The organism is Kitasatospora sp. NPDC057738, assembly GCF_042798815.1.
Taxonomy (GTDB): Bacteria; Actinomycetota; Actinomycetes; order Streptomycetales; family Streptomycetaceae; genus Kitasatospora; species Kitasatospora lactacystinica.
In genome coordinates, this window is record NZ_JBHVJT010000045.1 from 1 (window position 1) to 46673 (window position 46673).

Below are 46673 nucleotides of genomic sequence, written 5' to 3' on the forward strand. Positions count from 1 at the left end.
TCCCGGCACCGGGCCGAGTCGGCGGCCGACCTCGCGGCCCTCGCCGCGGCGGACCGGCTGCTGCTGGACCGGGACGGCGGCTGCGCCCGGGCCGCCGCTATCGCCGCCGCGCAGGGCGCCGGACTGGTGTCCTGTGCGGTCGACCGGTCGGGGGACGCCGTCGAGGTGGTGGCCGAGGTGGACGTCCGCGGGCTCCCGGCCCGGCTGCCCGTCGGCCCGGCGCGGGCGAGGGCCCGGGCCGGGCCGGTACGGGCCCCGGTCACCGGCCCCGAGGACGTGCCGGACGCCGGGCCGGTGGGGGATCCGAGCGGAGCCCCGAGTGCGGCGGCGGTCTCATGAACGGGCCGGCGCTCCACCTTCCGGTCCCGGGGCCGCCTCCGGCGCGTCGGGCGCCTCCGGACCGGCGCTCGTGTCCGAAGCGTCCGAAGCATCCGAAGCGTCCGGAGTCTCCGGGCCGTCGGGCGCCTCCCGTCCGTCCTGCGTCTCCGCGGCTCCGGCGGCCCCGGCCAGCAGGACGTCCAGGAGCCGGACGGCGGCGGCCTTGTCCAGCGGGTCGTTCCCGTTGCCGCACTTGGGCGACTGGACGCAGGACGGGCAGCCGCGCTCGCACTCGCAGGAGGCGATCGCCGTCCGGGTGGCCGTCAGCCACTGGACCGCCCGCCGGAAGCCCCGTTCGGCGAAGCCGGCCCCGCCCGGGTGGCCGTCGTAGACGAACACGGTCGGCAGGCCGGTGTCCGGGTGCAGCGGGACGGAGACGCCGCCGATGTCCCACCGGTCGCAGGTGGCGAACAGCGGCAGCAGTCCGATCGAGGCGTGCTCGGCGGCGTGGGCGGCGCCGGGCAACTGGTCGGGCGGGATGTCCGCGTCGAGCAGCTGGTCCTCGGTGACGGTCCACCAGACCGCGCGGGTGCGCAGCGTGCGGGGCGGCAGGTCGAGCTTGGTCTCGCCCATGATCTCCCCGGTGGAGATCCGCTTGCGGAGGTAGCCGACCACCTGGTTGACCACCTCCACCGAGCCGAAGCTGAGCCGGCCCTCGCCCCATTCCACGGTGGTGTCGGTGTCCAGGACGGAGACGGAGGTGATGTCGCGGGCGGCCGTGGTGTACGGCGGGTCGGCCGGTTCGACCAGGGCCACGGAGTTCTCCAGGTCGAACTCCCGTACCAGGTAGGTGCGGCCCTGGTGGAGGTGGACGGCCCCGGTGTGGACGCTGGTGTGGGCGGCCGCGGCGTCCACCGTGCCGAGCAGGCGGCCGGTGTCGGCCTCGACGATCTGAACCGGACTGCCTCCGCTGCCGCGCAGGTCCACCGCGTCGGCCGCGCGCTCGCGACGGGTCCAGTACCAGGAGCCGTCACTGCGCCGGCGCAGCAGGCCGCGCCGTTCCAGGACCGGGAGCAGCGGCGCGGTGGACGGCCCGAACAGTTCCAGGTCGGCATCGGTGAGCGGGAGTTCGGCTGCCGCCGCGCACAGGTGCGGGGCGAGCACGTGCGGGTTGTCGGGGTCGAGCACGGTGGCCTCGACGGGCGCCGCGAACAGCGCCTCCGGGTGGTGCACCAGGTAGGTGTCCAGCGGGTCGTCCCGGGCGATCAGCACGGCCAGCGCGCCCTGGGCCTCCCGGCCCGCCCGGCCCGCCTGCTGCCAGAGCGAGGCCCGGGTGCCGGGGTAGCCGGCCATCAGGACGGCGTCGAGGCCGGAGATGTCGACGCCCAGTTCGAGAGCGGAGGTGGAGGCGAGGCCGAGCAGTCGGCCGGTGTGCAGATCGCGTTCCAGGGCGCGGCGTTCGTCGGCGAGGTAGCCGCCGCGGTAGGCGGCCACCCGTCCGGCGAGCGGGCGGTCGAGCTGGTCCTGGGCCTGGAGCGCCACGAGCTCGGCGGCACGCCGGGAGCGGACGAAGACGACGGTGCGGATCTCCCGCTCGACCAGGTCGGTCAGCAGGTGCGCGGCCTCGGCGGTCGCGGTGCGGCGCACGGGCGCGCCGTGCTCGCCGACGTTCTCGGTGAGCGGCGGCTCCCAGAGGCCGAAGACCATCGGCCCGCGCGGCGAGGCGTCCTCGGTTACGGCGACGGCGGGCAGGCCGGTCAGTCGCCGGGCGGTCGCGGCCGGGTCGGCGGTGGTGGCGGAGGCCAGCAGGAAGGTGGGTGACGAGCCGTAACGGGCGCAGATGCGGCGCAGCCGCCGCAGCACCTGGGCGACGTGCGAGCCGAACACGCCCCGGTAGCTGTGGCATTCGTCGACGACCACGTAACGCAACGCCTTGAGGAAGGAGGACCAGCGGGCGTGGCCGGGCAGGATGCCCCGGTGGAGCATGTCCGGGTTGGTGAGCACGTAGGAGGCGTACTGGCGGACCCACTCGCGCTCCTCGGTCGGGGTGTCGCCGTCGTACAGGGCGGCGCGGACCCTCGGCGGGGCGAGTTCGGCCGCCCGGCGGCGCTGGTCGGCGGCGAGCGCCTTGGTCGGAGCCAGGTAGAGCGCGGTGGCGCCGCGGCCGTTGCGGGCCTCGGTGCCGTCGAGGAGGTCGCTGAGCACCGGTGCCAGATAGCCCAGCGACTTGCCCGAGGCGGTGCCTGTGGCGATCACCACAGTCTGGCCGCTTTTGGCCAGATTCATCGCTTCTGCCTGGTGCGCCCACGGCTGTTCCACCCCGAGGGCGCGTGCCGCGGCCACGACCTCCGGACGGATCGAGTCCGGCCACGGTGAATAACGTGCAGGTCGGGCGGGAAGGTGCTCCGTATGGGTGAGCCGGTCGGACCGCCCCCGGCCGGTGGCCAGGGTCGTGAGCAGTGCCTCGGGCGGGCTGTGTCGGGGCGGCATGGGGACCCAGTGTGTCACCGGCGTGACGGAGAATCGTCGTAAGCCATCGTGCGGGCATGGCCGCAGGTGGTTGAATGTGGCCGTGACGGCCGTATGGCCGTGGGTCGCAGCGCTGAGGCTTGCCACGCGTTGGCTGGGCGCGCCCGGGCTCGCGACCATGCGGTGGCGGCCGTCCGGCCGAGGATCGCACATGACGTAGCAAGGCAAGGTGCTGGAGGTTCCGTGGACCTGTCCCTGTCGACCCGTTCAGTCGGCGATCGTACGGTCGTCGAGGTTGGCGGCGAGATCGATGTGTACACCGCCCCGAAGCTGCGGGAGCAGCTGGTCGAGCTCGTCAACGACGGCAAGTACCACCTCGTCGTCGACATGGAGGGCGTCGACTTCCTCGACTCGACCGGCCTCGGTGTGCTGGTCGGCGGTCTGAAGCGGGTGCGCGCCCACGAGGGCTCGCTGCGCCTCGTCTGCAACCAGGAGCGCATCCTGAAGATCTTCCGCATCACCGGCCTGACCAAGGTCTTCCCGATCCACACCTCGGTGGACGACGCGGTCAACGCGACCGACTGACGCGGCCGGGCCGGCCCGGGTGGCCGGCCCGCTCGTTTCCTCGCGTCCGGGAGCCCGGGCCCGTGCGGCCCGGTGCGTCCCCGGACGCCCCTGGGCCGGTTCCGCCGGCCCGCAGGGGCCGGACCTCCGGCCCCGGTCGGAGCACCCCGAGGGGGAGAGATGGCAACCGTCGAACTTCGATTCAGCGCGCTTCCCGAGCATGTGCGGACGGCCCGACTGGTCGCCGCGGCCGTCGCCAGACGGGCCGGGGTCGACGAGTCGGTGCTCGACGAGGTCCGGCTCGCGGTCGGCGAGGCGTGCTCCCGCGCGGTCGGGCTGCACCAGCGCGGCGGCATCGGCGGCACGGTCCGGGTCGCGCTGACCGATCAGGAGAAGCGTTTCCTCATCGAGGTCGAGGACGAGGCCGGCCCCGCCGCCGTCCCGGCCTCCGGCGCCGCCGAGGGCGGCGACCCGGACGAGGACACCCTGGGCCTCGCCGTGATCACCGGCCTGGTCGAGGACCTGGAGGTCACCAACGGCACGGACGGTGGCCTGATCCGGATGAGCTGGCCGGTCTCGGTCCCCTCCGTCGCGGTCTGAGGCGCCGCGGGCGTCGGCGGCGCCGCTTTCGCGCTTCCGCACGCCCGCGAGGGCTGGAGCCAGGCTCCCGGGCAGGCGTCGACGCGTGGTGATCCCGGCGGTCGGCTGTTCCCGGACGACCGGGTCCGCTCGTCGACCGGGCCTCGTCGCGATGGACGACGTCCGGGTGGGTTCGCATCCCGTCACCCGGACGACCGGGCAGGCCGTCGGGACATCGGCAGCCGCCTCGACCTCCGAAGCGTTCCGGGCCGAGCTGCCGGTCAGCCGGCGGAGGGCACCCGGGGCGAGGAGGTCCGCGTCGGCATGCCCGTAGGCCGGCTGTGCGAGGACGCGCCCTCCCCTGCCGGTGCAGCAGCAGCGGCCGACCTCGCCCGTCGTTCCGCTCGACGGCGATCCCGCACGACATCGAGCATCGGCACGGGCAGCAGGCAGCAGGCAGCAGGCAGCGGGCAGCGGGCAGCGGGGGAGTGAAACCGGAAATCGGGGAACGGACACCGGCCGTGTAGGTTCGACGACCGATGACGACCGAAACCGAAAGGCTCCTCCCGGTGAACAAGCGACTGCTGGCCGTACCCGCCCTCGGCGTGCTGCTCGCGTTCGGTGCCGTCGGCTGTGGCGGCGACGACAACAACAGCAAGCAGCTGGAGTCCTGGGCGTCGACCGTCTGCGGCGCCGCCAAGGACCCGATCTCCCAGGCGCAGGCCGCGCTCGCCGACACCGGCCAGGTGAAGACCGGCGAAGTCCCCGCCGACCTCCAGAAGCGGCTCTCCACGGACATCGGGCGGCTGGCCAAGACCAACCAGGACATAGCCGCCGCCATCGACGGTGCCGGGGCGCCCAAGGTGCAGGACGGCGCGACCCTCCAGAAGGACACCGTCGACGAGCTGAAGAAGGCGGCCGACGGCTACGTAGAGGTCCAGAAGAAGCTGGACGCGCTGCCCAACACCGACCAGGCCAAGTTCGCCGACGGGCTGCGCAGCGTGGCCGACCAGGTGCAGCAGCTGGCCTCGCTCTCCACCCAGGCGCAGAGCAAGCTCCAGCGCGGCGATCTCGGCGCGGCGATGGCCAAGCAGGAGGGCTGCAAGCCGTCCCCGACCACCGCCCCGACCGGCGGTGCCACCGGTGGTGCGGGTGCCGGCGTGAGCGGCACCCCGGCCCCGGGCGGTGCGGGCACGACCCCCGCCCCCGGCGCCACCGACACCCCGGGCGCTCCGGCCACCACCCCGGCGCCCGGCGCGACCGACAGTGCGAGCCCGGCCGCTGCCGGCGCGACCACCGCTCCGTCCGCCCCGGCCGGCACCCCGGCGAACCCCGCCCCCAGCGCGAGCTGAGCCCCGGCGGACCGCACGATCCGACGCGCCCGCCCCCGACACCGGCCCGACACCGGCCCGACACCGGCCCGTCCCCGGCCCGTCCCCGGCCTGGGACCCGGCTGGTGATGGGCGGCGCGCGTCGGCCATGACGAAGTCACCCGAGCCGCCTCCGCGAGCCGCCTCCGCGAGCCGCCGCCGCCGGCCGCCGCCGCCGAACGACTCGGCGCCCCCGGCAGGGCGGCGCGCGGCGGCTCCCGGGGGCGTGCGTGGTGGTGCGGGCTTCCGTCCGATGGCCGTGGGGCGCAGCGGCGGCCGCGGGGTGGGCGCCGGGGGACAATGGCGGGGTGATCAGTAGCCCCGTTCTCGACCCGACCCGCCTCGCCAAGTTCCGCGAGGCGCTGCTCGCCGCCTCGTTCACCGCCGACGGGTGCCTGGACCTGCTCGGGCCCACCGGCTATTCGGCGTTGGCCCGCAGCGAGGCGGTCCCGGCACTGCGGGCGACCCGCGGTGGCAGCCCGCTGGAGACGCTGGTGCGGCTGTTCCTGCTCCAGCAGCCGGTCCCGTACCGGGCGGCCGCCGCCGCGCTGCCGGTGGAGGACTGCCTGGCGGACGGCTGGCTGCGCCCCGACGGCGATCTGGTGCGCGCCACCGTCGACGTCCGGCCGTACGCCAACGAGGTGGCCGGGATGCCCAGTTCGGATGCCTGGGTGGTTTCCGACCTGGGCTGCGCGGTGGGCGGCGCGGGCGGCATCGGCTCCGGCGAGACCGCGCACGGGGTGGCCCGCAAGGACCTGGTGCTGGGCGTCGGCGGTGCCTCCACCACGCTGGCCAACATCACCGTGCGCCGTCCCGTCCGGGCCGCGCTGGACCTCGGTTCGGGCTCCGGTGTCCAGGCGCTGCACGCGGCCCGCCACGCCGGGACCGTCACTGCCACGGACCTCAATCCGCGCGCGCTGCGCTTCACCGAGCTGACCCTGGCGCTGTCCGGTTTCGACAACACCGAGGTGTCCGCCGGAAGCCTCTTCGAGCCGGTCGGGGAGCGGAAGTTCGACCTGATCGTGTCCAACCCGCCGTTCGTCATCTCGCCGGGCGGCCGGTTCACCTACCGCGACGGCGGCATGGCCGGGGACGACCTGTGCCGCAGCCTGGTCCGCTCGGCCGCCGACCACCTTGAGCCCGGCGGCTACTGCCAGCTGCTCGCCAACTGGCAGCACGTCAAGGGCGAGGACTGGCAGGAGCGGCTGGCCGGCTGGGTCGCGGGCACCGGCCTGGACGCCTGGGTCGTCCAGCGCGAGGTCCAGGACGTGGCCCAGTACGCCGAGTTGTGGCTGCGCGACGGCGGTGACCACCGCGGCCCCGGTGGCGACTACCAGGCCCGGTACGGCGAGTGGCTGGACGCCTTCGAGTCGGGCCGGGTCGAGGGCATCGGGATGGGCTGGATCACCCTGCGGGCGAGCGGCGCCGAGCGTCCGACCGTCCGGGTGGAGGAGTGGCCGCACCCGGTGGAGCAGCCGCTGGGCCCGCACATCGAGGCCTGGTTCGACCGGCAGGACTTCCTCCGCTCGCACGACGACGCGGGCCTGCTCGCGGCCCGCTACGTGCTGGCCGACGAGGTGGTCCAGGAGCAGGTCGGCGCGCCGGGCGCGGAGGACCCGGAGCACGTGATCCTGCGTCACAACCGGGGCATGCGGCGCGCCACCAAGGTGGACACCGTGGGTGCCGGGTTCGTAGGGGTCTGCGACGGGACGCTGTCGGCGGGCGAGATCGTGGACGCCATCGCGCAGCTGCTCGGCGAGGACCGGGTGGTCCTGCGGGACCGGGTGCCGGAGTCGCTGCGCCTGCTGACCGAGCAGGGGTTCATCGACCCGGTCCGCTGAAGCCCGTCCCGACGCGTCCTGACCCGTCCCGACGCGTCCTGACCCGTCCCGGCCCCCCGTGGCCGGATTCACCGTGCCCGGATTCACCGTGCCCGGTTGCGCCGTGCCCGGATTCACCGTGCCCGGACCCCGGCTCTCCGTGACCGCATCCGCCGAGACCTGACCGGTTCACTCGCCCGTACCCCCTGGTTCGTCCGGCCGCCGCCGGGCGGCAGTCTCCCGTTGGCTCTCCACTGTGAAGCTCTGTCCACAGGCTGTGGACAGAGCTGGGGAGCCGGGGGCCAGGGGTGGACACGACGACGGCGATGGTGGGCGGGTCGGTGCTCGCCCTCTTCGGTGGCGTGCTGCTGCTCTGGTGCGCCGCCGAAGTGGGGTTGCGCCTGCGGGTGCGCCGCCGGGGGGCGTCGGCGGTGGCCACCGTGATGGCCGAGGACGACGTGCACGGCCAGCTGGACAGTGCTCCGCTGCTCTCCTTCTCGGTGCCGCCCTCGGTCGGCGGCGCGGGCGCGTGCGGGATCGCCGGGCTGGTGATCGCCCGTCCGCGGGGGCACACCCCGCTGCGCCGCCCGGACCGCTTCGCGCCCGGAGCCTCGGTGCGGATCTGTTACGACCCGCGGCGCCCGAGCAGGGTGGTGCTGGCCGCGGGGGAGGTCGGTCGGGCTGCCGTCGTGGACCTGCTGTGGAGCGTCCTGGGCGTGGGCTGCCTGGCGGCGGGCGCCGGGCTCCTGGCCGTGGCCGGCAGCTGAGCCCCGCCCCAGCCCCGCTCCGCCCTCGCCCCGTCCCCACCCCGCCGCCCGTGAGAACCCGTCGATTTTCCGTTGACAGATCTTGAAATCCGTCATTCCATCCTCCGGAACCTGCCGAAGGCCCCCCTCCGCGGGGCGCGAACCTCCGTCATCGGGTTACCGTTCGAGTGGCGTCGGTGAGCCCGGCAAGTGAAAAAGCGGGATCCGTCCGTTTGACAAGGGTGGCCGGGGTACGGTCACACTCCGCTGGTGGGGGTGTCGTGCCGCGGCAGCCCCGGGGCGGTGGAGGGGTCGGGCGGAGTGCAGCCCGTGCTGCCGGCGCCGACCAGCCACATAAGGACCGGGAGAGAAGAGCGAAGGTGTCCCCGAGCAGCGAGACCGCGCACGGACAGCGACTCGTCATTGTCGAGTCGCCGGCCAAGGCGAAGACGATCAAGGGCTACCTGGGCCCCGGCTACATCGTCGAGGCGAGCGTCGGGCACATCCGCGACCTCCCCAGCACCGCGGCCGAGGTGCCGGACAAGTACACCGGCGAGGTGCGGCGCCTCGGGGTGGACGTCGACCACGACTTCGCGCCCATCTACGTGGTCAACGCGGACAAGAAGTCCCAGGTCAGCAAGTTGAAGTCGCTGCTCGCGGAGTCCGACGAGCTCTTCCTCGCCACCGATGAGGACCGCGAGGGCGAGGCCATCGCGTGGCACCTCCAGCAGGTGCTCAAGCCCAAGGTGCCGGTGCACCGCATGGTGTTCCACGAGATCACCAAGTCGGCGATCCAGGAGGCCGTGGCCAACCCGCGCGAGCTCAACCAGCGCCTGGTCGACGCCCAGGAGACCCGCCGCATCCTCGACCGGCTGTACGGCTTCGAGGTTTCGCCGGTGCTGTGGAAGAAGGTCATGCCGAAGCTGTCGGCGGGCCGGGTGCAGTCCGTCGCCACCCGACTGGTGGTCGAGCGCGAGCGCGAGCGGATGGCCTTCCGCGCCGCTTCGTACTGGGACCTGGTCGGCACCTTCGGCACCGGCCGCACCCCGGCCGACGCCGCCAACCCGGAGACCTTCGGTGCCCGGCTGGCCTCCGTCGACGGCAAGCGGATCGCCAGCGGCCGCGACTTCGGCCAGGACGGCCGGCTGAAGGCCGCCAGCGCGAACACCCTGCACCTGGACGAGCAGGCGGCCCGTCAGCTGGCCGCCGCCCTGGAGCAGACGGCGTTCGGCGTCCGCAGCGTCGAGTCCAAGCCGTACCGCCGCTCGCCGTACGCGCCGTTCCGCACCACGACGCTCCAGCAGGAGGCCAGCCGCAAGCTGGGCTTCGGCGCCAAGCGGACCATGCAGGTGGCCCAGAAGCTGTACGAGAACGGCTTCATCACCTATATGCGTACCGACTCCACCACGCTGTCGGACACCGCGATCACCGCGGCCCGGGCCCAGGTCACCCAGCTGTACGGCGCGGACTACCTGCCGGACGCCCCGCGCACCTACGCCAGCAAGGTGAAGAACGCGCAGGAGGCGCACGAGGCGGTCCGCCCGTCCGGCGACCGTTTCCGCACCCCCGCCGAGACCGGCCTGACCGGTGACGACTTCAGGCTGTACGAGCTGATCTGGATGCGCACCGTCGCCTCCCAGATGAAGGACGCGGTCGGCCAGTCCGTCACCGTCCGGGTCGGCGGCACCTCCGCCGACGGCCGGGACGTCGAGTTCTCGGCCACCGGCAAGATCATCACCTTCCACGGTTTCCTCAAGGCCTACGTCGAGGGCGCCGACGACCCGAACGCGGAGCTCGACGACCGCGAGCGCCGGCTGCCGCAGGTCGCCCAGGGCGACCCGCTGGCCGCCGAGCGGATCACCCCGGAGGGCCACGCCACCAAGCCGCCGGCCCGCTACACCGAGGCCTCGCTGGTCAAGGAGCTGGAGGACCGGGAGATCGGCCGCCCCTCCACCTACGCGTCGATCATCGACACGATCATCCAGCGCCGGTACGTCTTCAAGAAGGGGACGGCGCTCGTCCCGTCCTTCCTCTCCTTCGCCGTGGTCAACCTGCTGGAGAAGCACTTCGGCCGGCTGGTCGACTACGACTTCACCGCCAAGATGGAGGACGACCTCGACCGGATCGCCGCCGGTGAGGCGCAGTCCGTGCCGTGGCTGAAGCGCTTCTACTTCGGTGAGGGCGAGGGCCACGCCGCGGGCGGCGCCGCCGAGGCCGGCAACGGCGACGGCGACCACCTGGGCGGCCTGAAGGAACTGGTCACCGACCTCGGCGCGATCGACGCCCGGGAGATCAGCTCGTTCAGGGTCAGCGACGACATCACCCTGCGGGTCGGCCGCTACGGCCCGTACGTCGAGCGCGCCTCCACCGTCGAGGGCGAGCCGGGCCAGCGTGCCGACATCCCGGACGAGCTGCCGCCGGACGAGCTCACCGTCGAGCTGGCCGAGGAGCTGCTGGCCAAGCCCAGCGGCGACTTCGAGCTCGGCCCGGACCCGGTCGGCGGCAACATGCTGGTCGCCAAGGACGGCCGCTACGGCCCGTACGTGACCGAGATCCTGCCCGAGGGCACGCCGAAGACCGGCAAGAACGCGGTCAAGCCGCGCACCGCCTCGCTGTTCAAGACGATGTCGCTGGACACCGTCACGCTGGAGGACGCGCTGCGGCTGCTCTCGCTGCCCCGGGTGGTCGGCACCGACGCCGAGGGCGCGGAGATCACCGCGCAGAACGGCCGCTACGGCCCGTACCTCAAGCGCGGCACCGACTCCCGTTCGCTCACCAGCGAGGACCAGCTCTTCACGATCACCCTCGACGAGGCGCTGGCGATCTACGCCCAGCCGAAGCAGCGCGGCCGGGCGGCCGCCGCCCCGCCGCTCAAGGAGCTGGGCAACGACCCGGTCAGCGAGCGCCCGGTGGTGGTCAAGGACGGCCGCTTCGGTCCGTACGTGACCGACGGCGAGACCAACGCCACGCTCCGCAAGGACGACGACGTCGAGACCATCACGCCGGAGCGCGGGTACGAGCTGCTCGCCGAGAAGCGGGCACGCGGACCGGTGAAGAAGGCGGCGAAGAAGGCCCCGGCGAAGAAGGCCGCGGCCAAGAAGACGACCACCGCCAAGACCGCGGCGACCAAGACCGCGGCCGCGAAGAAGACCGCCGCGAAGAAGGCCACCACCAAGACGGCGGCGGCGAAGAAGACGGCGGCCAAGAAGACCGCCACGAGCAGGACGGCGGCCGACAAGGCCTCGGCCACCGAAGAAGGCTGATCCGCGGTCACCGCGGCCGGGCCCGCACCCCCGATCCCGGGGGGCGGGCCCGAGGCCCGTCGGGTCTGTGCGGGGTACGTCACAACCCGGTGATGAGCACGATCCGGAAGCCCGTTCGCCACATTCCGGCCAGGCCCAGCCCGCTACGCTGACCGTATGACGAGCGAGGAGCAGCCCACCCCCAGCGCCCCGGCCGCCAGAGCGGGGGTGTCCGACCTGCCCGAGGTCGCGCCCGCCGGGACTCCGGTGGACCGGGCCCGGGCCCTGCTGCGGACACGTGCCTACCGGCGCCTGTGGACCACCCAGCTGATCGGCGGCACCGCCGACCGGCTCGGTCTGCTGGTGCTGATCGCGCTCACCGTGATCGCCGCCGCCCAGGACGGCCGGTTCGGCAGCCTGCCGCGCAGCCTCGCCTTCGCCCTCGCCGCGGTCCTCGCCGTCCGGGTGCTGGCGACCGGCCTGGTCGGCGTCGCACTGCTCGGCCCGGTGCACCGGCTGGTCACCGGCCGACTGGACCGGCGCTGGACGCTCTTCGGCGCCGACGTGCTGCGCGCCCTGCTGATCGGCCTCGCCCCCTGGTGGAGCGTCTGGCTGGGGTCCGCCGCCGAGCCGTCCGGGGCCGCCACCTACGCCCTGCTCGCCACCGTGTTCGTCACCGGTGCCGCCGAGCGGGTCCGGGGGATCGCCAAGGCCGCCGCCGTTCCCGGCCTGCTGCCTCCGGCCAACCCGCACCTGCCGGTCGCCGAGCAGCGCCCGGCCGCGGCCAACCTGGAGAGCGTCCGGAGCATCGACCGCTTCACCGGCTGGGTGACCGTGCCGCTCGGCGCGCTCGGCCTGGTGGCCTTCACCCTGCTCAACAACATCGGCGCGGCCCTCGGCTCCGACTGGCTCCGCGCCCACCAGCTCACCTTCGCGGCGCTCGGCGCGGCCGGGCTGTTCGCCGCCGCGGCGGTCCGCGACCACCTCCAGCAGCTGCCCGGCGGCCCGGTGTCCGTCGCCCCGGTCTCGCCGCTCCAGGGACTGCGCGCCCCGACCGACGCCGCCCCCGGCCCCGCGCTGAGCAAGGGGCGCACCGGCGGCGCCCCGTACTTCACCTTCGCCGTCGCGGCCGGCTACGCCGCGATGGCGGGCGTCGCCGCGCTCGCGCTGCTCACCGCCGCCGAGCACCGCGCCGGGCCGATCGGCTACGGCCTGCTGGTGCTCGCCGCCGCCGGGACGCCCGCCCTGGGCGCCCGGCTCACCCGGGCCACGCTGCCCTCGCTGTCCCGTCGCCGGCTGCTCGCGCTGGCGCTGCTCACCCAGGGCGTCGCACTGATCCTGGCCGGGCTGGTGCTGGACTTCGTGCTGGTCCTGCTGCTCACCGTGCTGGCCGGGCTGGCCGCCGGGATCGTGATCTCGGCCGGACGCACCCTGCTCGCCCAGGAGGTCGAGGAGGCCCGGCTGCCGAAGGTCACCGAGCACCTGTTCGCGGTGCTCCGGACCGTGGTCGCCGCCGCGCTGGTCGTCGTCCCGCTGATCGCCGCCGCCTACGGGGACGTCGAGTACGGCACCGTCGAGCCCGGCTCCTTCACCTTCATCCACGGCGGCGCGGCCCTGGCCGTCGCCACCTCCGGGCTGCTCACGCTGGTGCTCGCCGCGGTCGTGCTGCTGCGCACCGACGACCGGCGCGGCACCGCGCCGTTCGTCCGGGACCTGGTGGACTCGGTGCGCGGCCCGGGCGGCCCGGCGCCGCGCCTCGGCGCGGGCACCGGCTTCTTCATCGCCCTGGAGGGCGGCGACGGCGCCGGCAAGTCCACCCAGGCCCAGGCGCTCGCCGAGTGGATCCGCGGCAAGGGGCACGAGGTCGTGCTCACCCGCGAGCCCGGCGGCAGTCCGGTCGGCCAGCGGCTGCGCGGCCTCGTCCTGGACGTCGGCAACACCGGCCTGTCGCACCGCGCCGAGGCGCTGATCTACGCCGCCGACCGCGCCGAGCACGTCGAGAACGTCATCCGGCCGGCCCTCGCCCGCGGCGCCGTGGTGATCACCGACCGGTACATGGACTCCTCCATCGCCTACCAGGGCGCCGGTCGCGACCTGGCCGCGACCGAGGTCGCCCGGATCTCCCGCTGGGCCACCGGCGGGCTGCTGCCCGACCTGACCGTCGTCCTGGATGTCGACCCGACCAAGGCCCGCGAGCGCTTCACCGAGGCGCTGGACCGGCTGGAGTCCGAGCCCACCGAGTTCCACCTGCGGGTCCGGGCCGGCTTCCTCGCCCTCGCCGCCGCCGACCCGGCGCGCTACCTGGTCGTGGACGGCAGCCAGGCCCCCGGCTTCGTCACCACTGCCATCCGGCACCGGCTCGACCGCGAGCTGCCGCTCTCCGAGCAGGAGAGGGCCGCCCGCGCCGAGCAGGAGCGGCTGGCCAAGGAGGAGGCCGAGCGCCGCGCCGCCGAGGAGGCCCGGAAGAAGGCCGAGGAGGAGGCCGCCGAGCGCAAGCGGCAGGAGGTGCTGGCGCAGCTGCGGGCCGAGCAGGCGGAGCAGGAGCGGCTGGCCAAGGAGGAGGCCGAGCGGGCCGCCGCCGAGGCCCGGCGCAAGGCCGAGGAGGAAGCGCGCCGCAGGGCCGAGGAGGAGGCCGCGCGTCGCGCCGAGCAGGAGGCCGAGCGGCGCAGGGCCGAGGAGGCCCGGCTGGCCGCCGAGGCCGCCGAGCGCAAGCGGATCGCCGAGGAGGCGGCCGCCCAGGCCGAGCTCCAGCGGCAGCGCGAGCTGGCCCGCGAGGAGCAGCGCCGCCGGGCGGAGGAGGCGCTCCAGCGGGCCGAGGAGGCGCGGCTGGCGCAGGCCGCCGCGCTCGCGGCCGCGGCTGCGGCGGCGGAGTCCGCGGAGGGCCGGGCCGAGGCGCGGCCGGGTCCGGGGTCGGCATCCGACGCGGGTTCGGCGACGGGTTCGGCTTCGGCGTCCGGTCCGGGTTCGGGTTCGGTGGCCGGGGAGTCGGCTGCGGAGACGACCACGGAGCTGCGGGCGGTCCGGGACGTTCCGAAGGGCGCCCCGCGGGACGCGGCGCAGTCGGCGGCGCAGGCTCCGGTGGGCGGGCTCGGGGACGAGGCGACGCGCGAGCTCTCGCCGCGGGACCGGCAGGCGGCCGTCCGGGCTGCTGAGGCCGCCGAGGCGCGCAAGGCCGCGGAGGCTGCCGAGGCGCGCCGGGCGGCCGGCGGAACCGCCGGTACGGTCGACGAGACCGCCAAGCTGCCGGTGGTGCCGGCCTCGGCGGTGGACGAGACGGCCGTGCTGCCGAGGGTCCCGGCGGAGGCCGACCGGACCGAGGTGCTGCCGCGGATCGAGCCGGGCCGCACCGAGGAGCGTGCCGGAGGCCGTACCGGAGGCCGCACCGAGGGCCGGCCGGCGCAGGGGCCGCGGCGCGCGGAGCCGGTGGACAGCACCCGCGAGCTGCCGGTGGTCGACGCCGGGCCGACGGCCGAGCGGTCGCAGCCCGGTGCCGAGCGGCCGAGGCCGGAGTGGGCCGAGGAGACGCCGCTGGACGACCTGCCGAGCCTCACCGACACCCTGCTGGGCTCGCACGACGAGTGGACGCGCTGGGAGCACGGCGGTCAGGGCCAGGGCGCTCCGTACGACGGCCCGCAGGGCGGCGCGGAGCGGCCCGAGGGCCGCGGGGACGCACAGGACAAGGGCGACGGCACGGGTGACGGCAAGGGCGACGGCAAGGGCAAGGGCCGTCGTTGGGGCCGCCGGGGCTGACCGGACACGTGTGGGCGGCGCCGTCGGGGCAGGTCCCCGGCGGCGCCGCCGCGTTCCGTGGGGCCGCCTCCTCGCCCCGCCGTGACCCGGACGGAGCAGTGGGTGTCGGAGCGGAGACGTATGCTCGACGGCGGGGAAGAGGCGCCACGAGCGCTGCCGTACTGAGCTTGGGAGCAGTAGTGGCCGTCTGGGACGACCTGGTGGGCCAGGAGCGGGTGGTCGAGCAGCTGACCGCCGCCGCCCGGGCGGCCGGGGCGACGATCGAGGCCGGTCGCGGGACCGCCCCGGTCGAGGGCGCGAACGCCTCCCTGATGACGCACGCGTGGCTGTTCACCGGCCCGCCCGGCGCCGGGCAGGTCACCGCCGCGCGCTCCTTCGCCGCCGCCCTCCAGTGCACCAGTCCCGACCTCGCGCTCGGCGGCACGCCCGGCTGCGGGTTCTGCGACGGCTGCCACACCGTGCTGGCCGGCAGCCACGCCGACGTGAAGTACGTCCGTACCGACGGCCTCTCCATCGGCGTCGGCGACATGCGCGACCTGGTCGTGCGCGCCTCCAGCTACCCGACCGGCGGCCGCTGGTCGGTGATCCTGGTGGACGCCGCCCACCGGCTCACCGAGGCCGCCGCGAACGCGCTGCTCAAGGGCGTGGAGGAACCCTCCCCGCGCACCGTCTGGCTGCTGTGCGCCCCCTCCGTCCAGGACGTGCTGCCGACCATCCGCTCACGCTGCCGCCTGCTGGTGCTGCGCACCCCCGCGGCCGAGGCGGTCGCCGACACGCTGGTCCGCCGTGACGGCGTCGACCCGGAGACCGCCCGGCTCGCCGCGCTGGCCGGGCAGGGCGACATCGAGCGCTCGCGCCGCCTCGCCGTCGACGAACAGGCCCGCACCCGCCGGACGGAGGTGCTGCGCATCCCGCTGGAGGTGGGAGACATCGGCGGCTGCCTGACCGCCGCCCAGCGCCTGGTCGACACCGCCAAGGCCGACGCCGAGGCGCTCGCCGAGACCCAGGACGCCAAGGAGACGGACGACCTCAAGGCCGCCTACGGCGCCTACGAGGGCGGCAAGGTGCCGCGCGGCATGGCCGGCGCGGTCAAGGAGCTGGAGAAGCGGCAGAAGAGCCGGGCCACCCGCACCCGCCGGGAGACCCTCGGCGTCGCCCTGCTCGACCTGCTCGGCTTCTACCGGGACGTGCTCGCCATCCAGCTCGGCTCCACCGGCGCGCTCGCCAACGAGGACCAGCGGCAGGCGCTGAACCGGGTGGCCCAGGCCGGGCCGGCGGAGAGCACGCTGCGGCGGATCGAGGCGGTGCTGGCCTGCCGTCAGGCGCTGGACCGCAACGTCGACCCGCTGCTCGCGGTCGAGGCGATGACGGTGGCGTTGCGCGCGGGCTGAGTGACGGCTGAGCGCGGGCTGAGCGCCGATCGGGGGCGGGGCCGTCCGGCTCCGGGCCCTCGGGCCCTCGGACCGTCCACCCGGGCGTCGCTCCGGCGGGCGTCGGCTGTACGCCTCCCGGAGCCGGTGCGCCATCCCACCTTCGAGTGAACGAGCGACACTCGCCGGGCACACCGTCGTGTGACCGTCCACCCGTTGTGCACGCTGGGGGCCGACTGCGCCCGCTGCCGGGGCGGTCGCCTTCCGTGCGCGCCGGGTCCGGTTCGGCGCGACCCCCTCCAGAGGTGGTGCGTCCCGTGGTTCGTTCGCTCCTCGTCATCCCCTTGCTGGCCGCCGCCCTCGGCGGGATCTGGCTGGCCCGGGGCGCCCAACACCGCTGGCGCGACCTGCGCGCCGCCGAGACCTACGAGCTGGCCGGCGACCGCTGGCCGATGCTGCTGCGGGCGGCCGGGGCGATGGTCTGCGGGGTGTGCGTCACCGCGCTGACGGTGCTCACCACGCTGGGCGCCTTCGGCGGTCTCGGCCGGGGCACCCAGGAGCCGGACCGGGCGGAGCCGGTCGTGGACGCGGCGGGCTCGGCTCCGGGCACGGACACGGGTGCCGGGACCGGTTCGGGGACGGTGGTCCGGCAGCAGCAGGCGGTGCCGCCCGCGGTCGCCGAGTCGGCCGCCGCCCCCGACCCCGCTGCCCCCGCCGCCGTCGCGGCTGCCGCGGCCCCCGCCGTGGTCAGCCGCTTCGACAGCGTCGGCCACCCCGGCGGGGGCGAGCTGCTCCAGTCCGCCGTACTGGGCCCCGACGGCCACCCCCGCAACATCCGGGTCTGGCTTCCGCCGCAGTACGCCAAGGAGCCGAACGCCCGCTTCCCGGTCGTCGTGATGCAGGCCGCCACGCCCCAGAAGACCGCCGACGCCGAGGTCCCGGACGTCTTCGAGGGCATCGGGGCGGCCCTCCAGACCGGCAAGTCCCACCCCTTCATCCTGGTCGCCCCCGAGGCGCCGAACGGCACCGCGCACCCCTGCGAACTGGTCGCCGCCGCTCCGGCCGCCGTCGCCGACGACGCGACGCTGCGCACCACCATCGCGACCTCCTTCCGCACCCTGCCGCCCGGCCCGGCCTCCTGGGGCACCCTCGGCGTCGAGGCCGGCGCGCCCTGCGCGGCCGCCGCCGGGCTCTCCCGGCCCGACCTGTACGGCGCGGCGGCGGCGGTCTCCGGCCGGTACGACGCCACCGCGCTCACCCAGACCGGTGCCGAGGCCCCGGCCGGCAGCGCCGCCAAGCTGCTGCTGGCCGCCGCCAAGGGCGACTCCGCCGGGCTGGACGCGGCCCGCAAGCTCCAGGCCGCACTGAAGGCCGGCCCCGGAGCGGCGGCCAAGGCCGAGGTGCGGATCTCGGACAACGTGCAGGACTTCACCCCCGACCGGGAGCGGCTGCGGCTGGTCCGTCAGGCAGCGCAGTTCCTGGCCGAGGCGCTGGCCAGGGCGTCCTGAGGGCAGGTCCGGCGGCACTACGCTGCCCGGTACCCCGGAGCGGGTGCCGGGCAGCTGCGTTTCCTCCGGGGTGCTTCGAGGGTTGTTCCCACTGCGGGTGTTCCTCCGGTGTTCCCCGGTGTTCCCCCGGTGTTCCTTCGGTTCTTCCACGTGCTGGTCGGTTGCGGAGAGGTGGCGGATGAGGGCCTTCGAGCGGGCACAGGCGCAGGCGCAGGCATCGGTGCGGGCGCGGGCACAGGCATCGGCGCGGGCACGGGTGCTGGCCGCGGCGCTGGTCGTCGTAGGGCTGCTGGCGGGCGGTTGCAGCGCGGATCCGGCCGGGGCGCCGGCGGCCCCCTCCCCGGACCCGGCCGCCTCCGGCACGTCCTCGGCCCCGACGGCCGCGGGGGCCGGAGCCACCCCGCTGGAGCCGCTGCCCGCCGCCGTCCCGGCCGCGCTCGCGCCGTACTACGCGCAACGTCCGGTCTGGCAGCCCTGCGACAGCGGGTTCGAGTGCACGACGTTCCGGGTGCCGCTGGACTACGACCACCCGGGGGACGGGGACCTCACCCTCGCGGCCGCCCGGGCCGCGGCGGAACCGGCGGGCACCGGGAGTGCTTCCTCCGACCCGTCCGCCCCCGCCCCCGCCTCCGACCCGTCCGCCCCCGCCCCCGCCGCCTCCGCTTCCCAGGGCACGCGGCTCGGCTCCCTCCTGCTCAACCCGGGCGGGCCCGGCGGCTCCGCGATCGAGTACCTGGAGGCCGCCGCCCGCACGTACGACCACGGGGTGCGGGCCCGCTACGACCTGGTCGGCCTCGACCCGCGCGGGGTGGGCCGCAGCAGCCCCGTCAGCTGCCTGAGCGGCGACCGGATGGACGCCTACACCGCCGTCGGCCTGGCGCCCGGCGACCAGGGCGGCGTCGACGCGCTGGTCGCGGCCGACAAGGAGTTCGCCGAGGGCTGCCGGACGCAGGCCGGGGCGGCGCTCGGCCACCTCGGCACCGTCGAGGCCGCCCGCGACATGGACGTGCTGCGCGCCCTGCTCGGCGACGAGAAGCTGAACTTCGTCGGCAAGTCCTACGGCACCTTCCTCGGCGCGACCTACGCCGGGCTGTTCCCGAGCCGGGTCGGGCGGCTGGTGCTGGACGGCGCGATGGACCCGTCGCTCGACTCCGTCGCCGGCAACCGCACCCAGGCGGGCGGCTTCGAGACCGCCTGGGCCGCCTTCGCGCAGGACTGCGCCAAGCGCGAGGACTGCCCGCTCGGCCGCACCGAGCAGCAGGTCGGCGACCGGCTCACCGCCCTGCTCGGCGGGGTCCGCACCGCCCCGCTGCCCACCACCGACGCCGGCCGTCGGCTCACCGGGTCCCAGGCGACCACCGGCGTCATCCAGGCCATGTACGCCGACTTCCTCTGGCCCAAGCTGCGCGCCGCGCTCACCGACGCCGAGGCCGGCGACGGCACCGGGCTGCTGAGGCTCTCCGACGACTACTACGGGCGCGAGTCGGACGGCTCGTACCCCAACCTGATGTTCGCCAACATTGCGGTGAACTGCCTCGACCTGCCCGCCCCGTTCCACGGCCCGGAGGACGTCCAGCGGGCGGTACCGGAGTTCGAGCGGGTCTCGCCGCACTTCGGGCGCGACATGGCCTGGATGGCCCTGACCTGCGCCTACTGGCCGGTCCGGGCCACCGGGGCGGCGCACACCGTCCGGGCCACCGGCGCCGCCCCGATCGTCGTCATCGGCACCACCCGCGACCCGGCCACCCCGTACGCCTGGGCGCAGTCGCTGGCCGGCCAGCTGGAGTCCGGGCGCCTGCTCACCTTCGACGGCGACGGCCACACCGCGTACGGCCGGCACAGCACCTGCGTGGACGGCGCGGTGAACCGCTTCCTGCTGACCGGGGAGGCCCCGGAGCAGGGCAAGCGCTGCGAGCGGTAGGGCGGGCCGGGCGCCGGCCGACCGACAGGTGGTTTTCACTTCAACCGATTACCGGTACGGCGTTACGATGAGCGCCCCTTGCCACCCTCCCCTGCACCGGAGCTCATCGTGCTCGGAGTCAACGACCTGGCGACGTACATCCTCGGCGCCCTCGTCATCATCCTGCTGCCCGGCCCCAACTCCCTGTACGTCCTGTCCGTCGCGGCCCGCAAGGGCATCCGCACCGGCTACCGGGCCGCGGCCGGCGTCTTCATCGGCGACCTCACCCTGATCAGCCTCACCTCGCTGGGCGCGGCCTCCCTGCTCAAGGCCAACCCGGCCGTCTTCGCCGTGGTCAAGTTCGGCGGCGCCGCCTACCTCCTCTGGATCGGCTACGGCATGCTCCGCGCCGCCCGCCAGCTCTGGCGCGAACGCCGCGCCGCGGCCGACCCCACCACCGAGCAGACCCCCGAAAGCACCGAGAACCCCTTCCGCCGCGCCCTCGTGATCAGCCTCCTCAACCCGAAGGCGATCCTCTTCCTGCTCTCCTTCTTCACCCAATTCGTCGACGCCTCCTACGGACAGCCCGCCCTCTCCTTCGCCCTCCTCGGCGGCATCCTCCAGACCTTCAGCTTCCTCTACCTCTCCCTCCTGATCTTCGCGGGCACCACCCTCGCCACCGCCTTCCGCCGCCGCAAGCGCCTCTCCGCCACCCTCACCAGCGGCGTCGCCGTCCTCTTCGCCGGCTTCGCCGCCAAACTCGCCGTCTCCTCCGCCTGACCCCCGCCCCCGGATACCGGGTAACGGATCACCCGCGAACCTGTGTAGACTGGCCCGCGTTGCCGCCACACACGGCGACGGTGCCGCCTTAGCTCAGCTGGCCAGAGCAACGCACTCGTAATGCGTAGGTCGCGGGTTCGAATCCCGCAGGCGGCTCTGTAGAAGCCCCAGGACTCACTCGCCGTGACCTGGGGCTTTTGCCTTTCCTCGACCTGCGGGCAGGCGCCGGCGACGCGCCACGGGATCGCTTGCTTGAGCGATGCGTGAGCGCGGGTGTTGATCCCGCCTCGGCCCTTGCTCCTCGGCCCCGGCCTTCCCGGCTTCGCCCCCGGTCCGGACGGCTCGCTTCGGTGCGGATCCGCAGCGGCGATCACGTGCCGCAGCGTGCGCGGAGTCGGCCGCGACGAAGCGGAGGAGCGTGTCCAAGGCTGGCACCTCGGCCTGTTCGCAGCTGGTATGGTGCGGCATCTGATTGGTCGCAAGCCCGGGGGGCCTGGTGCAGATCACTCTTCGTTTGGTGGACGCGCGCTCCGATGAGTTGGGCGCGCTGGAGAAGTGGCTCAAGTCCGAGCGTGATCTGCGTCGTGTGGTCGTCCGGCGCGAACACGCGGCCACCCTTCCGGGCGACATGGGAGTGCTCGCGGACTGTCTGCGCTTTGCCATCGATGCGGGACTGGTCGGTGTGCTGGCACAGTCGGTGATCGACTACTGGCGGTCGAAGGCCGCCTCCCGTCCGGCCGAGGACAGGCCGGTGCTGGTCATCGAACGCGTGGATGCTCCTGACGGCACGCGGACCATCACCATCGAGGCGCGTGACCCCGAAACCGCCGAGGCGGTGCTCCGCGAACTGCCGCGTTCTCTCGGCAGTTCATGAACGCCGAGCCGCCTGCCGGAGAGAAGTCACGCGCCGTCCTCATCTCGTCCCGCATCTTCACCGACAGTACGTTCGCCGAGCTCGAGGCGGTTGAGCGAACAGTCGAGAAGGTGAGCGAGCAACTGCGTGATCCTGCTGTGTGGGGGCTCAGGCTCGATCACTGCCAGGAGATCTTGACGCACAAGAGCAACCCCGCCGAGATCCTCTCGGTCGTCCAGGCGGCGTCCCAGGCGGCGGAGGAGTGCTTCGTCCTCTACTTCGCGGGTCACGGTGTCGAGGAAGGCGGGCAACTCCTGCTGCCACTGACGCATTCCCGAGCCGACATGCCGAGCACCATGCTGGCGTTCGCCGACCTGATGAATGCGGTGGGTAGCGGGCCCGCGCCGATCAAACTCGTCCTTCTCGACTGCTGCCATGCCGGGCTGGCCATGGACGTCCTGCCCTTCGAGCAACACGTTGCCGGTGAGGCACCCGAGGGCTGCTACGTCCTCGCCGCCTGCGAAGCCAACCGAACGGCCAAGTCACCCGAGGACAACGAGTTCACGGCTTTCGGCCAGGCCCTCATCACGTGCCTGGTGGCTGGTGGGCCGTCCACTGAGCAGTTCTGGACACCGCGGCAACTGTTGGCGCATGTCGACAAGTGGCTCACCAGCCGTGGTTACCCGCGACCGGTCACCAATGACTCGCGGGTGGGTGAACTGCCCTGGGTGAGGAATCGGCGGTTCGTGAAGCCGTTCGAGGCGGCCGGCTATCAAGCGCCCGCGCCGGACAGTGACAGTGGGACGCCGGCGCAACCTGAGAAGATCCAGTACCTCGGCCCGGACCCGTTGCCGCTGCCGATCCCTTTCCTGGGGCGCGACGCATTGCTGGGTGAGGCGCGCCCGATGGTGCGCATGGGGCAGGTCCTTCCCGTGATGGGACGGGCGCAGGTGGGCAAGTCGGCGCTTCTCACCTCGCTTCTCGCCAAGGCCGACCTCCTGCCCGCGGGTTCCCTCCCGCCCGTGGTGCTCGAGATCGAGCCCAGTGCGGCGGCTGAGAGCCCGCTGATGGAGGCGATCACCAGAGCGCTGCACCAGACGCTGGACGACAGCGAATTCATGGTTGCGGCCAAGCGTACGACCGATGGCCTTCTCGACCTCGTTCTGCCTCGTCAGGTCAAGGGCCGGAGTCTCATTCTTGTCATCAAGGCGTCTCGCATCGACCTGAATCGCCCGGAACTCCGCGAAGAGCTGGACGAGCTGCTGAGGCAGGACGTCTTCAAGCGCGCCGCGGTCATCGTGGAGACCACCGAAACCGTTGAGATCGACGGTGGAAGCCACCGGCCGAGGCCCCTCGTCGTACCTGCGCTGGCCACATCGGACGCTCTCGCGCTGATCGGCGACTGGCTCGCCGACGAGAATCTCGTGACCGATGTCAACGGCCTGGATCTGGTGGGCTATGACGAGATAGTGCGTCGCCCCGGGGTCATCGAACGCGCCGTCCGCCTGGTCTGTCGAATTCACCGGAAGGACGATTACGACAGTTTCCTCGCGGGATTCGACGCCCGTTCCCGGGCGGCGGTGGAGATCGGGCCCGAAGAGTTCGAAGAAGCCCTGATGGAGGCCGCAGAACCGACCATCGCCGGCGTACTGGACAGGGCCTGGTCCACCGCGACAGGAACGGACCGCACCAAAGGGCAGGCCCTCCTCACTGTGTGGGGAGTCATCGACGAACTGCCACTCCCGGTGGTCGCGCTCCGGGGCATGGGGTTGCCGGACAGTGTGTTGCGGGTGCTTTTCAACGAGGGGATTCTCGTCCCTTGGCGTCCCGCCGCCGACTCGGGACCTCCAGCCGGGGATTCCCCCCGGCTGGAGGTCAGCCCGGTCAGTCGAGAGGCGCTCAGGAACGATCTCCTGCGTACGATCCGGTCCACCGCTGACATGGCGGCGGGCGCCGACGGGGAGCGCCCGTGCGACGTCGTCGACCGGAACCTGATCGCGGCCGGGCGCCTGCTGGCCAACACGGTGCTGCCGAGCGGGGAGACGGAGGGGGAGTCGGAGGCAGTGCCTCGTGTGATCGAGGCACTGCGTCGGGCCGTGGGATGGATCGACCGCCATGTCCCGGACGCGCTGCCCGGGTTGCGCGCGCGACTCGGCCTCTACGTCAACGGCGACTCCGCGGACGCGGTCCTCCTGCCGGTGGCGCAGACGATCGGTTCTGTTCCGCTGACGGACCCGGCGAACACCTCGCCGGAGACGGTCTCGCGGACTGGCGCGGAGAGTGAGCGATCGGCTGCCCGGAATGCTGTGGCGAACGGTGCAGAACCCGGCAACGGAGCTGTGCGGGGATGGGAGTTGATCGACGAGCTGTACGCGGCGGCGGGACGCCTCAACCTGGCCTCCCGGGCGTCTGTGCAGGAGCCGGATGCGGTCGCGACCTTCCTGTCCGCGTTCGAGTACGCCGTATCGCTCTTGGAGGTGTGCGGTGAAGCCGCCCCGTGGCGTGTGCTTCGCTCCGTCGACCAGTGCGGCTTCCACGGGGCGCGCCGCCATCGCGCGCTTGCCCAGGTGGCCCCCGCCCGTGAACGGTTGACGCGACAGCTGGCGGCCCTCCATGAAGGTCCCGCCAACGTCTCGCTGAACCGTCTGCTGTGGTCGACATCCTGGATCCTGAACACGGCTGCTGCCCAGATTTCGGCAGACGTGAGCGCCGATGCCTCCGACAGTCTCGAACTGGCGGAGCAACTGATCGAGGTCTTTCCTCTGGCGCAGGAGTCGCGGGCCCGCCAGACCCGGAACTGGTTCCTCTACAGGTTGGCAGGACTTCGCCGTGCGACGGCGACGACGGCGGACGAGCGACGGACAGCGGTGCGTTCCGCCTATGAACTCGCGAACGAGAACGCCCGTTTGGCGAGCGTGGTCCCGGAGCGTCAGCAGCAGTGGACACACAATCTCCTGGCAAGCGGGTACATGTACGCGCAGGAGACAAGGGGGGACGGAGAGCGGCTGGAGCTGGCCCGGGAGACACTGTCGGCACTTGAGGAGGCGTGGGGCTCCAGGGACGACTGGCCGGTGCCACTGGTGGTCGAAGCGGCCGGATTCCTGCGCAGGGTCCACGAGCGGCACGCGGATCTGGAGTTGCAGTACGCGGGTGCCCGGGAGGTTCTCGCTCTCCTGAACGGCCGGGCCGGAAGCCTTGCCGATCGGGAGGGGCCCAGCGCCACCATGCCGCTGGACCACATGGTCGAACTGGCCGAGGCCAACGCGTTCCTGGCCTATGTCTACCGTGAGCGCAACGATCACGCGTCGGCCCGGCACAGCCTTCAACAAGGTGTGCGCATGGCCCGGATCGCCGTGCGGTCCTTCCCCACCGGACGCACCTACATGACGTGGCTCCGGCTGCTCCGCACGAAGCAGGCCTGGTCCGGGGGCGGTCGTGGACGGACGCTGCTTCCGGAGCACGCCAAGGCCGTCGAAGAGGTCCGTCGGTGGCTCGACAGTGGTGAGGAGGTCCGGGCCGGGAATCAGTCATTGGCCCTGCTGCACTTGTGGTGCTTGGACAGCGATTGGCAGCGGGAAGGGACCCTGGTGGTCGCGGCGCAGGCCGTACCCGTGCACAACACGGGCTGGAACACCGGCCGTTCCTTGCAGCAGGTACGAGCCGACCAGGTTCACCGCGGGCGCTGGAACGCGCTGATGGCGCATGAGCGGGTGTACGGTCCGACCTGGGCGCTGTACGAGGCCCGCATCAGGATCACTCGTGAGTACCAGCGCTGGACCGCGATCTACAGCAGGCGCCCGCAGGAGGTCGATCACGGACCGGTTTGGGAACTGCTGGACAGGGCCGGGCAGTTGTTTCCGCGGAACCTGGACGTCATGAGGTCCCGTGCGTCCTACCACCGGTACATCTGGGAGTACGGCGAGGCGGCTCGACTCCACGCCGAGGCGGCTCGGCAGGAGCGGGACGGGGACCGTTGGCGTCGTGGTCTGATCGAGGCGTCCGAGTGTCTGCTGAGACAGGCGATCTATGAAAAGGGGATCTCCTCCGCGGCGCGGGAGTCGGCCTTGTGCGCGGCTTCGGACTACCTGCAGGAGGTTACCGAACTCCACACACAGGCCCCCCGGGTGTCGCTGCTGTCCGCTCGGATCGCCCTCGAGTTGGGCAGGCCGGTGGACTGGGACCTGGCCGACTCCAAGTTTGCCGAGCTGATCGGTGACGACTACGTCGGAAACGTGGGGCGCTACCTCAATGAACGTCGGGACCGGACGGCCGCGGACATCGACAGCGACCCCGCGGCGGACTCCGTTGAATGGGAGCATGCGGCAGCGCCCCATGAGGCACTCGTGGTGGATGACCTCCTTGAAGAGCACTTCACCGACGTCGAAGTCCTGATGTCTCTGGGGAGTCTCTACCTGCGGCGTTCCATCTTGAACGCGGAGCAGGATCCGGAAGCGGCCCGGTCCAGCGCCTGGCGGGCCTACAACTGCTTCGACGGACGCAGGGTCATGGAAGCAGCCGTCAACGGTCAGGAGAAGGTCGACACTGCCTTCATGCGCGGTCAGACCATCGCATGGGCGGCCGAACTCGCCGGCTCCACGGACCCCTTTCCCCGAGACAGCGGATGGCAGCGCGGGTGGCTGGATCTCGCGGAGTCTCGACTGCAGTCTGCCCGCAGTCGAAGTGCGGGCGGCTTCCACGAGTTGGTCTGCACGTGGGACAGCCGGTTGCGGGCACTGAAAGCCGGGCTCAGGAAAAAGTGACGCACTGTCATCGGACGAGTGCCGGTGCCGAGTGGTTCGTCCGCAAGAACGGACCGTGCCGCACTGCCGAAGGCCCGGGCCGGATCGGATCCGGGCCGGGCCGTTTCGTGTGCGCCGGCGGGTGGGGTCACTGGTCGAGGTAGGTGAGGGCGGCCAGGATGCGGCGGTTGTCGGTGGTGGTCGGGGGGAGGCCGAGCTTGGTGAAGATGTTGGTGATGTGCTTGGCGACGGCCTTCTCGGTGATGAAGAGGGCCTGGGCGATGCCGGCGTTGGAGCGGCCCTGGGCGAGGGATTCGAGGACGTCGCGTTCGCGGGTGGAGAGGGTGGCGAGGGCGGTGTCGCGGTCCTTGGCGGCCAGGAGCCGGGTGACGACCTCGGGGTCCATGGCGGTGCCGCCGGCGGCGACGCGGCGGATGGCGTCGAGGAACTGGGCGCCGTTGGTGATGCGGTCCTTCAGCAGGTAGCCGATGCCGCGGCCGCCGGTGGTGAGGAGTTCGCGGGCGTAGAGGGGTTCGACGTACTGGGAGAGCAGCAGGACGGGGAGGCCGGGGGTGGTGCGGCGGGCGGTGAGGGCGGCGCGCAGGCCCTCGTCGGTGAAGGTCGGCGGCAGCCGGACGTCGACGATCGAGACGTCCGGCCGCTGCTCGGTGAGGGCCCGGAGGAGGTCGGGGCCGTTGTCCACGGCGGCCGCCACCTCGTGGCCGTGGGCCTGGAGGAGGCGGATCAGGCCGTCCCTCAGGAGGAAGTGGTCTTCGGCGAGGACAATGCGCAAGGAAGCTCCATGGTCACCGTGGTCGGACCGTCGGGGGGACTGCTGACGGAGACGACCCCGTCGAAGGTGGCGAGCCGTCGTTCGACGCCGCGCAGCCCGGTGCCCCGGCGGGCGTCCGCGCCGCCGCGCCCGTTGTCGGAGACGGTGATGCGCAGCACGCCGCGATCGTAGCGGAGTTCGATTCCGGCGCGGCCGGCGTCGGAGTGCTTGACGACGTTGGTGAGGAGCTCCGAGACCGCGAAGTAGGCGGCGGACTCGACGGGCATCTCGGGGCGGCCGGGCAGGTCCGCCGAGACCTCGGTGGGGACCGGGCAGACCATGGCCAGCGCCCGTACCGCGTCGGTGAGTCCGCGGTCGGCGAGGACCGGCGGGTGGATGCCGCGGACCAGGTCGCGGAGCTCCTCCAGGGCCTTGGCCGAGGACTGGCGGGCCTCGACCAGCAGGGCGCGGACGGCCTGCGGGTCGCTCTCCAGGAGGTGTTCGGCGGCGTCCAGGGTCATGCCCATCGCGACCAGCCGGGCCTGGGCGCCGTCGTGCAGGTCGCGCTCGATCCTGCGGATCTCGGCCATCCGGGTGTCGACGGCGGTGCTGCGGGTGGCGGTCAGGTGGGCGATCCGGCCGGCCAGCAGTTCCTGCTCGCCCGGGGCGAGCATCGAGTGGACGTGGCGGGCGTGCCGGTGGACGGTGCGGGGCGCGAGCCAGAGCGCGAGCGGGAGGTGGAGCAGGCCGAGGACGCCGGCGAGGACGGCGGTGACGGTGCCCTCGATCGGGATGAACTCGAACCAGAGGCCGTCCCATTCGGCGGACAGCGGGACGCCGAAGAAGGCCAGGAAGACGCCCCAGAGGCCGGCGAGCAGGGCGGCGACCGGCAGGAAGGCCAGCACGCTGCCGAGGAACGGCTCGGCGAGGACCCAGTGGAACTCGCGGCGGGTCTGCGGGTCGCCCGTGATCCAGCGGTAGCGGGCGAATACGCCGGAGGCGCCCTCGGGCACCGGGGGCAGCGGGCCGGGCGGCCCCGGGAAGCGGATGCCGGACCAGTCTGCGGCCAGGGCGCGTTGACGGTCGGTCAGCGCGCGCACCCGGGCCATGGCCCGCGGGACCAGTCCGAGGCCCGGGCCGACGAGGGAGAGCGCGCCGGTGACACCGAGGGAGTGGACGAGGGCGACACAGGAGAGCCGGCTGAGGGTCAGGCTCCGGCGGAGGGCGGTGAGCCCGGCCGCTACCGAGAACCCGGCCGGTACGGAAGAGCCGGCCGGTACCGAGGACCCGGCCGGTGCGGCGGATCCGGCGGGTGCGGAGAGCCCGGTGGGCTCGGCCGGTGCCGGGCTCTGTGCGGGTCGCGTCGTGCTGTCCATGGATGTGGTCCCCTCCCGGTGGTGCTGTCGCACGGCCCGTCGTACCGGCCGTGAGGCCATTCTGGCGACCGCGGGCGGGTGTTGTCGGTGGGAGAAACTCCCCCTTCGGCCCTACGGGATATCTGCCGAACGGCAGATGGCAGGAGTCCGCGGATCGGCCAGGCTTGCGAGCGTGTTCACGTGCCCCGGGGGACGGGCCCGGGACGGTGCATCCGATCACAGCCGCAAGGAGGATGAGGTGGAGCGACGTGCGAGATCCGGATACGGGACGGTCGTTCTCGTGGTGGCCGCGCTGGTGTCGCTCGCCGGTTGTGCCGACGCCAGGGACGCCGCGCCCGAGGACAGGACCTTCGAGTTCGCCGGCAGGAGCCTGGACGTGAAGTCGCACGGTGCGCCGGCCGACCTGGTCGCGGTCGACCGCGAGGACGTCAAGGTCACCCGCTGGTTCGACACGAGCGGGAAGATCGGCAGTGCCAAGGAGTCCTGGACGCTCGAGGACGGGGTGCTCGAACTCAGGGCGGGGTGTTCGGGGCTGGCCAACTGCGACACGAAGTACCGGGTCGAGGTGCCCCAGGGGGTCGTGGTGCTGCGGGACGGGCGTGGGACGGAGCTCAAGGGGTGAGGGCGGAGAGCGTGCTCGAACTGGTGGATGTCACCAAGGTCCACAAGGGCGGAAAGCGGGCCGTCGACGGCATCACGATGCGGCTCGGGCCGGGAATGGTGGGGCTGTTGGGGCCGAACGGTGCCGGGAAGTCCTCGTTGATGCGCATCGTGTCGACGGTCACCCGGCCCACGAGCGGCCAGGTCCGCTACCGGGGCGTCGACGTGGTGGCCGAGCCGGACCGGCTGCGCCGGGAACTCGGCTACCTGCCGCAGGACTTCGGGGTCTACCCGAACCTGACGTCACGGGAGTTCCTGTCCTACCTGGCGGCCGCCAAGGGGATCGGCGCCCGCTCGGCCCGGGCCCGGATCGACGAGCTGATCCAGCTGGTCAACCTGACCGAGGCGGTCAAGCGCCCGCTCGGCGCGTACTCGGGCGGCATGCTCCGCCGGGTCGGCATCGCGCAGGCGCTGCTGGCCGACCCCCGGGTGATCGTGGTCGACGAGCCGACCGCCGGCCTGGACCCGGAGGAGCGGGTGCGCCTGCGCAACCTGCTCAGCGAGCTCGCGGCGGACCGGGTGGTGATGCTGTCGACCCACATCGTCTCCGACGTGGAGTCGGTCGCCTCCGACATCGCGGTGGTCGCCCGGGGACGGCTGCTGCGCCGGGGCGCGCCGGACGAACTGCTCCGGGAGGTCGACGGGCGGGTGTGGGAGGCGGTGGTCGATCCGGCCGACCTCCTGGAGGTGCAGGCCCGCCACGTGGTCAGCCGGATGGTGCGGACCGGGCGCGGCGTGCGGCTGCGACTGCTCGCCGCCGAGCCGCCGCGGCCCGACGCGGTGCCGGTGCCGCCCGACCTGGAGGACGCCTACCTGGGCGTCATCCACCGGCCGGGGGAGCGGGACGGGGCCGAGCCGCGGGCGGTGCGGCGGTGACCGGATCGGTGCTCGCCGGGCTGGCGGTCGGCGACTTCCGCGACCGGGTGCGCCGGCCGGTGTACGCGGTGACGCTGCTCGCCGCGGTCGGGCTCGGCCACCTGGCCGTACCGGACGCGGGCGGCCACTGGACGATCATGGACGTGGGCGGGAACCGGGGCGTCTACAACAGCGCCTACGTCGGTGCGGTCACCGCCCTGGCCGGCGCCCTCTGGCTCACCTTCGGCGGTTTCTACGTGGTGCGCAGCGGCATCGCGCGGGACGAGACGACCGGGGTCGGACAGATCCTCGCCGCCACCCCGCTGCGCACCTCCCAGTACCTCCTGGCCAAGTTCCTGAGCAACCTGCTGGTGCTCGCCTCCATGGTCGGCGTGCTGGCCGTCACCGCGCTGCTGATGCAGCTCGCCCGCGGTGAGGACCGCGCGGTCGACCCGGCAGCCCTGGCGGAGCCGTTCCTGCTGCTCTCGCTGCCCCTGATGGCCGTCACCGCGGCGGCGGCGCTCCTGTTCGAGACGGTGCCGCTGCTGCGGGGCGGTTTCGGCAACGTCGTCTGGTTCGTGCTGGCCATGGTGCTCGCGATCGGCGGGCAGTCGGCCTCCGCGCCGCTGGACGGCCTCGGCGTGCACCGGATCGCGCGGTCGATGGGCGCGGCGCTGGAGGCCCAGCACGGGACGGCCGACCCGGGCGGGTTCAGCCTCGGCCTGACCAAGGTGGACAGGCCGCTGGGCACCTTCCGCTGGGACGGGTTCGACCCGTCCTCCGGGTTCCTCCTCGGCCGGCTGGCGCTGGTGCTGGCGGCGTTCGCCGTGGCGGTGCTGCCGGCGCTGTGGTTCGGCAGGTTCGATCCCGCACGCGGGTCCGGCGGGGCGGCCGCGCTGCCGGAGCCGGCCGAGGTTCCGGCGCCGGCCGCGGTTCCGACGGCCGCCGGGGCGGCGGGCCGGCTGTCCGGGCCGGACGCGCCGGAGCCCGCGGGGGCGCGCCGGACGACCGCGCGGGGTGCCCTGCCACGGACCGAACCGCGGCGGGCCGGGGCGTTCGGCCGGCTGCTGGCGGGTGAGGTCCGCATCCTGGTGCAGGGCGTCTCCCGCTGGTGGTGGCTGGTCGCGGCCGGGCTGACGGTGGCCGGGTTCGTGCTGCCGACGGACGCCGTCACCGGCCTGCTGCTGCCCCTGGTGTGGCTGTGGCCGGTCCTGATCTGGTCCCGGCTCGGCAGCCAGCGGGTGGAGAACGGTCTGGAGGTGCTGCTGGGCGCCTACCCGTCGGCCCGGCGCCGGCTGCTCGCCGAATGGGCGTCCGGGCTGGTGCTCACGGCGGTGACGGGCGCCGCCCCGCTGATACGCATGCTGGCGGCGGGCGACGGCGCGGGGACGGCCGGCTGGCTCGGCGGCGCGCTGTTCGTCCCGTCGCTGGCCATGGCGCTCGGCGTGCTGAGCCGGAGCCACCGGCTCTTCCAGGCGGTCTACCTGCCGCTCTGGTGGGTGCTGGTCAACAACGTCGCCGCCGTCGACTTCATGGGGGCCGTGCGCGTCGACGGCAGCCCGGCCGGTCCGGGCCCGCTGCTGGTCGGGGCGCTGTCCGCGGCGATGCTCGCGGTGGTGTTCCTGGTCGGCGCGGCCCGACGGAACGTCAAGGGCTGAGGAACGGGTCGGGGCCCGGGTTGAGGAACGGGCCCGGGTCGGAAGCCGAGGCCGAGGCCGAGGCCGCGCGAAGCCGGGAGCCCGGCCCGTCGACGGACGGACCGGGCTCCCCTCGCGCTTCGGGTCGCACCTCGGGGCGCTGCTCGGCTACTCGTCGTCGCCGAGGTCGCCCGCGAGGTCGCCCGCGAGGTCGCCGTCCGGGGTGCCGCTGATCGCGTAGCCCTGCCGGCGCGCCTCGTAGCAGGCCACCGTGGCGGCCGCCGAGACGTTCAGCGAGCCGACCCGGCCCAGCTGCGGCACGAACACCACCTGGTCGCACAGGGCCAGGGCCTCGGGCGTGATCCCGCGGTCCTCGTGCCCGAGCACGAAGGCCACCGCCGGGGTCAGCTCCGCGGCGAACATCGGCACCGCCTCGTCCGCCAGCTCCAGACCGACGACCTTGAAGCCGTCCGCCTTGGCCGCCGCGACGGCCTCGGCGACGGTCGGGAAGTGCTCCACCTTCAGGTACTTGTCGGTGCCCATCGCGGCCTTCTGAGCGCCGGACGAGCGCACCGACGGGGTGTCCCCGGCCAGGTACAGCTTCTCGGCGCCCATCGCCGCGCCGGTGCGGACCACCGAGCCGACGTTGAACGGCGACTGGAGGTTCTCCAGGATCATCGCGAGCCGGAACTCGTTGCTGCGCCGCCAGGAGCGGTGCAGACGCTTCAGTTCGGTCCCGCGCAGCTGCTTCACGTCGTCGTACCTCGTCCGCTCTCGGAGCCCTCGCCCACCTCGGGGCGGGGCCGCGCTTCCAGAATCCGGGACCCGTTGACCGATGCGACCCGAGTGGTCGGGTAGCCCTGCTCGTTCAGCCACTTCTGGAGCGAGTCCGAGCCCAGGTGCTTCTGCACCACCAGGAACGCCGAGCCGTCCGGGGTCAGCCGGTCGAGCCAGTGCGTGAGCAGGCGGCGCAGCGCGGCCTTGCCGATCCGGATCGGAGGGTTGGAGTAGATGGTGGCGAAGCGGACGTCCTCGGGGACGTCGTCGGGCAGGGCTGCCCGGACGTTGCCGAGCCCCAGCGCCTCGGCGTTCAGCCGGACCAGCTCCAGGGCGCGCTCGTTGACGTCCACCGCCCAGACCGGGAGGCGCTTGCGGCGGCTCGCCCAGGTCAGGGCGATCGGACCGTAGCCGCAGCCGATGTCCAGGATCGGGCCGCGCACCCGCGGCTGCGGGGCGTGCTCCAGCAGGATCCGGGTGCACGGGTCGAGTCGGCTGCGGGAGAACACCCCGGTGTCGGTGGTCAGTTCCAGGGTGAGGTCCGGCAGGGAGACCGTGATCGGCCGGCGGTCGCTGGCCACCTCGGGTGCACCGGTGAAGTAGTGCGAGCCGGACATGATTTCCCCGTCGTTCGTATGGGCCTCGGGGCCACCGGGTGGGTGTGGGTTAGCCCTTTGTACGGCACCGATCGTACCCCCGGTGGCCCGGACGGCGGTGCGGACGGCGGTGCGGACGGCGTTCAGGCCGGCGGTGCGGACGGCGCTCCGGACAGCGGTGCGGTCACGCGGCGCCGGGGGTCTTGCGGGTGGCCACGTTGATGCGGTTCCAGGCGTTGATGGTGAAGCAGACCGAGATCAGCTGCGCCAGCTCGGCCTCCGCGAAGTGCGCGGCGGCCCGGGCGTACACCGCGTCCGAGACGCCGCCGTGGATCCGGGTGATCTCCTCGGCCAGCGCCAGGGCGGCCCGCTCGCGCTCGCTGTAGACCCCGGCCGGGGCCTCCTGCCAGACCGGCAGCAGGTAGATCCGCTCGTCGGTCTCGCCGGCCTTGCGGGCGTCCTTGACGTGCATGTCCAGGCAGTACGCGCAGCCGTTCAGCTGGGAGGTGCGCACCTGGACGAGCTCGACCAGGGCCGGGTCCAGGCCCTCGCGGGCGGCGGCGTCCAGGGCGATCATCGCGCGGAACACCTTGGGCGCGGTGCGGGCGTGGTCGAGGCGGGCGGGGGCCTCGGAGGCGTCGGTGGTCGGGGTGGTCCGGGCGCTCTCGTTCGTCGTCATGCCTATGACCCTAGGGGCGGAATGAACCTGTCCCCTGGGCCATTCGGGGCGCTGTTTCACGGGTCAATCCGGCGGGTCGGCAAGGGGTCCGCGGCAGCCCCGGCAACACGCCGGAGCGGCGTCGGCACTTCGCGTCCCGGCGCCGGGCGGCGGATACTGCCAGTACGCCAGCCGGGCCCGTGAAGGCCTCCGAACAGTGAGGACGGATGCCATGCCGCAGGAACAGCACGAGGAATACCTGATCGAGGAGACCGCCGAGACCGTCGAGGCCGACGAGAAGGCACCCGAGGGCGACACGTACGACGAGGTGGCCGAACGCCGGGCCCTTGGAGCGGACCCGGCGACCAACGTCGCGGACGTCGTGGAACAGACCCGGCCGGTCCGGCACGACGAGGAGGAGTACCGGGAGTAGCCGACGGGCGGGCGACGGGACTGGCTGCGGGCCCGCAGCCCCCGCCCCCGCCCCCCGGCCCGGGCTCGCCGCCGCGCCGGGCCCGCCGCCGCCCCGGGCTCGCCCCCGCGCCGGACCGGCCGTCCGGTTACAGCGCCCGGCGGCGTTGCAGCCAGACGAAGGCCGCCCAGCCCGGCAGCACCGGCAGGATCAGCGTCAGCAGGCGGTACAGCGCCACCGCGGCCAGTGCGCCGCCCTGTTCCATCGAGGCGGTCTGCTGGAGCAGCGTGAGCAGCATCCCGTCCACCGCGCCGGCCCCGCCCGGGGTCGGCGCCGCGCTGCCCACCGCGTTGCCCACCAGGAACACCACCGCGACCGCGGCGAAGGACGGCTCCGGGCCGATCGCCCGGGCACAGCAGTACAGGCAGGCGATCAGGCAGATCGACACCAACAGCTGCCCGGTCACGCCCACCGCCAGCCGGGTCGGACTGCGCAGCAGGTCCAGCAGCCGCGGCAGCACCTCGGCCGTCAGCGGCCGCAGCCGCGTCGCCAGCCACCGCCGCGCCACCGGGATCGCCGACACCACCGCCAGCAGCGCCGCCGCCCCCGCCAGCCCGGCGACCACCGCGGGCAGCGCGTCCAGCTCGGAGCCGCCCGGCTCGAAGCCCAGCAGGTAGACGAAGGCCCCCAGCTGCAGCAGGTGCAGCACCAGGCCGATCAGCGTCCCCACGCCGACGCTGGACAGCGCCTGCGCGGTGGGAATGCCCGCCCGCTGCAACAGGCGGGTGTTCAGCGCGACCCCGCCGACGCCGCCGGGCGACACCAGCTTCACGAACGACCCGGCCACCTGCGCCAGCACCGCGTTGCGGAAGTTCAGCCGCTCCGGCACGAAACCGACGAAGCCCATCGCCGCCGCGACGTGGCTCGCCGCCGCCGCCGTCAGCGCCAGCAGCAGCCACCAGGGATCGGCGTCCGCCAGCGCGGAGACCGGATTGTCCTCCGCCGCGAACAGCTGCGGGATCAGCAGCCAGCCGGCCACCACGCCGCCCACGACGATCAGCAGGGTCCGCGGCCGCAGCCGCTCCAGCCGCACCGGGCGGCCCACCACCTGCGGGCGGGTGCGCAGGACCTCCGCGCGGATCTCGTCGAGGAGGCCGCCGGGGGCGGGGGAGTCGTGCGGGGGGTTCGGCGCGGGGGTGGTGGCGGACCCGGTGCCACCGGTGGGCGTGCCCACGTCACCGGCTGCTGTGCCGTGGCCGCCGCCCGCCTCGTCACCACCCACGGTGGCGGCTCGGGCGGTGGTGCGTTTGGCGTGCTGCCTGAGGGCGCGGCGGGTGGTGTGGGTGAGGGCGATGGGCTGGAGCAGCGGGAGGGCGGCGTCGATCGGGTCGGGGCCGAGGACGGCGGTGGCCGTGCGGACCGAACGGGCGGCGCCGGCGCGCAGGGCGAGGGTGGTGAGGAGCTGGGCGAGGTCGCAGCAGAGGACGAGTTCGGTGGCGGCGATGTCGCCGTCGGCGAAGTCGACCAGGTGCACGGCGCCGGAGCCGTCGATCAGCAGGGAGGAGGGGACGAGGGCGCGGTGGGCGATCTCGCGGCGCTGGAGCAGGGCGAACTGCCGCCAGGCGTCGGTGAGCAGCTCGTCGGTGATCTCCTCGTCGGCGAGTTCGTCGAGGGTGCGTCCGGCCAGCCGCTCGTACGCGATGAGGGCGGTGTCCTGGCCGATGCCCGCGGTGGCGGCGATGCGGCGGGTGCGGACGCCGGCCGCGAGGGCCGCGTACGTGACCAGGGCCTCGTGCTCCAGGCCGGTGCGCGGGGAGCGCAGGACGCGCGGGTCGGGGGCGGTGCGCAGGCGCAGCCGGCGCCAGGCGCGCTGGACGGCGGCGGCGGTGACGGCCTGCCGGTCGAGGAGCTGGACGTCGAGGTCGGGGCGGTCGTCGGCCTGCCGGACCCGGTAGCGGTCGGGGCCGGCCGGCCGGGCCTCGACCGGGCGCAGGCCGCTGTCGCGCAGGGCGCGCAGGACCTCGCCGGGCCGGGGGCAGGGGTCGGGGGTGCCGACCGCGTACAGGGTGCCGTGGGCGCCGGTCCAGCCGATCAGCAGCCCGAGCAGGAGCGCGGTGGGGGTGGCGTACCCGCCGGTCAGCCCGGCCAGGCCGGAGAGGGCGAGGACGGTCCACGGCAGGCGGCGTTCGCGGCTGCCGGAGGCGGTCATGAAGGCGAGGGCCGGCGCGAGGTAGCCGTAGACGGACTCGGTGTGCCCGAGCCCGCCGCTGCCGGGCAGCGGCTGGGTGAGCGCGGAGAGCAGTGAGGGCGGGGCGAGGCCGTCGGCCCAGAGGTCCAGTCCGAGCGTGGCGCCGTACGCGAGGACGGCGGCGAGCAGCCCGTCGGAGACCTGCTGGAGGGCGCGTCGCCGGTCGGGGCCCAGCAGCCGGCGGACGGCGAGGCCGACCGGGAGCAGCAGGACGGCGGCGGTGGTGAGACCGCCGGCCAGTCCGGCCAGCGGGCGCGGCACCAGGGAGGCCGCCTCGGCGACGTCGGCGGCGATGCCGCCGGTGGTGGCGCGGGCGTAGTCGGCGAGCAGCAGGGTGAGGGCGATGGCGAACAGGCCGCCGAGCAGCCGGATCAGGGCGACGGGCTGCCGGACCCGGTCGGTGGCGGGCAGCGGACGGGCCCGGAACCGGCCGGGGCCGGCCTGCTCGGGTATCTGGGCGGGGGCCGTTCCGGGGCTGCCGTCGGTCGGGACCCCGGTGCCGTCGGCCGATGCCCCGGTGCCGTCGCCGCTGCTGCCGCTGCCGCCGCTGTCGGTGTCGGTGCCGGCTCTGCCGCCGGTGTCCCGCGTCCCCGTGCCGCGTTTCCGTTGCGCGGGCGCACCGCCGGGGTCGGCCCCGCCGGTGTCGCCGTTCGTTCTCCCCGTCACGATCGCCACGGATGGCATGCTCCCATGCCGCCCGCGGGCGAGGGGCGGGGATTCGGCAGTGCCGGGACGACGCGGCCCTACGCCTGCCGGGTCGGCAGGACGACCAGGTGGCGCAGGTTGACGTGCCGGGGGCGGCTCACGGTGTAGGCGATGAGGTCGGCGACGTCCTCGGCCGCGAGCGCCGGGATGGCGGTGAACATGCCGCCGAGCTGTTCGCGCAGCACCGGGTTGTCGATGTGCCCGGCGAGTTCGGTGTCGGTCAGTCCGGGCTCGATCGCGCTGACCCGGACGTCGCGCGGGCCGAACTCGCTGCGCAGGGCGGCGGACAGCTGGGTGAGCGCGGCCTTGGTGGCCCCGTACACCGCGTAGTCGGGGAAGACCACGTGCGAGGCGATCGAGGAGACGTTGACCAGGTCGGCGGTGCGGCCCTCGGCGGCGGCCGCGGTGAGGTCGGAGCCGAAGGCGCGGACGATCCGCAGCGCGCCGGTGAGGTTGGTGTCGACCATGCGGGTCCACTCGTCGATCCGGCCGTCGGCGAGGGGGTTGGGCAGCATCACCCCGGCGTTGTTGACCACCAGGTCGACCGGGCCGTAGGCGTCGTGGACGGTCTTCGCGGCGGCGTCCACCGAGGCCTGGTCGGTGATGTCGGTGGTGACGGCGAGCGCCTGTCCGCCCGCGGCGGCGATCTCGGCGGCGAGGGCGTCCAGCCGCTCGGTGCGGCGGGCGAGCAGGGCGACCCGGGCGCCGGATGCGGCGAGCAGCCGGGCGGTGGCGGCGCCCATGCCGCTGGCGGCTCCGGTGACGACGGCGGTGCGGGCGGCGGCGGAGGGGTGGCTCATCGGGGGCTCCAGAGGTTCGGTCGGGCCGGTGCCGACCACTCTGCGCGGGCTGCGAGCGGTTACCCAGGGTTGCGCTTTTCCCGGGAACTCCCTTCCTGGGACGGCCCTTCCTGGGACGGGGGAACCCGGGACGGGCGGACCCGGGAACGGCAGTGCCACCCTCGGGACGCCCGTCCGTGGCCGCCCTGAGCGGGCGTTCCGTGCCGGGGCGGCATAGCCTTTCAGTCATGAGCGCCTGCGAAGACCTCGCTCTGGCCCCTCAGAACATCGAGCCCCGGCCGCCCGCCGACGGCTGCGCCGACTGCCTGGAGCAGGGCCGCCGGGACTGGGTGCACCTGCGGATCTGCCTGGACTGCGGCCACATCGGCTGCTGCGACTTCTCTCCGCAACGGCACGCCACCGCGCACTTCCACAACACCTCCCACCCGGTGATCCGCTCGTACGAGCCGGGGGAGGACTGGCGTTGGTGCTTCGTCCACGAGGTCATGGGCTGAGCCGGTCACGCGTCTGACGGGGCCCGCGTACCGGCGCTCGCGCAGGCTCCCGCGGACGTCTCCCGGGTGTGGCGCCCGCACATCCCTTCCGCACTGGCACGGACCTGCAATCCGGATAAAATCCGGACATAAAGCCCGTTCGGCCCCACCGGCCGGCATCCGACCGGCCGGTGGCCGACGAAGGGAGGCCGACGATGACCAAGCGAACGCCCGGCAGCACCGCCAAGCTCCGCCAGGGCACCCAGGAGCTGCTGGAGCGCCGGGGCATGGCGAGCCCGCCCGCCCGGTTCGCGCCGATGCCGAGCGCCGGCGCGATGTCCTACGCCGCCGCCGGGCACGGCGCCGGCGAATCGTTCCGGCACGGTGGAAGGGACGCGCCGGGCACGACGATGCACGCCGCCCCGGCGATGCACGCCGAGCTCAAGGGGCACCGGCACCGTGGCGCGGAGAAGCACTCCGCCCACTGAGCCGCACCGCACCGCACCGTGCCGCACTGCACCGCACTGCACCGCACCGCACCGCACCGCACTACGGCCGGAACGCTCCTGGCGCATCGTCAGAAATTTCCCGTCCCCCTGCGACGGCCGGTGAGCGACGGCTTCGGCCCGCTCCCGCAGGGCTGTTGCCACCGGAGCGCGGTCGGCACGGTCGGTGTCAGTGGGGTGCGCTACGTTCGTCCCGTTCACCAGGGCACAGGCACGGGTACGGGGCAGGACGACGGGGGCGGGGCGCACGATGACCGACGTGATCACGGAGGAGCCGGTCGAGCTCCAGTTGGAGCGGTACCGCACCGAGTTGACCGGTTACTGCTACCGCATGCTCGGCTCGGTCTTCGAGGCGGAGGACGCGGTGCAGGAGACCATGGTCCGCGCCTGGCGCGGGCACCGGGGCTTCGAGGGGCGGGCCGCGCTGCGCTCCTGGCTGTACCGAATAGCCACCAACGTCTGCCTGGACGCGCTGAACGGCCGCAACGGCCGGGCCCGGCCGATGGACCTGGCCGGGCCGGTCACGGTGGCCGCGGCGCACGACACCCGGCTCCCCGAGGTGACGTGGATCGGTCCGGCGCCGGACGGCCGGGTGCTGCCCGAGACGGGGGACCCGGCCGAGGTGGCCGTCCAGCGCGAGTCGGTGAAGCTGGCCTTCGTCGCGGTGCTGCAGCGCCTCGCGCCCCGGCAGCGGGCGGTGCTGATCCTGCGCGAGGTGCTCGGCTGGAAGGCCGCCGAGGTGGCCGAACTGCTCGGCGTCACGGTGGCCTCGGTCAACAGCGCGCTGCAGCGGGCCCGGGCGGTGCTCGCCGTCGACGCCTCGGCGGCCCGGCCGGCCCCCGAGCTGGACGAGGGCCGGCGCGCGCTGCTGGACGGCTACGTCCGCGCTTTCGAGGCGTACGACATGGACGGTCTCGCCGCGCTGCTGCACGAGGACGTCACGCTCAACATGCCGCCGTTCTCGATGTGGCTGCGCGGGCGGGACGAACTCCGGGCGTGGATGCTGGGCCCCGGTCGCGGTTGCCGCGGTTCCCGGCTGCTCCCGGTGACGGCCAACGGAGGTCCGGCCTTCGGCCAGTACCGGCCGAGTCCGGCGGGCGGGTTCGAGCCGTGGGCGCTGATCGTGCCGGAGGTGTCAGAGGGGCGGATCACCGGCTTCACCAACTTCCTGGACACCGACGTGCTCTTCCCGCTCTTCGGCCTCTCGCCCCGACTGGAGGCCGAGCCCGCCGTGGACTCCGTCGCCGAGTAGCTCCGCGAAGGCCGGGGGGTCGGCCGCGCCCGGCAGCAGCGCCGACAGGCCGCTGAACGCCAGCAGTTCGCGCAGCGGGCCGCCGGCGTTCAGCAGCACCACGGCCACTCCGTGCCGGGCGGCGGCCAGCCGCAGCCGGGCGAGCGCGTCGACGACGGCCAGGTCGGGGGCGGTCAGCGCGCCCAGGTCGCAGGTCAGTACGGGGCGTTCCGGTTCGGCTTCCACGGTGTTCATGCCGGATAGGACCGCCGGGGCGGCCTCGACTCATCGGTCGTCGGCGGGTGGCAGAGTGGGGGCGACCGAACCCGCCCCGCCCCAGGAGGAGCACCGTGACGGCTGAGCCGTTGAAGTCCCGCGAGGAATGGCTGGCCTCCCTGCCCCGGATCTACGCGGCGGCGGGGTGCCTGCTGCGGGACGGGTCCGGTCGGATCCTGATCGTGAAGGCCGGGTACCGCGAGCACTGGCAGTTCCCGGGCGGCACGATCGACCTCGGCGAGGGCCCGGTGGAGTGCGCCGAGCGGGAGCTGCAGGAGGAGACCGGCCTCGTCCGGCGGGCGGGCGAACTGCTGGCCATCTCCTGGACCCACGCCTCGGCCGAACTCGACCACCCCGCCCAGCACTTCATGTTCGACTTCGGCGCCGTCCCGGACGGCACCCCCGTGACCGTCCCGGCCGGCGAGCTGGACGACTACCGCTGGGCGTCGGTCGAGGACGCCCTGGAGCTGCTCGGCCCGGCCCGGTCGGCCCGGCTGCGGGCGGCGCTGGAGGCGGCCGAGGACGGCCGGGTGCGGATCGTCACCACCCACGTCTCCGGGTTCTGAGCGCACGTGCCCCGTCCCGGGCGGGAGTTCCGCCCGGGACAGGGCACGGGGCCTCACTGCTGCGGCTCGGCCTCCGCGTCCCGGGCGGCGACGATGGCGGCGATCGCCTCCGAGACGAAGGCCTCGGCGGCGGGCTTGTCCACCTTCAGTCCGGCCAGCACGCCCTGGCCGTTCTCCAGCTCCAGCAGGGCGAGCAGGAGGTGCTCGGTGCCGACGTAGTTGTGCCCGAGCTTGAGCGCCTCGCGGAAGGTCAGTTCCAGCGCCTTCTTGCTCTCGGCGTCGAACGGGATCAGCGCCGGCAGGTCGTCGACGGCGGCCGGCAGGGCGGCGGCGGCCACCGCCCGCAGGGCCTCCTGGGTGACGCCCTGGGCGGTGAGCGCCTTCATGCCGATGCCTTCGGGCTCGGCGAGCAGGCCGAGCACCAGGTGCGCCGTGGTGATCTCGGCGTTGCCCGCCTTGCGGGCCTCCTCCTGGGAGGCCACCACGACGCTGCGGGCCCGGGGCGTGAACCGGCTGAAGCCCTGGCTGGGGTCGAGGTCGTTCGGGGCGCCCGGATCCTTGGGCACGAAGCGCTTCTGGGCGGCCTGCTTGCTGACGCCCATGCTGCGGCCGATGTCGGTCCAGGAGGCGCCGGAGCGGCGGGCCTGGTCGACGAAGTGGCCGATGAGGTGGTCGGCGAGCTCGCCGAGGTGGTCGGCGGCGATGACCGCGTCGGAGAGCTGGTCGAGCGCGTCGGTGTGGACCTTCTTGATCGCGGCGATCAGGTCGTCGAGGCGCAGCGGAGTGCTGTTGGGAACAACGGGATTCTCCATGCGTCAACCGTAGGTTGTCGATCCGGGGATCGTCAACCATCGGTTGACGATGGTTTGCGGAAGTCTTCCCGGGCGTCCCGGGCCTCCCGGGGCCCCGGGGAACCCCTTCGGAGCCCCGGCGGCTTCGGGGCCCGCGCTACGCGGCGGGCAGCAGCCGCTCCCGGACGGCGGCGATCCGCTCGGGCGCGACGCCCGCCGCGAGCAGGTAGCCGACCGGGTCGAAGTCGTCGAGCGCGGCCGCCAGGGCGTCCTCGGCGGTGGTCCCGGCCTCGGCGAGCACCGCGTCGATCCGGCGGTACGGGTCCGGCAGGCCCAGCATCCCGTACAGCGGACGGACGTTGGGGCCGCTCATCAGGTAGTCCTCGGCGATCGCGGCCCGGTCGACCCCGGCCAGGGCGAGCAGCAGCAGGACGGCCAGGCCGGTGCGGTCGCGGCCGGCGCCGCAGTGCACGACCACGCCGCCGGGGCGGGCGTCGGCGAGCGCGGAGACCAGTGCGGCGGCGGCGTGCGGGCAGTGGTCCAGGTAGGGGCGGAGCGCGAGCGGGGTGCCGTCCAGCCGTCCGTGGGCCTCCCACCAGGCGGGGCCGGCCAGTTCGTCCAGCGGGACGCGGACCAGCTCGACGTCCTCGGGGAGCGGGAGGAGCGGCTTGTACTCCTCGGCGTTGCGCAGGTCGACCACGGTGCGGACACCGTGGTCGAGGAGGGCGTCCCAGCCCTCGGCGGTGAGGCGGTCCAGGTTGTCCGCCCGGACCATCGCACCGTGGGCGGTGGGCCGGCCGGAGGCGGTGGGGAGGCCGCCCAGGTCGCGGACGTTCAGGCAGCCGTCCCAGACGAGCGTGCGGTCCTCGGTGCTGCTCGGCGCGTGCGTCGTCCGGTACATGGGGGTCCCCGTTTTCCTCGGCGGGGGTCCCGTTACCCCCTCGTTATGAACGACTCCCGGGGGATCCGGATGGTTCCTCGCCGTTCGAGTCCCGGGAACCGGCCGTTCAGGGAAGTGTTCGGGGAAGTGTTCGGGGAGCCGGGTGTTCGGGGAACCGGGTGTTCGGGAAGGCGGCGGGCCGCGTGCTCAGGCGGCGGTCGGGGCCTCGGTCTCGGTGCGGACCAGCCGCTCCATCGGCTCGACCGCGATCTGGCCGAGCATCGAACCGGCCACGATCGCGCCGATCAGGACGACGGTGGACAGCCAGGCCATGGTCGACACCGGCAGGGTGAAGGCGCCGACCACCCGGGCCGCGCACTCGGCCAGCAGCGCGGTGCCCCAGATGCCCGAGAACAGGCGCTCGTGGCGGCGGAAGGCCCGCGCTCCGGCCGCCCGGCCCTCGACCAGCCGCTGCCAGGCGGCCGCGCGCTCCGGCCGGCCCTTGGTGAGGAAGGGCATCAGCATCGGGGTCATCACCGGTCGGCCGACCAGCGCGGAGACCAGGATCGCCAGTGCCACGGTGCCGCTCAGCCCGCCGTCCTTGGCGATCATCAGGCGGGCGTCGCCGGTGACGAAGGTCAGCGCCAGGCCCGCCAGGTTGACGGTCAGCATCAGGGCGGCCCACAGGTTGAGCCTGCGCTCGACCAGCAGGCCGAGGACGGTCCGGGCGGCCGGGATGGCGCTGCTCCAGGCCAGTGCGGCGAACTCGCTCAGGCCGAGGGCCGAGTGCAGCAGGTAGTAGCCGGCCAGCGGGGCGGCCACGTCGAGGGCCAGCGGGCGGAGCCCGGAGACCAGCGGGTTGGGGGCCTTGGCGCCGGTGGCGGCGCCGGCGCTGGCGGACGTGGCCGGGGCGGTGCCGGTGAGGGCGACGGTGCTGGTGACGGCGGCGGCACTGACGGTCTGGCTCACGGTGGGTTCCTCCCCGGCTGGTGGCCGCGGGCCGCTGCCCGCGTCGTGCCTCCAGTCTTTCCGTCCGACCCTCCGTCAGCGCAGTGCCGTCCGTTGCGTCATCCGCATGACGGTTGTCATGGTGCGCGCCGTGACACCGCCTCCGACCTGCGGATTTCCTACCCCTCGTCGGGGAAGGTCCACAGCGCGCGGCCCAGGGTGTCCAGGCAGCGGACGGTGCCGTAGCGCTCGTCGCCGGCGGACAGGAAGCCCTGCGCGACACCCGCCAGAACGGTCCGGGCGACGCCGTCGCCGCGGGTCCAGGCGCCGGTCAGCTCCAGCGCCTCGTCGGCCAGCTCGGCGCGCTGCACCCGGGCCACCGCCGCGGTCAGCAGCGCGGCGTTGACCGACTCCAGCTCGGCGGGCAGGAGGTAGGTCTCCCCGGCGCGGGTGCGGTCCGCCTCGGCCCGGCGCCGCAGCTCCGGCAGGCCGTAACGGTGCACGGCGGCGACCGCGTCGTCCAGCGGGAGCTGCCAGCGCGGCCCGGGCAGCACCTCCCACCAGACGTCCTCGCCGACCGGCAGCACCTCGCCGATCCGGGCCCGCCAGGTCTCGACGCCGTACCGGGTGCGCGGGTCGGGCCGGTGGCCGGGGAGGGCCGCGACGCTCCAGTCGGTGCGGCGGACCACGCTGAGCTCGAAGGTGAAGGGCACCCGGTCGGCGGCGGGGCGCTCGACCAGGCCGAGCAGCAGCCAGTGGGTCTCGTCCGGCAGGCTGAAGGTCCGGCGCCACCCGATGAGGCCCAGGGCGCGCAGGGCGGGTGCGAGGTGCTCGCGCAGGCCCTTCGCATGGAGCTCGTGGAGCCCGTGGAGCTCGTGGGCGGTCGTCATCGCGGTCTTTCCCTGCTGGTCGTGGTGCCGGACGGGTGCGCCGGGTGCGGTGTGCCGGGCCCGGCGCCGGTGGTGGTCCCCGTCAGTGCTGGTCCCCAGCGGCACGGCTCAAACCAGGCAGGGTCGTGCGACCGGGGCCCGCACGGGTCGTGCGTGCGCCCTCGGACACGGCGGGGGCGCGGCGGCGGGCCGGGTGCGTCGGCGGACCCTGTGTCGGGGCGGGCCGTCGGCCCGGACTGCTTCGCCTACCGACAACGTAGGCCGGACGGGCCGGTCCGGGCCGTGGGCGAACGACAGCAGTCCTCGGGACCTTGGCCCCGGCCGCGGGCGGTCGTTCGGCCGGAGCCGAAGTGTTCGCCCGAATGGCGCATCATGTGGCGGGTGCAGAGTGCAGAGCGCCCCGGAGCGGGCACCGACGGACCCGTCGGCCGGTCCGGACCAGTCCCACCCGCCGGCCCGCCGCCGGGCCCGGCCCCCGCTCCCCCCGACCTGACCGAGGCGGTCCGGGCCGCGCAGGCCGGGGACGAACAGGCGTTCCGGCTGCTGTTCCGGACCGTCCAGCCGGGCCTGCTGCGCTACCTGCGGGTGCTGGTCGGCGGCCGGCCGGAGGACGCGCAGGACGCCGAGGACATCGCCTCCGAGACCTGGCTGCAGATCGCCCGCGACCTGCGCGGCTTCTCCGGCGACGGGGACGGCTTCCGCGGCTGGGCCGCCACCGTCGCCCGCCACCGCGCCCTCGACCACCTGCGCGCCCGGCGCCGCCGTCCGGTCACCGACCTGCCGTTCGAGCAACTGGTCGAGCTGGCGGCGGGGGACGACACCGCGCGTGCGGCGCTGACCACGGTCGGCACCGCGGACGCGCTGGCCCTGATCTCCCGGCTGCCGCGCGACCAGGCCGAGGCCGTGCTGCTGCGGGTGGTCATGGATCTGGACGCGGAGAGCGCCGCCAGGGTGCTCGGCAAGCGGGCCGGCAGCGTCCGGATGGCCGCCCACCGGGGGCTGCGGCGGCTGGCCAAGCTGGTCGAGCCGCGCGCCTCCGGGGGTGGCATCCCGGCGGCCCGGGCCGGTGCGGCGACGGCCGGGGCCCAGGCCGGACCGGGCGCCGGGGCCGCGGGGAACGCCGCCGGGGCGGCGGCCGGAGTGGGCGGGGGCGAGGCCGTCGGGCGACCCGTGGGGAAACCCGCGAAAAAAAGTTCTCCGCAGGGTGTGACAGAACGCCGGGCCGCGACGCTGAAGGACATGAGATGAGCACCAACCGATCCCGTCGGATCGACCGTGATGCCGCCGAGCAGCTGCTCGGTGGTGCCGTGGGCGGCCCGTCGGCCGGGCAGGACGCCTCGCTCACCGGACCGGACGGCGGTCCCGGGCAACTCGCCCGGGTGCTCGCCGCGGCCGCCGCCCCCGCGACGGCTGGCGAACTGGCCGGGGAGGAGGCCGCCCTGGCCGCGTTCCGGGAGGCGAGTCTCACGCCCCACCCGACAGTGACCCCCGTCCGGAGACGATCGATGGCAACCGCGGTGCTGGCCAGGGCCTTCAGCACGAAGGCCACTGCCGTCGTGCTCGGCACCACCGCGCTGTGCGGTGTCGCCGTCGCCGCCGGCACCGGCAACCTGCCGCCCGCGCTGGGCGGCGGCCCGTCCGCGCCGGAGCACAGGCTCGCCGGCCGGGACGCTGCCACCGGCCCGGCGTCGGGCCCGGCGGTCGTCGGGTCGTCGGCGGGCGTGGCCCCGTTCGGTGCCGTGGCGTCCGGTTCCGCCCGTCCGTCCGGCAGCGCCTCCGCCGGACCGCAGGCGGTCGTCCCGTCCGGCCCCGCGACGCCCGGCACCCCCTCGCCCGAGGGGCGCGGTGGCCGTTCGGCCGTCCCGCCCGCGCTGCTCGGCCTCTGCACCGGCTTCGCCGACCGTACGGCCAAGGGCGACCGCCCGAACCGACTGGCCGGCGAATCGCTGTACGGCCCGCTGATCGCGGCGGCCGGTGGCGCGGACCGCGTGACGGACTACTGCCGGGCCGCGATCGACGACGAGGACGGCGAGGACGGCGACCACCAGGGCGCCACCGGCCCGACGCGCGACCCCGGCCGCACCGGCAGCGGCAGCGGGGCGAACGCCGGATCCGGCAAGGGGAGCACCGGCGGCGGCCGGACCGACGGAAACGGCAACGGAAGCGGCAGCGGAAACGGGCGCGGCAACGCCAACGGCGGCAGCGACGGCGAGGACACCGGCGGCGCCGGCACCAGACCGGGCAAGTCCGGCGTGACCGCCCCGGCCGTCCCCAACGCGCAGGACGGCCGCCCGGACAAGCCCGACCGGACCGAGAACGAACAGTCGGCCGGGAGGTAGCCCCCAGGACTCCGGGTGGGCGGCGAGCGACTCCCCCCGGGCTCGCCGCCCGCCCGGAACAGCACCACCCGCACCACCCGCAGGAAGCAGTACCACCCGCAGGACCCGCACCACCCGCAGGAAGCAGTACCACCCGAAGACCCCGGGTGGCCGGTCGGCTCCCCCGTGCCCACCGGCCGCCCGGCCGGCCCCAGGGGGGGGGGGGGGGGGAGACAGAAGAAAAACGGACAAGAAGGAGAAGGGGAGGAAAAGGGGGGGGCCCTCCGACT

General features: G+C 74.1%; 37 protein-coding genes and 1 tRNA gene. 25 read left to right on the forward strand and 13 right to left on the reverse strand.

Translation table 11 applies throughout. From position 1 onward, the window contains the following. Positions 1-339, forward strand: a 339-nt coding sequence (locus ACFVGO_RS23690) for an Rv3654c family TadE-like protein (RefSeq protein WP_380633869.1), incomplete at its 5' end; no start/stop codon positions are given. Here ACFVGO_RS23690 and ACFVGO_RS23695 read toward each other — a convergent pair. Next, on the reverse strand, positions 334-2808 hold the full coding sequence (locus ACFVGO_RS23695) for a DEAD/DEAH box helicase (RefSeq protein WP_380633871.1): 2475 nt from the start codon (positions 2806-2808) through the stop codon (positions 334-336). The genes ACFVGO_RS23690 and ACFVGO_RS23695 overlap by 6 nt on opposite strands. 222 nt (positions 2809-3030) lie before the next feature. On the opposite strand from ACFVGO_RS23695, the gene bldG reads away from it, so the two are divergent. The 14 genes from bldG (at position 3031) to ACFVGO_RS23765 (ending at position 26029) form a co-directional block, all read left to right on the forward strand. Continuing rightward, on the forward strand, positions 3031-3372 hold the full coding sequence (gene bldG / locus ACFVGO_RS23700) for an anti-sigma factor antagonist BldG (protein ID WP_049659132.1): 342 nt from the start codon (positions 3031-3033) through the stop codon (positions 3370-3372). Positions 3373-3531: 159 nt separating this feature from the next. After that, positions 3532-3951 (forward strand): ATP-binding protein, encoded by a 420-nt coding sequence (locus tag ACFVGO_RS23705; RefSeq protein ID WP_359902044.1) that lies wholly within the window; start codon positions 3532-3534, stop codon positions 3949-3951. A 548-nt stretch (positions 3952-4499) separates the two neighbouring features. Continuing rightward, entirely contained in the window at positions 4500-5282 is a 783-nt protein-coding gene (locus ACFVGO_RS23710; protein ID WP_380633874.1) for a hypothetical protein, read from the forward strand. 326 nt (positions 5283-5608) lie between these two features. Continuing rightward, positions 5609-7141: a methyltransferase gene (locus ACFVGO_RS23715; protein WP_359902050.1), complete on the forward strand. Its 1533-nt coding sequence runs from the start codon at positions 5609-5611 to the stop codon at positions 7139-7141. A 287-nt stretch (positions 7142-7428) separates the two neighbouring features. Further along, on the forward strand, positions 7429-7887 hold the full coding sequence (locus ACFVGO_RS23720; RefSeq protein WP_359902053.1) for a DUF3592 domain-containing protein: 459 nt from the start codon (positions 7429-7431) through the stop codon (positions 7885-7887). Positions 7888-8246: 359 nt separating this feature from the next. Continuing rightward, the gene (gene topA / locus ACFVGO_RS23725) at positions 8247-11129 is read left to right on the forward strand and encodes a type I DNA topoisomerase (protein ID WP_380633876.1); all 2883 of its coding nucleotides are present in this window, start codon (positions 8247-8249) and stop codon (positions 11127-11129) included. Between the two features lie 156 nt (positions 11130-11285). After that, on the forward strand, positions 11286-14858 hold the full coding sequence (gene tmk, locus ACFVGO_RS23730) for a dTMP kinase (RefSeq protein ID WP_380633878.1): 3573 nt from the start codon (positions 11286-11288) through the stop codon (positions 14856-14858). Between the two features lie 179 nt (positions 14859-15037). Continuing rightward, a complete protein-coding gene (locus tag ACFVGO_RS23735) occupies positions 15038-16249 on the forward strand; it encodes a DNA polymerase III subunit delta' (RefSeq protein ID WP_359902138.1) in 1212 nt (403 codons plus the stop codon). A 296-nt stretch (positions 16250-16545) separates the two neighbouring features. Then, on the forward strand, positions 16546-17736 hold the full coding sequence (locus ACFVGO_RS23740; protein ID WP_380352446.1) for a hypothetical protein: 1191 nt from the start codon (positions 16546-16548) through the stop codon (positions 17734-17736). A gap of 178 nt (positions 17737-17914) precedes the next feature. Next, positions 17915-19657 carry an alpha/beta hydrolase gene (locus ACFVGO_RS23745; RefSeq protein WP_380633881.1) on the forward strand — a complete coding sequence of 581 codons (1743 nt, stop codon included), beginning with the start codon at positions 17915-17917 and terminating at the stop codon, positions 19655-19657. Positions 19658-19765: 108 nt separating this feature from the next. Then, the gene (gene leuE / locus ACFVGO_RS23750) at positions 19766-20416 is read left to right on the forward strand and encodes a leucine efflux protein LeuE (RefSeq protein ID WP_359902067.1); all 651 of its coding nucleotides are present in this window, start codon (positions 19766-19768) and stop codon (positions 20414-20416) included. A gap of 82 nt (positions 20417-20498) precedes the next feature. Then, a tRNA-Thr gene (locus ACFVGO_RS23755) sits at positions 20499-20572 on the forward strand. Between the two features lie 361 nt (positions 20573-20933). Beyond that, on the forward strand, positions 20934-21290 hold the full coding sequence (locus ACFVGO_RS23760; protein WP_359902069.1) for a hypothetical protein: 357 nt from the start codon (positions 20934-20936) through the stop codon (positions 21288-21290). Beyond that, a complete protein-coding gene (locus ACFVGO_RS23765) occupies positions 21287-26029 on the forward strand; it encodes a caspase family protein (RefSeq protein ID WP_380633884.1) in 4743 nt (1580 codons plus the stop codon). Before ACFVGO_RS23760 ends, ACFVGO_RS23765 begins: the two co-directional genes overlap by 4 nt. A 127-nt stretch (positions 26030-26156) precedes the next feature. Here the strand turns inward: ACFVGO_RS23765 and ACFVGO_RS23770 are convergent, their stop codons facing one another. Then, positions 26157-26801: a response regulator transcription factor gene (locus tag ACFVGO_RS23770; protein WP_359902074.1), complete on the reverse strand. Its 645-nt coding sequence runs from the start codon at positions 26799-26801 to the stop codon at positions 26157-26159. Beyond that, a complete protein-coding gene (locus tag ACFVGO_RS23775) occupies positions 26765-28156 on the reverse strand; it encodes a sensor domain-containing protein (protein WP_359902077.1) in 1392 nt (463 codons plus the stop codon). Before ACFVGO_RS23775 ends, ACFVGO_RS23770 begins: the two co-directional genes overlap by 37 nt. A gap of 238 nt (positions 28157-28394) precedes the next feature. Here ACFVGO_RS23775 and ACFVGO_RS23780 point away from each other — a divergent pair, with 238 nt between their 5' ends. From ACFVGO_RS23780 to ACFVGO_RS23790, 3 genes are read left to right on the forward strand one after another with little or no spacing between them, the layout of a single operon-like run. Continuing rightward, complete coding sequence (locus tag ACFVGO_RS23780) at positions 28395-28778, forward strand: hypothetical protein (RefSeq protein ID WP_380352437.1); 384 nt, start codon at positions 28395-28397, stop codon at positions 28776-28778. Between the two features lie 11 nt (positions 28779-28789). Then, a complete protein-coding gene (locus tag ACFVGO_RS23785; RefSeq protein WP_359902141.1) occupies positions 28790-29692 on the forward strand; it encodes an ABC transporter ATP-binding protein in 903 nt (300 codons plus the stop codon). Further along, positions 29689-31329 (forward strand): ABC transporter permease, encoded by a 1641-nt coding sequence (locus ACFVGO_RS23790; RefSeq protein WP_380633887.1) that lies wholly within the window; start codon positions 29689-29691, stop codon positions 31327-31329. Before ACFVGO_RS23785 ends, ACFVGO_RS23790 begins: the two co-directional genes overlap by 4 nt. A gap of 147 nt (positions 31330-31476) precedes the next feature. Here ACFVGO_RS23790 and ACFVGO_RS23795 read toward each other — a convergent pair whose 3' ends face one another. From ACFVGO_RS23795 to ACFVGO_RS23805, 3 genes are all read right to left on the reverse strand, one after another. Next, positions 31477-32061: a TrmH family RNA methyltransferase gene (locus tag ACFVGO_RS23795; protein ID WP_380352434.1), complete on the reverse strand. Its 585-nt coding sequence runs from the start codon at positions 32059-32061 to the stop codon at positions 31477-31479. Continuing rightward, positions 32058-32702 carry a methyltransferase gene (locus ACFVGO_RS23800; RefSeq protein ID WP_359902088.1) on the reverse strand — a complete coding sequence of 215 codons (645 nt, stop codon included), beginning with the start codon at positions 32700-32702 and terminating at the stop codon, positions 32058-32060. Before ACFVGO_RS23800 ends, ACFVGO_RS23795 begins: the two co-directional genes overlap by 4 nt. 163 nt (positions 32703-32865) lie before the next feature. Then, positions 32866-33360 carry a carboxymuconolactone decarboxylase family protein gene (locus tag ACFVGO_RS23805; protein WP_380633890.1) on the reverse strand — a complete coding sequence of 165 codons (495 nt, stop codon included), beginning with the start codon at positions 33358-33360 and terminating at the stop codon, positions 32866-32868. 211 nt (positions 33361-33571) lie between these two features. Here ACFVGO_RS23805 and ACFVGO_RS23810 point away from each other — a divergent pair, with 211 nt between their 5' ends. Further along, positions 33572-33772, forward strand: coding sequence for a hypothetical protein (locus tag ACFVGO_RS23810; protein ID WP_359902092.1), 201 nt, complete (start codon positions 33572-33574; stop codon positions 33770-33772). A 127-nt stretch (positions 33773-33899) separates the two neighbouring features. Here the strand turns inward: ACFVGO_RS23810 and ACFVGO_RS23815 are convergent, their stop codons facing one another. Together ACFVGO_RS23815 and ACFVGO_RS23820 are read right to left on the reverse strand one after the other, a co-directional pair. Next, positions 33900-36674: a lysylphosphatidylglycerol synthase domain-containing protein gene (locus tag ACFVGO_RS23815; RefSeq protein WP_380633893.1), complete on the reverse strand. Its 2775-nt coding sequence runs from the start codon at positions 36672-36674 to the stop codon at positions 33900-33902. A 68-nt stretch (positions 36675-36742) separates the two neighbouring features. Then, a complete protein-coding gene (locus ACFVGO_RS23820; protein WP_380633895.1) occupies positions 36743-37504 on the reverse strand; it encodes an SDR family oxidoreductase in 762 nt (253 codons plus the stop codon). Between the two features lie 227 nt (positions 37505-37731). Between ACFVGO_RS23820 and ACFVGO_RS23825 the strand changes: the two genes are divergently transcribed. The 3 genes from ACFVGO_RS23825 to ACFVGO_RS23835 all read left to right on the forward strand — a co-directional run bounded on the left by ACFVGO_RS23825 (position 37732) and on the right by ACFVGO_RS23835 (position 39735). Continuing rightward, positions 37732-37998 (forward strand): UBP-type zinc finger domain-containing protein, encoded by a 267-nt coding sequence (locus ACFVGO_RS23825; protein ID WP_359902101.1) that lies wholly within the window; start codon positions 37732-37734, stop codon positions 37996-37998. A 194-nt stretch (positions 37999-38192) separates the two neighbouring features. Next, a complete protein-coding gene (locus ACFVGO_RS23830) occupies positions 38193-38465 on the forward strand; it encodes a hypothetical protein (protein WP_380352428.1) in 273 nt (90 codons plus the stop codon). A gap of 268 nt (positions 38466-38733) precedes the next feature. Further along, entirely contained in the window at positions 38734-39735 is a 1002-nt protein-coding gene (locus ACFVGO_RS23835; protein ID WP_380633898.1) for a sigma-70 family RNA polymerase sigma factor, read from the forward strand. Here ACFVGO_RS23835 and ACFVGO_RS23840 read toward each other — a convergent pair. Beyond that, a complete protein-coding gene (locus ACFVGO_RS23840; RefSeq protein WP_380352425.1) occupies positions 39619-39969 on the reverse strand; it encodes an STAS domain-containing protein in 351 nt (116 codons plus the stop codon). The two genes, ACFVGO_RS23835 and ACFVGO_RS23840, sit on opposite strands and share 117 nt — an antisense overlap. 95 nt (positions 39970-40064) lie before the next feature. Here ACFVGO_RS23840 and ACFVGO_RS23845 point away from each other — a divergent pair, with 95 nt between their 5' ends. Then, positions 40065-40556 carry an NUDIX hydrolase gene (locus tag ACFVGO_RS23845; RefSeq protein WP_359902111.1) on the forward strand — a complete coding sequence of 164 codons (492 nt, stop codon included), beginning with the start codon at positions 40065-40067 and terminating at the stop codon, positions 40554-40556. 53 nt (positions 40557-40609) lie between these two features. Here ACFVGO_RS23845 and ACFVGO_RS23850 read toward each other — a convergent pair whose 3' ends face one another. From ACFVGO_RS23850 to ACFVGO_RS23865, 4 genes are all read right to left on the reverse strand, one after another. Beyond that, positions 40610-41368, reverse strand: a complete 759-nt coding sequence (locus ACFVGO_RS23850) for a Clp protease N-terminal domain-containing protein (protein ID WP_359902114.1) — start codon at positions 41366-41368, stop codon at positions 40610-40612. A gap of 136 nt (positions 41369-41504) precedes the next feature. Beyond that, positions 41505-42248, reverse strand: a complete 744-nt coding sequence (locus tag ACFVGO_RS23855) for a tyrosine-protein phosphatase (RefSeq protein ID WP_359902117.1) — start codon at positions 42246-42248, stop codon at positions 41505-41507. A gap of 186 nt (positions 42249-42434) precedes the next feature. Continuing rightward, positions 42435-43196, reverse strand: a complete 762-nt coding sequence (locus ACFVGO_RS23860; RefSeq protein ID WP_380633901.1) for a VC0807 family protein — start codon at positions 43194-43196, stop codon at positions 42435-42437. A 158-nt stretch (positions 43197-43354) separates the two neighbouring features. Then, positions 43355-44065: a hypothetical protein gene (locus ACFVGO_RS23865; RefSeq protein ID WP_380633903.1), complete on the reverse strand. Its 711-nt coding sequence runs from the start codon at positions 44063-44065 to the stop codon at positions 43355-43357. A gap of 372 nt (positions 44066-44437) precedes the next feature. Here ACFVGO_RS23865 and ACFVGO_RS23870 point away from each other — a divergent pair, with 372 nt between their 5' ends. Both ACFVGO_RS23870 and ACFVGO_RS23875 read left to right on the forward strand, forming a co-directional pair. Beyond that, on the forward strand, positions 44438-45313 hold the full coding sequence (locus tag ACFVGO_RS23870) for an RNA polymerase sigma factor (protein WP_380352419.1): 876 nt from the start codon (positions 44438-44440) through the stop codon (positions 45311-45313). Then, entirely contained in the window at positions 45310-46404 is a 1095-nt protein-coding gene (locus tag ACFVGO_RS23875; protein WP_380633905.1) for a hypothetical protein, read from the forward strand. The genes ACFVGO_RS23870 and ACFVGO_RS23875 overlap by 4 nt, the downstream gene beginning before the upstream one ends. The last annotated feature ends 269 nt before the right edge of the window (positions 46405-46673 follow it).

Excerpts from the sequence above, each read along its gene's own strand:
- ACFVGO_RS23695 (WP_380633871.1), bottom strand. The coding sequence starts at position 2,808 with ATGCCGCCCCGACACAGCCCGCCCGAGGCACTGCTCACGACCCTGGCC.
- ACFVGO_RS23705 (WP_359902044.1), top strand. The coding sequence starts at position 3,532 with ATGGCAACCGTCGAACTTCGATTCAGCGCGCTTCCCGAGCATGTGCGG.
- tmk (WP_380633878.1), top strand. The coding sequence starts at position 11,286 with ATGACGAGCGAGGAGCAGCCCACCCCCAGCGCCCCGGCCGCCAGAGCG.
- ACFVGO_RS23745 (WP_380633881.1), top strand. The coding sequence starts at position 17,915 with ATGAGGGCCTTCGAGCGGGCACAGGCGCAGGCGCAGGCATCGGTGCGG.
- ACFVGO_RS23765 (WP_380633884.1), top strand. The coding sequence starts at position 21,287 with ATGAACGCCGAGCCGCCTGCCGGAGAGAAGTCACGCGCCGTCCTCATC.
- ACFVGO_RS23775 (WP_359902077.1), bottom strand. The coding sequence starts at position 28,156 with ATGGACAGCACGACGCGACCCGCACAGAGCCCGGCACCGGCCGAGCCC.
- ACFVGO_RS23800 (WP_359902088.1), bottom strand. The coding sequence starts at position 32,702 with ATGTCCGGCTCGCACTACTTCACCGGTGCACCCGAGGTGGCCAGCGAC.
- ACFVGO_RS23805 (WP_380633890.1), bottom strand. The coding sequence starts at position 33,360 with ATGACGACGAACGAGAGCGCCCGGACCACCCCGACCACCGACGCCTCC.
- ACFVGO_RS23810 (WP_359902092.1), top strand. The coding sequence starts at position 33,572 with ATGCCGCAGGAACAGCACGAGGAATACCTGATCGAGGAGACCGCCGAG.
- ACFVGO_RS23820 (WP_380633895.1), bottom strand. The coding sequence starts at position 37,504 with ATGAGCCACCCCTCCGCCGCCGCCCGCACCGCCGTCGTCACCGGAGCC.
- ACFVGO_RS23825 (WP_359902101.1), top strand. The coding sequence starts at position 37,732 with ATGAGCGCCTGCGAAGACCTCGCTCTGGCCCCTCAGAACATCGAGCCC.
- ACFVGO_RS23830 (WP_380352428.1), top strand. The coding sequence starts at position 38,193 with ATGACCAAGCGAACGCCCGGCAGCACCGCCAAGCTCCGCCAGGGCACC.
- ACFVGO_RS23835 (WP_380633898.1), top strand. The coding sequence starts at position 38,734 with ATGACCGACGTGATCACGGAGGAGCCGGTCGAGCTCCAGTTGGAGCGG.
- ACFVGO_RS23840 (WP_380352425.1), bottom strand. The coding sequence starts at position 39,969 with ATGAACACCGTGGAAGCCGAACCGGAACGCCCCGTACTGACCTGCGAC.
- ACFVGO_RS23850 (WP_359902114.1), bottom strand. The coding sequence starts at position 41,368 with ATGGAGAATCCCGTTGTTCCCAACAGCACTCCGCTGCGCCTCGACGAC.
- ACFVGO_RS23855 (WP_359902117.1), bottom strand. The coding sequence starts at position 42,248 with ATGTACCGGACGACGCACGCGCCGAGCAGCACCGAGGACCGCACGCTC.
- ACFVGO_RS23865 (WP_380633903.1), bottom strand. The coding sequence starts at position 44,065 with ATGACGACCGCCCACGAGCTCCACGGGCTCCACGAGCTCCATGCGAAG.
- ACFVGO_RS23870 (WP_380352419.1), top strand. The coding sequence starts at position 44,438 with ATGTGGCGGGTGCAGAGTGCAGAGCGCCCCGGAGCGGGCACCGACGGA.
- ACFVGO_RS23875 (WP_380633905.1), top strand. The coding sequence starts at position 45,310 with ATGAGCACCAACCGATCCCGTCGGATCGACCGTGATGCCGCCGAGCAG.